Annotated in this window: 43 protein-coding genes; 16 read left to right on the forward strand and 27 right to left on the reverse strand. The window is 62.1% G+C overall.

Annotated features, from left to right (window positions below; all coding sequences use genetic code 11):
• A partial coding sequence (locus G9463_RS12040; RefSeq protein WP_165896839.1) for an NAD(P)/FAD-dependent oxidoreductase occupies positions 1 to 1,014 on the forward strand: 1,014 nt, incomplete at its 5' end.
• Positions 1,015 to 1,217: 203 nt separating this feature from the next.
• Here G9463_RS12040 and G9463_RS12045 read toward each other — a convergent pair.
• The 3 genes from G9463_RS12045 to glp all read right to left on the reverse strand — a co-directional run bounded on the left by G9463_RS12045 (position 1,218) and on the right by glp (position 5,705).
• On the reverse strand, positions 1,218 to 2,441 hold the full coding sequence (locus G9463_RS12045) for an iron-containing alcohol dehydrogenase family protein (protein ID WP_165896840.1): 1,224 nt from the start codon (positions 2,439 to 2,441) through the stop codon (positions 1,218 to 1,220).
• Between the two features lie 163 nt (positions 2,442 to 2,604).
• On the reverse strand, positions 2,605 to 4,485 hold the full coding sequence (locus tag G9463_RS12050; RefSeq protein ID WP_370457911.1) for a molybdopterin biosynthesis protein: 1,881 nt from the start codon (positions 4,483 to 4,485) through the stop codon (positions 2,605 to 2,607).
• Positions 4,482 to 5,705, reverse strand: a complete 1,224-nt coding sequence (gene glp / locus G9463_RS12055; protein WP_165896842.1) for a gephyrin-like molybdotransferase Glp — start codon at positions 5,703 to 5,705, stop codon at positions 4,482 to 4,484. The genes G9463_RS12050 and glp overlap by 4 nt, the downstream gene beginning before the upstream one ends.
• Positions 5,706 to 5,773: 68 nt before the next feature.
• Here glp and G9463_RS12060 point away from each other — a divergent pair, with 68 nt between their 5' ends.
• Positions 5,774 to 5,932 carry a hypothetical protein gene (locus G9463_RS12060; RefSeq protein ID WP_165896843.1) on the forward strand — a complete coding sequence of 53 codons (159 nt, stop codon included), beginning with the start codon at positions 5,774 to 5,776 and terminating at the stop codon, positions 5,930 to 5,932.
• 52 nt (positions 5,933 to 5,984) lie between these two features.
• Positions 5,985 to 7,211: a tripartite tricarboxylate transporter permease gene (locus tag G9463_RS12065; protein WP_007188918.1), complete on the forward strand. Its 1,227-nt coding sequence runs from the start codon at positions 5,985 to 5,987 to the stop codon at positions 7,209 to 7,211.
• On the opposite strand, the gene corA is transcribed toward G9463_RS12065, so the two are convergent.
• The 5 genes from corA to G9463_RS12090 all read right to left on the reverse strand — a co-directional run bounded on the left by corA (position 7,206) and on the right by G9463_RS12090 (position 11,152).
• Positions 7,206 to 8,183 (reverse strand): magnesium/cobalt transporter CorA, encoded by a 978-nt coding sequence (corA, locus tag G9463_RS12070; protein WP_004956748.1) that lies wholly within the window; start codon positions 8,181 to 8,183, stop codon positions 7,206 to 7,208. The genes G9463_RS12065 and corA overlap by 6 nt on opposite strands.
• Entirely contained in the window at positions 8,180 to 8,350 is a 171-nt protein-coding gene (locus G9463_RS12075) for a hypothetical protein (RefSeq protein WP_004956745.1), read from the reverse strand. The genes corA and G9463_RS12075 overlap by 4 nt, the downstream gene beginning before the upstream one ends.
• A 43-nt stretch (positions 8,351 to 8,393) precedes the next feature.
• Positions 8,394 to 9,035: a DUF6517 family protein gene (locus G9463_RS12080; protein WP_004956742.1), complete on the reverse strand. Its 642-nt coding sequence runs from the start codon at positions 9,033 to 9,035 to the stop codon at positions 8,394 to 8,396.
• 105 nt (positions 9,036 to 9,140) lie between these two features.
• The gene (gene cysS / locus G9463_RS12085) at positions 9,141 to 10,619 is read right to left on the reverse strand and encodes a cysteine--tRNA ligase (RefSeq protein WP_165896844.1); all 1,479 of its coding nucleotides are present in this window, start codon (positions 10,617 to 10,619) and stop codon (positions 9,141 to 9,143) included.
• A gap of 47 nt (positions 10,620 to 10,666) precedes the next feature.
• Positions 10,667 to 11,152: a hypothetical protein gene (locus tag G9463_RS12090; protein ID WP_011223536.1), complete on the reverse strand. Its 486-nt coding sequence runs from the start codon at positions 11,150 to 11,152 to the stop codon at positions 10,667 to 10,669.
• 215 nt (positions 11,153 to 11,367) lie between these two features.
• On the opposite strand from G9463_RS12090, the gene G9463_RS12095 reads away from it, so the two are divergent.
• Positions 11,368 to 11,526 carry a hypothetical protein gene (locus tag G9463_RS12095; protein WP_011223535.1) on the forward strand — a complete coding sequence of 53 codons (159 nt, stop codon included), beginning with the start codon at positions 11,368 to 11,370 and terminating at the stop codon, positions 11,524 to 11,526.
• A 114-nt stretch (positions 11,527 to 11,640) separates the two neighbouring features.
• Positions 11,641 to 12,522 carry a CbiX/SirB N-terminal domain-containing protein gene (locus G9463_RS12100; RefSeq protein WP_011223534.1) on the forward strand — a complete coding sequence of 294 codons (882 nt, stop codon included), beginning with the start codon at positions 11,641 to 11,643 and terminating at the stop codon, positions 12,520 to 12,522.
• On the opposite strand, the gene G9463_RS12105 is transcribed toward G9463_RS12100, so the two are convergent.
• Positions 12,519 to 13,634, reverse strand: a complete 1,116-nt coding sequence (locus G9463_RS12105; RefSeq protein ID WP_049938870.1) for a PQQ-binding-like beta-propeller repeat protein — start codon at positions 13,632 to 13,634, stop codon at positions 12,519 to 12,521. The two genes, G9463_RS12100 and G9463_RS12105, sit on opposite strands and share 4 nt — an antisense overlap.
• Entirely contained in the window at positions 13,631 to 14,623 is a 993-nt protein-coding gene (locus G9463_RS12110; RefSeq protein WP_165896855.1) for a M48 family metalloprotease, read from the reverse strand. Before G9463_RS12110 ends, G9463_RS12105 begins: the two co-directional genes overlap by 4 nt.
• A 187-nt stretch (positions 14,624 to 14,810) precedes the next feature.
• Here G9463_RS12110 and G9463_RS12115 point away from each other — a divergent pair, with 187 nt between their 5' ends.
• Complete coding sequence (locus tag G9463_RS12115; protein WP_004956723.1) at positions 14,811 to 15,890, forward strand: DR2241 family protein; 1,080 nt, start codon at positions 14,811 to 14,813, stop codon at positions 15,888 to 15,890.
• Between the two features lie 7 nt (positions 15,891 to 15,897).
• On the opposite strand, the gene G9463_RS12120 is transcribed toward G9463_RS12115, so the two are convergent.
• The 3 genes from G9463_RS12120 to G9463_RS12130 form a co-directional block, all read right to left on the reverse strand.
• Positions 15,898 to 16,443 (reverse strand): hypothetical protein, encoded by a 546-nt coding sequence (locus tag G9463_RS12120; RefSeq protein ID WP_007188910.1) that lies wholly within the window; start codon positions 16,441 to 16,443, stop codon positions 15,898 to 15,900.
• A gap of 51 nt (positions 16,444 to 16,494) precedes the next feature.
• Positions 16,495 to 16,689, reverse strand: coding sequence for a methytransferase partner Trm112 (locus G9463_RS12125; RefSeq protein ID WP_004956717.1), 195 nt, complete (start codon positions 16,687 to 16,689; stop codon positions 16,495 to 16,497).
• A gap of 113 nt (positions 16,690 to 16,802) precedes the next feature.
• Positions 16,803 to 18,179: an adenylosuccinate synthase gene (locus G9463_RS12130; RefSeq protein WP_165896845.1), complete on the reverse strand. Its 1,377-nt coding sequence runs from the start codon at positions 18,177 to 18,179 to the stop codon at positions 16,803 to 16,805.
• A gap of 178 nt (positions 18,180 to 18,357) precedes the next feature.
• On the opposite strand from G9463_RS12130, the gene G9463_RS12135 reads away from it, so the two are divergent.
• Positions 18,358 to 18,663, forward strand: coding sequence for a hypothetical protein (locus G9463_RS12135; RefSeq protein WP_004516266.1), 306 nt, complete (start codon positions 18,358 to 18,360; stop codon positions 18,661 to 18,663).
• A 9-nt stretch (positions 18,664 to 18,672) separates the two neighbouring features.
• On the opposite strand, the gene G9463_RS12140 is transcribed toward G9463_RS12135, so the two are convergent.
• The gene (locus G9463_RS12140) at positions 18,673 to 21,201 is read right to left on the reverse strand and encodes a hypothetical protein (RefSeq protein WP_165896846.1); all 2,529 of its coding nucleotides are present in this window, start codon (positions 21,199 to 21,201) and stop codon (positions 18,673 to 18,675) included.
• Positions 21,202 to 21,290: 89 nt separating this feature from the next.
• On the opposite strand from G9463_RS12140, the gene G9463_RS12145 reads away from it, so the two are divergent.
• The 4 genes from G9463_RS12145 (at position 21,291) to G9463_RS12160 (ending at position 24,435) form a co-directional block, all read left to right on the forward strand.
• Positions 21,291 to 21,686, forward strand: a complete 396-nt coding sequence (locus G9463_RS12145) for a hypothetical protein (RefSeq protein WP_007188907.1) — start codon at positions 21,291 to 21,293, stop codon at positions 21,684 to 21,686.
• 63 nt (positions 21,687 to 21,749) lie between these two features.
• A complete protein-coding gene (locus G9463_RS12150) occupies positions 21,750 to 22,001 on the forward strand; it encodes a DUF6684 family protein (protein WP_004956700.1) in 252 nt (83 codons plus the stop codon).
• Between the two features lie 167 nt (positions 22,002 to 22,168).
• On the forward strand, positions 22,169 to 23,953 hold the full coding sequence (locus G9463_RS12155) for a cytochrome c oxidase subunit I (protein ID WP_004956695.1): 1,785 nt from the start codon (positions 22,169 to 22,171) through the stop codon (positions 23,951 to 23,953).
• A gap of 212 nt (positions 23,954 to 24,165) precedes the next feature.
• Positions 24,166 to 24,435, forward strand: a complete 270-nt coding sequence (locus G9463_RS12160; RefSeq protein ID WP_165896847.1) for a cox cluster protein — start codon at positions 24,166 to 24,168, stop codon at positions 24,433 to 24,435.
• A 110-nt stretch (positions 24,436 to 24,545) separates the two neighbouring features.
• On the opposite strand, the gene G9463_RS12165 is transcribed toward G9463_RS12160, so the two are convergent.
• The 6 genes from G9463_RS12165 to G9463_RS12190 all read right to left on the reverse strand — a co-directional run bounded on the left by G9463_RS12165 (position 24,546) and on the right by G9463_RS12190 (position 32,259).
• Complete coding sequence (locus tag G9463_RS12165; protein ID WP_165896848.1) at positions 24,546 to 26,249, reverse strand: methylmalonyl-CoA mutase family protein; 1,704 nt, start codon at positions 26,247 to 26,249, stop codon at positions 24,546 to 24,548.
• A 75-nt stretch (positions 26,250 to 26,324) separates the two neighbouring features.
• Positions 26,325 to 27,116 carry a CBS domain-containing protein gene (locus G9463_RS12170; RefSeq protein WP_004956686.1) on the reverse strand — a complete coding sequence of 264 codons (792 nt, stop codon included), beginning with the start codon at positions 27,114 to 27,116 and terminating at the stop codon, positions 26,325 to 26,327.
• Positions 27,117 to 27,154: 38 nt separating this feature from the next.
• Positions 27,155 to 28,870 (reverse strand): DHH family phosphoesterase, encoded by a 1,716-nt coding sequence (locus G9463_RS12175; RefSeq protein WP_011223530.1) that lies wholly within the window; start codon positions 28,868 to 28,870, stop codon positions 27,155 to 27,157.
• Between the two features lie 35 nt (positions 28,871 to 28,905).
• Positions 28,906 to 29,334 (reverse strand): HTH-type transcriptional regulator LrpA1, encoded by a 429-nt coding sequence (gene lrpA1, locus G9463_RS12180; protein ID WP_004956678.1) that lies wholly within the window; start codon positions 29,332 to 29,334, stop codon positions 28,906 to 28,908.
• 84 nt (positions 29,335 to 29,418) lie between these two features.
• Positions 29,419 to 30,357 carry a thiamine pyrophosphate-dependent enzyme gene (locus G9463_RS12185; RefSeq protein WP_004516277.1) on the reverse strand — a complete coding sequence of 313 codons (939 nt, stop codon included), beginning with the start codon at positions 30,355 to 30,357 and terminating at the stop codon, positions 29,419 to 29,421.
• Positions 30,358 to 30,360: 3 nt separating this feature from the next.
• Complete coding sequence (locus tag G9463_RS12190; RefSeq protein ID WP_165896849.1) at positions 30,361 to 32,259, reverse strand: 2-oxoacid:acceptor oxidoreductase subunit alpha; 1,899 nt, start codon at positions 32,257 to 32,259, stop codon at positions 30,361 to 30,363.
• Positions 32,260 to 32,527: 268 nt separating this feature from the next.
• On the opposite strand from G9463_RS12190, the gene G9463_RS12195 reads away from it, so the two are divergent.
• Positions 32,528 to 33,247, forward strand: coding sequence for a DICT sensory domain-containing protein (locus G9463_RS12195; RefSeq protein WP_004956670.1), 720 nt, complete (start codon positions 32,528 to 32,530; stop codon positions 33,245 to 33,247).
• Between the two features lie 69 nt (positions 33,248 to 33,316).
• On the forward strand, positions 33,317 to 33,499 hold the full coding sequence (locus G9463_RS12200) for a hypothetical protein (RefSeq protein WP_004956668.1): 183 nt from the start codon (positions 33,317 to 33,319) through the stop codon (positions 33,497 to 33,499).
• Positions 33,500 to 33,515: 16 nt separating this feature from the next.
• Here G9463_RS12200 and G9463_RS12205 read toward each other — a convergent pair whose 3' ends face one another.
• On the reverse strand, positions 33,516 to 34,313 hold the full coding sequence (locus G9463_RS12205) for an N-acyl homoserine lactonase family protein (RefSeq protein WP_165896850.1): 798 nt from the start codon (positions 34,311 to 34,313) through the stop codon (positions 33,516 to 33,518).
• A gap of 613 nt (positions 34,314 to 34,926) precedes the next feature.
• Here G9463_RS12205 and G9463_RS12210 point away from each other — a divergent pair.
• Positions 34,927 to 36,255 (forward strand): Cdc6/Cdc18 family protein, encoded by a 1,329-nt coding sequence (locus G9463_RS12210; protein WP_004956661.1) that lies wholly within the window; start codon positions 34,927 to 34,929, stop codon positions 36,253 to 36,255.
• Between the two features lie 830 nt (positions 36,256 to 37,085).
• Here G9463_RS12210 and G9463_RS12215 read toward each other — a convergent pair.
• Positions 37,086 to 38,240 carry an acyl-CoA dehydrogenase family protein gene (locus tag G9463_RS12215; protein WP_165896851.1) on the reverse strand — a complete coding sequence of 385 codons (1,155 nt, stop codon included), beginning with the start codon at positions 38,238 to 38,240 and terminating at the stop codon, positions 37,086 to 37,088.
• A 126-nt stretch (positions 38,241 to 38,366) separates the two neighbouring features.
• On the opposite strand from G9463_RS12215, the gene G9463_RS12220 reads away from it, so the two are divergent.
• The gene (locus G9463_RS12220; protein WP_004956656.1) at positions 38,367 to 39,140 is read left to right on the forward strand and encodes a DUF6517 family protein; all 774 of its coding nucleotides are present in this window, start codon (positions 38,367 to 38,369) and stop codon (positions 39,138 to 39,140) included.
• Positions 39,141 to 39,173: 33 nt separating this feature from the next.
• On the opposite strand, the gene G9463_RS12225 is transcribed toward G9463_RS12220, so the two are convergent.
• From G9463_RS12225 to G9463_RS12240, 4 genes are all read right to left on the reverse strand, one after another.
• Positions 39,174 to 40,826, reverse strand: a complete 1,653-nt coding sequence (locus G9463_RS12225; RefSeq protein WP_165896852.1) for a long-chain fatty acid--CoA ligase — start codon at positions 40,824 to 40,826, stop codon at positions 39,174 to 39,176.
• Positions 40,827 to 40,928: 102 nt separating this feature from the next.
• Entirely contained in the window at positions 40,929 to 41,531 is a 603-nt protein-coding gene (locus G9463_RS12230; RefSeq protein WP_011223526.1) for a chemotaxis protein CheC, read from the reverse strand.
• Positions 41,532 to 41,631: 100 nt separating this feature from the next.
• Positions 41,632 to 42,300 (reverse strand): O-methyltransferase, encoded by a 669-nt coding sequence (locus G9463_RS12235; protein ID WP_165896853.1) that lies wholly within the window; start codon positions 42,298 to 42,300, stop codon positions 41,632 to 41,634.
• Between the two features lie 50 nt (positions 42,301 to 42,350).
• Positions 42,351 to 43,388 carry a hypothetical protein gene (locus G9463_RS12240; RefSeq protein ID WP_165896854.1) on the reverse strand — a complete coding sequence of 346 codons (1,038 nt, stop codon included), beginning with the start codon at positions 43,386 to 43,388 and terminating at the stop codon, positions 42,351 to 42,353.
• A gap of 197 nt (positions 43,389 to 43,585) precedes the next feature.
• Here G9463_RS12240 and G9463_RS12245 point away from each other — a divergent pair, with 197 nt between their 5' ends.
• Positions 43,586 to 43,744: a hypothetical protein gene (locus G9463_RS12245; protein WP_004956641.1), complete on the forward strand. Its 159-nt coding sequence runs from the start codon at positions 43,586 to 43,588 to the stop codon at positions 43,742 to 43,744.
• Here the strand turns inward: G9463_RS12245 and G9463_RS24345 are convergent.
• The gene (locus G9463_RS24345; RefSeq protein WP_255458696.1) at positions 43,741 to 43,863 is read right to left on the reverse strand and encodes a hypothetical protein; all 123 of its coding nucleotides are present in this window, start codon (positions 43,861 to 43,863) and stop codon (positions 43,741 to 43,743) included. The genes G9463_RS12245 and G9463_RS24345 overlap by 4 nt on opposite strands.
• Positions 43,864 to 44,044: the final 181 nt, after the last annotated feature.

The following is a 44,044-nucleotide window of genomic DNA, read 5'->3' on the forward strand; positions in this document are numbered from 1 at the left end:
CGGGACCCGAGCGTGCAGGAGAACATCGCCATCCCTGTCCACGAAATCAAGCAGCCGTCGACGTCATTTATTCAGGACGAGGTCGTCGGCATCGACACCGACGCCCAAGAAGTGGCCCTCGCCGACTCCGACACCGTCGAGTACGACTACTTGCTCGTTGGGCTGGGCTCCCAGACGGCCTTCTTCGGCATCGAGGGCCTCAAAGAGCACGCTCTGACGCTCAAGAGCCTCGACGACGCGCTTGCAATCCACGACAAGGTTCAGCAAGCGGCCCGCGAAGCCTCCACGAACGACCCAGCACAGGTCGTCATCGGCGGCGCTGGCCTCTCCGGCATTCAGACCGCCGGCGAGGTCGCCGAGTTCCGCGACGAACACAACGCGCCAATCGACATCCATCTCGTGGAAGGCCTCGACCAGGTCCTGCCCAACAGCGACCCGGAACTGCAGGGTGCCCTGCGCAAGCGTCTGGAAGCCGCCGACGTGAACATCAAGTGCGGGGAGTTCATCGGCGAAGTCGACGAGGAGACGGTCTACATCGGCGACGAGGACGAACTGGATTACGACGTACTGGTCTGGACGGGCGGCATCACCGGCCGCGATTGTATGCAAGACGTCGATCTGGACAAGGACGAGCGCAACCACCGCGTCCACGCCGAAGGGAACTTCCAGACCGAGGACGAACACGTCTTCGCGATCGGCGACTCGGCTTTGATTGACCAGCCGGGCGACCAGCCCGCCCCGCCGACCGCGCAGGCCGCCTGGCAGGCCGCCGAAGTCGCCGGTGAGAACCTCGCTCGTGCGGTTCGCGGCCAGCCGCTGAAGACGTGGACCCACAAGGACAAGGGCACGGTTGTTTCGGTCGGCGAGAAAGCCGTCGCCCACGACGTGGTGAATATGCCTCTCGAGACGTTTGGCGGGATGCCCGCGAAACTGCTGAAGAAAGCGATTGCCGCCCGCTGGATCAACGACATGACTGGTGTCGGTCGAGCCGCCAAGGCCTGGCCTGACATGTAGCGAGTCCCTTTTTACGTCACCTCCTCACCTCGCGCCTCCGGCGCTGCGGGGAGCGGGTTCGTAAAAATCTACGCTAAAAACGACCTCCGAGTCGCGTTCTGCGAACGCGCTCGGAGTGAAACCGCGTTCGCTCCGCTCGCGCGGTATGCCGTGTCTGCCACCTTCCCCAGTAGCTATTGATATATGCCGCCGTCTGTAGGTCGCTACCAAGCAGACTCTAACACGCCGACAATATCCTCCCGGGTTGGCTCCAGCCCCGACGGGACGTTCATCATGAAGGCGTCTTCAAGGACGGCGTCGGCGACTTCGGGAAACTCCGCCCGGTCGGGGCCGGCTACGTCCCGGAGTTGTGTTGGCAGTCCCAGCGTCGTCACTACCTCACTGACTCGGTCAACGACCGCCGTCCCAGGGTTGTCAGCGTCGCCGACCCCGAGTGCGTCGGCCAGAAGTGACCGCCGGCCGTCGACCTGCTCGAAGAGGTACGAGAGCGCGTGCGGAGCAATGATTCCGTGAGCCGCGCCCTGCTGGACGTCGTCGGTCCGGGTTAGTCCGTGGCCGAGGGCGTGGATCAGCGAGAGCGTCGTCCCGTTGGCCCGCGAGATACCGTACTGGACGAGCATGAGTCCCTGCGTGACCGACTGGTACACCCATGGGTCGTCGTCACCGTTACCGAACGCGAGCAGGCTTTCTGTGAGAAGGTCGAGGCCGTGCGACGCTGTGGCGTCGGTTATCGGAGTTGCGTTGGCCGCGTACAGCGTCTCGATACCTTTGTCGAAGCCGTTCATCGCCGACGCCGCGAGGACCGACCGGGGCGTCGTCGCAATCAGTTCGGGGTCGTAGCAGGCGGCCGCGGGCATCAGTTCCGGGTCACTGACACCGCCGCTGGCCGGTTCGTCCACAGGACAGGTGTCTGGTGCGGCTGTGACGCCAGCGACGATAGAGAGGTCAGCGCCGGCCAGCGTCGTCGGGACGGCGATAATCGGTGGCAGTGCTGCTTCGGGGACAGCTATCGTTCCGGAATCAGCGAACGCCGTGCCGACAGCGGTTGGGTCGCGGTCGGTTGCCGCGAGAATACTGATGATTTTTGCCACGTCGAGGCTGCTCCCGCCGCCGACGGCCACGAGACAATCGGCGTCAGCCTCGCGGAAGCGTTCGAGCCCGTCGTACGCAGTGCCGAGCCGCTTGGCTGGCGTTGTCTCCGCGAAGACGCCGGCAAGTCGGTCACCGAGTCCGTCCCGAACAGGGTCCATCACGGCCGGCGTCTCACCGACGGTAGTGCCACAGACGACCAGTGCACGGTCGTAGCCCTGCTCGTCTAACTCCGTACCCAGCGACCGCACGGCGTCAGGGGCGTATCGGAGCGTCGCGGGGTCGTACTCGAACCGAAACGGGGCCTCAAGGTCGCCGGCAACCGGTGTGTCGGCCATCGGTGTGACGCATTCGGCCCCGCTCGTCTTTAGGCCTTCAGGTCGCCAGAGCCGTCAATCGCCACAACTTGCGCTTTCGATGACTGCAACGCGGACACGTGACGGTCCCTTGCAGGACGGCAGCGTATTCTCGGCTGAAGTCCCCGCGGTCGGGTAAACGCCGTTACTGCGGTTCCATACCAGCTATCCCGTCGGCCAGCGAGTCGAGGTCGTCGAGCGCCTCCTCAAGCGCACCGACGCTGTGTTTCTCCCGTCGGTCCGGGTTCGCGAGTACCCGGACCTGCTGTGTTCCCAATGAGACGAACCCGAGGTCAAGTTTCGCCGCTGTAGCGCGAAGCCCGAGCCCCGCATCCGCGCCGCCCGCCATGACCTTTCGAGCGGGACTCTCGTGGGCTTTTGTCGTGAGTTCGTAGCCTTCGATGGCATCGACGACCTCCGCGCGGCCGACGCCCCGGTCCTCGCCGAGGGCGTCGAGCGCGTCGTCGAAGCTCCGTCGCAGTCCGGAGGCAGTGTCGCGGTTGACAAAGCGGTAGTCACCGTCGGCGAGGTCGCCCAAGTCGGATACGTCGGTATCAGGACCAACGACAAGCCCCCATTCGCGCTCCCAGCCGCCAATGTCGGCCGCGTCGTGGTCATCGGCGGCCGGCCCCGCAACGACGGCGACGTCGGGCACGCCGTTGCCGAGGCGGCGGAGCCCCTCAGTAGATCCAAGCGGGAGATACCGCGGCCGGTCAATCGTGTCGAGCAGGCGCGAGAGCAGCGGGTCGTCCTCGCCCATCCCCAGAAGCGTCGGCGGCCTGACTGCCGGAGAAAACAGCGTCACGTCGACTGCCTCCCCCTCTGCCAAGTAGTCCGTCCCCGGCGGGACGTCGACGAACCCGTCGGCGTCGACGAGGCTTGTCGTCGCGCCGCTGCCCTTGTCGACGGGGTAGACCAGCAGCGACCCCGTTTCGTCCTCGACCAGACCCGCCGGCATGAGGCGTCTGCGCCCCTCGCCGTAGCGTTCCTGAACTGCCATCGTGCCAGAGACCGTTGCTGTCCGTGGCGGGTCCCGTCCGGCGGCGTCCCGGACTGCTGGCGCGACAAACGTCTGGAAGATGGTCAGCGCCGACACCGGGTACCCCGGGAGACCGACATACGCCGAATCGCCGATAGTGCCGACGAGCATCGGCTTGCCGGGCTTGACGGCGACGCCGTGGAGCCTGAGTTCGCCCCGCTCCTCGATGACGCGGTAGATGACATCGACCGCGCTGGCGCTCGTCGACCCCGACGAGAGGACGAGGTCGCACTCGTTGGCTGCCTCGTGAAGTAACCGCTCCATCTCCTCGTAGTCGTCGCCGGCGTGGGGGTACATCACAGGGTCGCCGCCGGCCTCCGCGACCGCGCCCGCCAGCGTGTAGCTGTTTACGTCGTATATCTGGCCGGCAGCGCTGTCGAGGGGATTCCCGGGTCGGACGAGTTCGTCCCCGGTTGAGAGGATGCCAACCTGGGGCCGGCCACGCACCGGAACCTCGTCGACGCCCAGCGCGGACAGGAGTCCGATTTCCCGGGGCGTGATTCGCGTTCCGGGGCCGAGCGCGCGCGCCCCGGCCGCGATGTCCGCGCCGGCGAGCATCACGTTGTCGCCGGGCGCAACGGACGTGCGTATCTCGATGCCATCGTCAGTCTCAGTCGTTCGTTCGACCATCACGACGGCGTCCGCGCCGGCCGGCATCACCGCGCCGGTCGAGATTTCGGCGAGTGAACCCGGTTCGACGGTTACGTCGGGCTCCTCGCCGGCGTGGACCTCCCCAACGACCGACAGCGTCACCGGGTCAGCCTCGTCAGCGCCGAAGGTGTCTCTGGCGTGTACAGCGTAGCCGTCCATGCTCGCGCGGTCGAACCCCGGCACGTCGATGTCGGCGTCGATCCGCTCCGCAAGGACACGGTCCCGGGCGTCCGCAAGGGGAACGCTCTCAGGTTCGGGATCAATGTCGAGGCCAGCGACGACTTCGTGGGCCTCTTCGGGTGACGCCAGGTCGCGGAACTCGCGGCGGTCGCTCACTGTGACCACTCCCAGTCCTCGACGGCCACGGTGTCACCGGCGTCGTACCCCTCAACGGACTCCGGAACGACAACCCAGCCGTCAGCGAGCGCGACGCTTGAGAGGACACCGGAGCCGCTGGCCCGCGTCGGCGTCGCGGTCGTTTGTTCGTCCGCGTCTTCATCGTGCAGTTCCACCCGCGCGTAGGTTCGGGTCCCCGGCTCGCTGGCGATCTTCCGCGTGAGTTCGGCCTTGGTCGTCGGCGGGTCGGTCGACCGGAGATGGCCGGCCTGCCGGAGCGCTGGCCGGAGGAACTGGACGGCGTTGACGATGCAAGCGACCGGATACCCCGGAAGCATGAGAATCGGCGTCCCCTCAGCCACGCCGAGCGCGACCGGGTGGCCCGGCTTCAGTGCGACCCCGTGGACCAGCACCTCGCCAATCTCGCTGACGACCTCCGGGAGCAGGTCACGCTCGCCGACAGAGGACCCGCCAGTCGTCACGACGAGGTCGTGGTCAAGGTCGTCACTGATGGCCGCCCGGAGTGCGTCCACGTCGTCGGTGACGATGTCGCGGTAGGTCGCGTCGCCGCCCCAGCGCTCGACGTACTGGGTGACGGTCTGGCCGTTCGTCTCGATTACCTGCCCCGGTTCTGGGTCATTTTGGACCAGCTCCTCGCCGGTCGGAATGACGCTGACCGTGGGTCGCTCGTACACCTCGACCACGTCGTTGCCGACCGATTTTAACAGCCCGAGGTCCGACGGTCGGAGCCTGTGGCCATCCTCGTACAGCGTCTGCCCTTGCTCCACGTCCTCGCCGACAGGGGCGACGTTCTCCCCGCCAGCGACCGCATCGAACACTGTGACGCTGTCGCCGGTTACCTCGGTCTCCTCAACCATCACGACGGCGTCGGCGCCCTCGGGGAGTTCGCTCCCCGTGTGCACGCGAGCCGCTGTTCCCGTTGTCACCGCCTCATCGACCCGGAGCGATGCCGGCGACCGCTGGCTCGCGCTAAACGTGTCCTCTGCTCTGACAGCGAAGCCGTCCATCGCCGCACGGCGGTAGTGGGGCACCGCTCGCTCGGCCGTGATTTCACCCGCGACGACGCGTTCGTCGGCGTCACGCAGCGGGACACGCTCCGTCCGCTCGTGTGGGGACACTGCGTCCAGCAGCGTCTCCCTGGCCGTCGTCACCGGCGTTCGGTCCTTGAACCCGGCTGACTTCCGGGACTCGTTGCTCATACGTGTACGAATGGCCGGCACACCAAAAAGCTCGCCAGATTCAGGAGGCTTCGGGCAAACAAGAACGTATGGCTGAGTTGGACCTTCGCTGTCGGCTCTGTGGGAACGAGCTCTCGAAAGGACTGGTCGCAACCGACAGCCGGCACTGCTGTCTCAATGCCACCCCTATCGCCGGGACCTGCCCCGAACACGGTCCGGTCGGCCCGCATCACGCTGTGGAGGACTAGCCGGGCTGCGCGTCGCGGAGGTTCAAGTACGGGAACGGGGCCACGCCTCAGTGTGCTTCCGGGGCTTCCTGCCGCCGACCCGACAGCGACGCTCGCGCTCCTCACAGCGATCGGGGCAGGGGTCGGACTGGGAACGCTCAGCGGACTCGTTCCGGGGCTACACGCCAACACGTTCGCGCTCTTGCTCGCTGCTGCGGCGAGCAGTTTGCCCGGGCCGCGGCTCTACGTCGGCGTCGCGATGCTTTCGGCCGGGGTGACACACACCTTTCTCGATGTGATTCCGGCGCTGGCACTGGGCGTGCCGGACCCGGCGATGGCGGCCAGCGCGCTGCCGAGCCACCAGCTGGTGATAGAGGGCCGCGGTCGGGAGGCGCTTCGCCTGTCTGCGCTGGGGAGCGGGCTCGCCGTGGTGTTTGCCGTCCCGCTCGCGGTTCCGCTCACTCTGGTAATGAAGCGTGTGTACCCGCTCCTCCGGCCGTGGCTGTCGGTGCTACTCGTCGGGGTCGCCGTCCTGCTCGTGGTCACGGAGCACGGCCGCCGCCAGCAGGTCGGCGCTGCGTGTTCGCTCGCCGCGAGCGGGCTGCTCGGAGTCAGTCTGCTCGATGCGCCAGTGACCGGCGCGTTGCCTGTGTCGGACGTGCTGGTCCCGCTGTTTTCGGGGCTGTTCGGCGCGCCGGTGCTCTTGGCCGCTATCGAGGGGGATGGCGTCCCGCCACAGGCCGGTGCAACGGTGACGACGCCGCGGCGAACAGTCGGCGTCTTAGCAGGCATCGGCACGCTCTGTGGGGGTGCAGTCGGCTACATCCCGGGAATCTCGAGTGCTATCGCGGCGACGCTAGCGTTGGGTCTGGTCTCCGACCAGGGACCTCGGGCGTTCATCGTCACGACGAGTGGGGTCAACACGGCGACAGCGGTGTTTGCCCTGTTCGCGCTCATCTCGCTCGGGACGCCCCGGACCGGCGTCCTCGTCGCGCTGGACCGGGCGGAAGTCCCGCTGGTGCTTCCAGCGCTGCTTGCGGCAGTCGCTATCGCTGCCGTCGCCGGCGCGATACTCGTCCCGACGCTGGGCGACCGGTACCTCCGAATTGTCGGCCGGCTGGACCCGACATACCTCTCGCTGTCGGTGATTGCAGTACTCGTCTGTCTCTCCGCGCTCTTCGCCGGCCTCGTCGGCGTGGGCGCGTTCGGGGCCGCGACTGCAGTGGGCCACCTGCCCCCGAAGTTCGGAGCCCGGCGAGCAACCCTGATGGGGGTCTTACTCGTCCCGCTGGCGTTATAGGTAGCCCCGCTGGCGGAAATGAGCGAGCAAGACTCCGACGACGATCACCATCCCAATCATCACCGCGGGATACCCGAACGCCCAGCCCAGTTCCGGCATATTGTACGGGCTGTCGGTGAAATTCATCCCGTAGACGCCGACCACGAATGTCAGTGGGATGAATATCGTCGCAACGACGGTCAGCATCTTCATCACCTCGTTTGTCGACTGGGACACCGTATTCAGGTAGATATCCCGCGCCCCCGAGACGAGGTCGCGGTAAGTCTCAGTCAGGTCGACAATCTGGACCAGGTGGTCGTACACGTCCCGGAAGTATTTCTCCGTCTGTGGCTGGATCTGTTTGGGGTCGCCACGGGCGAGCACGCCAATTGCCTCCCGTGCCGGCCAGACCTGTTTGCGGAAAGACAACAGGTCACGCCGAACGTCGTTGATCCGTTCGAGCGTCTCGATATCGGTGGAGGTAGTCACCTCCTCTTCGATCTGTTCGATATCGGTCTCGATCTCGTCCAGCAAGTCGAAGTACGCGTCGACGATGACGTCGATGACCCGGTAGGCAGTAAAATCCGGGCCGCGGTGAAGGAGTCGCTCGTCCCCACGGCCGACAGCGTCCATCACGCGCTGGATGGACGGGACGGCGCCCGTCGACAGCGTGACAACCCAGTCGGAGCCGACAAACAGGCCGAGCGGCGTCGTTTTCACCTCCTTGTCGAAGGTCGTATCGCCGGGCGTAAGCGACGCAGATTTGACGAGCACGAACGTGTAGGCGTTGAACTCCTGAACGTTCGCCCGGACGTCGTTCTTGATGTCATCGATAGCCAGCGAATGAAGGTCGAAGGCGGAACTGACGGCGTCGACCTCATCGGCTGTCACGTCGGTGACGTGAACCCACGTCGTTCCGGCAGCCGTTCGGGCGGTCGTCAGATCCTCGTACTCTATCGCCTGCCCGTCAGCGTACACCACTGCGGAAATCACGGCGTGTCCTCCGTCGGCGCGGCGTGGCCGACGGCCGCCACAGTCAGCCCGACCATCACCGCCGTTACTGACACAGACCGGCCGGGATAGGCGACGCTCGTCCCGACGGCGTAGCCGGCGATACCGACAAGCGTGAGCACCACACCGCCGACAGACAGCCGATTCATGCCTCCGTTATCACTGGCCCGAAAGAAAACAGTGTCCCCGCAATCAGTTGCCCGAGTGCGAGAGGCCGCCAAGCAGCGTATCGACGCGCGGCCCTTCGCTGTCGTCAAGCCGCTCAGGGTAGACGGCGACGGCGACGACCACGTCGCCCTCGTGTTCGAAGCTCGTGAGGTGGATCAGGACATCGACACTCTGACCCTCAATGGTCGTCGTCCCGGAGAACACAGCCACCTCACGGGACTCACCCAGCGCTTCCACTGTGCGGTTACGCTCGAACTGGACGTCGTTGATCTGGTCGTTTCGACTGGCGACTTCCTCGACAAGGCGTTCGTTGGACCAGCTCGCGGCGGGGTTCAGCGTCTGTCCCGCCACACTGGCGCTGGGCGTCGAGAAGACGATGAATCGACCGGCGTTGACCTCACCGACCGGTCCGAGATCGATGCCACGCTGGTACTGTCGGACGTGGTTCGTGACACGGATGGTTCGCTCTTGGCCGGCGACGGTGACCGTCCGCTCGATTGTTTGTTCGTCCGCCATCGACTGCTCGTAGCCGGTTTCATCGAGCGCACTGTCGCTGACTGTCGCCGGTGCGGAGTCGAACGCTACCGTCTCCCCGGTTATCAGGCCGGTACAGCCCGATGAGACGACGAGTACCCCGACAAGAAGCGTGAGTATCCCCTTTCGCATTGTTGTCCTTACACTGTGTCCAGTATATAAAGTACATGGCCGTTCAAGGTATCAGCCGGACTACAGAATTCACCGATACGCGTTTAGAGCCGGTATATCGTCCCTTCAGAGGCGATAGGTCGGCCCGTCGTCGGTGTCTTGCACCTCGACACCGAGCGCTTCGAGTTCGTCTCGGAGTTCGTCGGCGCGCTCGTAGTTACCGGCCTCCCGTTCCTGTTGACGGACGGTCAGAACGAGGTCGACAACGTCACCGGCCAGCGACACGTCGCCGCTGTCGTCGTCGCCGAAGGCCAGTCCGAGGATGCCGCCGCCGAATTCCTCGAACGTCTCGACGGCGCGGCGGAGCCCCTGGTAGTCGTACTCGTCGTGGCCGTCAACGTGCGTGTTGACCGCGGCCGTCAGGTCAAGCAGCGCGGTCATCGCTTCCCGCGTGTTGAAATCGTCGTTCAGTGCCGCCTCGAACGCCGAGCGAGCATCCTCAACAGCGTCGCGAAGCGTTTCGTCGGTCACCTTCGTGTGGGCGTCCACGTCGTCGCAGGCTTCGACCGCCCGCTCGTAGCCACGGGAGAGGCGGTCCCAGCGTTCTTTGGCCTCCGCAATGGTCTCATCGCTGTATGTTGCCCGCGAAGTGTAGGCCGTCGACAGCAGGAAGGTTCGGAGTACGTCGGGGCCGAACTCCTCCACAGCGTCGGCGACGGTGAAGTAGTTGCCAAGTGAGGATGACATCTTCTCCTCCTCGGTTTCCAGCAGGCGGACGTGGAGCCAGTAGTTCGCGAACTGCTGGCCGGTCGCGGCCTCGCTCTGGGCTACCTCATTCTCGTGGTGGGGAAAGACCAGGTCCTGCCCACCGACGTGGATGTCGATGGACTCGTCGAGGTGGGTCATCGACATCGCCGAGCACTCGATGTGCCAGCCGGGTCGCCCCTCGCCCCACGGCGAGTCCCATATCTGAGCGGTCTGGCAGGCTTCCTCGGCGGGTGCGGCCTCGGGATGTTGATGTTCGGCGATGTCTGCCGGATCGACGCCGCCAGCCTTCCAGAGCGCGAAGTCTGCGGGGTGCCGCTTCTCCCCTTCGGTGTCCGCGCCCTGTGATTCGATGTCGTCGACGGACTGGTTCGAGAGTTTCCCGTAGTCCTCGAAGCTCGTCACATCGAAGTAGACGGAGCCGTTTTGCTCGTAGGCGTGGCCCTGCTCGATGAGTCGCTCAACGAGGTCGATGATTTCCGGGACGTGCTCTGAGACGCGGGGGTACACCTCCGCGCGGCCGAGGTTGAGCGAGCGCATATCGTCGATGGCCTGCTGGACGTAGTGGCGGGCCACGTCGGCCTCGCTGTCGCCGTCCTCGCCGACGCGAGCGACGATCTTCTCGTTGACGTCGGTGAGGTTCTCGACGTGGTGGACGTCATAGCCCAGATAGTCGAGCCAGCGGGCCATCACGTCAACGTGGACCCAGCCGCGCGCGTGGCCGAGATGGGGCGGGTCGGAGGTCGTCAGCCCACAGTAGTACAGCAACACGGAGTCGGGGTCGCGCGGCTCGAAGGGCTCTTTCTCACCGGTCAACGTGTTCGTCACGCGAAGCGTCATTACCCGGGAGAACTGTGTCCGCCCGCTTTAAGCCGTCGGAAGGCGGCTCACTTTTGAACTGCAGCTTCAACTGTTCGGAGTACGTCAGGCCCCGCGCGGCGGCTCACTACCACGACGAGCGCGGCGTCGGTGACACCGGCAGCGTCGACGGAGACGTCCGCCGCTCGCAGGCGTCCTAGCACCTCGCCGAGGGCTTCTGGAGCAAGAGCACCGCTGGCGATGATGCCCGTCAGCGAGCCAGCGTCCTCGGCGAAGGCGGTGTCCGCGACTTCGAGGACAATAGCTGACTCCGCGTCGGATGATTCGACCCGCCCAAGCCCGCTCTGCATCGAGACTCTGGCGTCGCTGTCGTGTGGCGAGTCGGCAGGCAATTCCTCGGCGAACCGACGGAGCGCAGTCGCGATCGCTTCTTCCTCACCCTCGATGTCGAGCGTGCGTGCGGCGGCCGTGTAGTTGACGACGCCGGCCCGAAGTGCATCATAGAGGAACGGGCGCTCGCGGACGGCGTCTCTGGTCGCGGCTGCGAGTGACATTGGCGGCAGGCACGAACGGCGCGGGCAAAAGCGGTTCTATCAGGCGCGAGGGAACGCGGTGCGACTGGACAGTTAGCTGCAAGCCTCACATCACCCCGTGATACCCACTCTACGGACGTGTTGAACCCGCAGAATTGTGGACTGCTCCCAGCAAGTGAGAACAGTCAGGGGGGATTGTCCCTCTGGACGCTCACTCTCTACATGAGGGAAGGACAATGGCTATTGCACAACGTGAACGGCAAGTGTTCGGACAGCCCCTGAAAACGGCGGAACGAGTCATTGGTGGCCTCGTCGTGGTCGCCGGCGCGCTGGGACACGCCGCACTGCTGGCAGCCGCCGGACTGTTGTTCTACGTCCTCCTGTTCGGGCTGTGACTAAGTAGAATCAGTCGGCAACGACACACTTTCGGCACGCAACACTACACAGCTCGCCGGCTACCCGAGCAGGTCAACGAAGGCCCTAAGGACGGCTCGCACCAAACAGTGGATATGGACGAAGCACTCGTTATCGCGGCCCACGGCTCCCACCTGAACGCCGAGTCGAGTACGCCCACCTACGACCACGCGGACACGATTCGAGCGACCGGCGCGTTCGCCGAGGTCCGTGAATCCTTCTGGAAGGAGGAGCCGTCGTTCCGGGAGGCACTGCGGACCGTCGACGCCGACGAGGTGTATCTGGTTCCGTTGTTCATCTCTGAGGGCTACTTCACCGAGCAGGTCATTCCACGGGAGTTCCGGCTGGAGGACTGGGACCCCGAGCTGTGGGACTCCGACGGAACGAGCGCGACCAACGCGACGCTAGCCGCCGAGGACACGGACCAGACGGTCCACTACTGCGGCCCGGTCGGAACGCACGATTCGATGAGCGATGTCATCGTCCAGCGGGCCGAGTCCGTCACCGGTGACCCCGACGTCGGCGACGGGTTCGGACTCGCAGTCGTCGGCCACGGCACGGAGCGCAACGAGAACTCCGCGAAGGCCATCCAGTACCACGCTGACCGCATCCGCGAGCGGGACCGCTTTGATGAGGTGCAGTCGCTGTTCATGGATGAGGACCCCGAGGTCGATGATGTCGCGGATTACTTCGAGAGCGACGACATCGTCGTCGTCCCGCTGTTCATCGCCGACGGCTTCCACACGCAGGAGGACATCCCCGAGGACATGGGGTTGACCGACGACTACCGAACGGGATACGACGTACCGACAACTGTCGAGGGCCACGACATCTGGTACGCCGGCGCGGTCGGGACGGAGCCGCTAATGGCTGACGTGGTGCTCGAACGGGCCGCCGACGCAGGGGCCGATGTGAGCAGCGCCATCGAGCAGGTGCGTGAGGAGACCGGCGGGGGCACCACGGCCGCTGGGGACTAGCGGTAGCGAGCGACGATTGCTTCGGTCCCCGAGTGGACTATGATGTCCTCGGTAACTGCGTAGAGAAAACTGAAGTCGAGACGAGGTTCGTGCCAGCGGAGAGTGCCGTCGGTCCCAAACTGAAACAGCCCGTGGTGCTTCGTGTTGAGAAACACTGACGCGCCGTCCGGGGCCGGGACCGCGCCCGTTGCCCCGAGATCTATCTCGAATTCGCTTCGCCCTCGTTCCATGGCCGCCAACCGCTCATCATTGAACCGCCACAGTTCTTCGCCATCGGCGGTGGCAATCGCTATCAGGGCGTGACGCTCCGGAATGTAGACGATTTCGCCGTCACGGCTGAACCGCAACGGTCCATCCGGAATAGTGGTGCCCCTGTTCACCCAGCGGGGTGCCCCCGAGTCGCGGTTGAACGCCCGGAGGAATTCCGAGCGGGCGTAAACCGTATCACCGCGCACGTGCGGCCGGCCGTTGAGGCTCCGCTGTAGGGGCTGGTCCCACAGAACCGAGCCATCCGGGGCGTACACGTCGAGTTGGGACTCCTCGCTGGTCCCCCAGTCGACAGCGAGGCTGCCGTGTCCCGCACCGACTGTCGGCAGGTCGCTCTTGGATGGGTCAGTGGGGACCGGAAGCGACTTCGACCACCGCTCTGCGCCGCTCTCGCCGTCGAAGGCAACGATGCGTCCGCCGTCGGTCCCGACGTACACACGGCCGTCAGCGGCGGCGACACTGGCTACTGGGTGGTCGACGGTTTCCGTCCAGGCTCGTCCGTCGCCGGCCACCGCGACGACGTGGCTGGCTTCCGTTCCCACGTATAGGTGGGCTCCGTCGCTGGCCCAGTCCGTAGCTACGCCCTTGAACTCGAAGCGACCCAATCTGGTCCCATCAGCGAGTGTGTATCGAGCAACAGCGCCTACCGGGTAGTCGTCAACGAAGCGCGTCGCATCGAACGTCACTTCGAACAGCGTCCCGTCAACCAATGTGACCAGCCGGCCGCCGTCGTCGGCGGTTTCCCACTTCTTATCACCCGGGCCGGGGCGATAGCCACACCCGGCGAGCGACCCGACAACGCCGGTCAGGCCCGTAAGAACCGTTCGGCGGCTGTACTCCGTCACGTCGGTCCCTCCGTGGCCATCGCCTCCAGTCGTTCGATGCGGGCCTCGGTTGGCGGATGGGTCTGGGGGAACACGTCGTTGGCAACGAAATCAGGCGCGTCTTTGAACTGTGTCTCGTCGATGGGTGCGATATAGAGCGCGTCGAGACCACCGTCTTGCGCCCGGAGGTCGTGGTCCGGGGCCGCCGCCATCTCGTCATCGATGGTCGCCAGCGCGCTGGCGAGCGCCGCAGGGTCGCCGGTGATAGCGACGGCCCCGCGGTCTGCGGCGTACTCGCGGTACCGCGAGAGCACGCGAAACAGCGTGAAACTGGCGAGCCAGAACACGGCTGAGACAGCGAGCGTCAGTAAGGCACTGACTGTCAAGATAAAGATGCCGAGTAAGAGGCCCCGGGCGCTGTCGCTATCGGTGTGTCGGAAGCCGGTGAAAGCACCGGGGATGGCCTGAAGAAGCCCGAGGGTGCTGGCTGCGAGGCTGTAGGTTAGCGTCGGGAGCACGTAGGAAAGCGACATCACGGTGGCGTCGCGGTTCTTGATGTGAGCGAGTTCGTGGGCGATAACGGCGTCGCGCTCGTTGTCGTCGAGTGCGTCGAGCAGTCCGGTCGTGAGCACCAGCGTGGCGCTGTCGGGACTCCGGCCAACAGTGAATGCGTTCGGCGCGTCGCTGTCTGCGATGGCGACTGCCGGTGCCAGAAGGTTCACTGATTGCGCTAGCCGTGTCACGTTTTCAACCAGACCGGGTTCGTCGTCGGGGCCCACGGGGCGAGCGTCCAGCGCCCGCAGGGCGATGGTGTCACCAACGGCCAACTGCGCGGCGAACCCGACCACGACGCCGCCAGCGACCAGCCACGGCTCGATGTAGAACTCGCCGGCCAGCACCCAGTCGGTGGCTAGCTTCGCCAGCCATATTCCGGCCGTGTTCACGAGTGCAAGGCCCGCGTAGACGAACCCCACCGGGAGGAGTCCCACAAGGACGACAGCAGTCGCCATTCGGACCTGTAACCCCCGGTCAGTCGGCCAGTCCACAGCGTCCACCTCCGGACACGGACCGCTCCCACCAAGATATCATAAATCATCTACTATTCTTGTAAAATATAATTTTGCCAAATTTGGAACTATCTCCACTCCGATTGCCGGAACAGGCGACTTTTCCCGGTGCGACACCTACGGCGGCGGTATGGACGACACCCATGTCGAGGCGTTCGCCGAGGCAGCGTCGGACGGTATCGCGTTCGACGGTATCGAGGCAGCGGTCGAGGGTGGACGCTACGCCGTCGAGACGACAGCGGAAGCAGAGAGTACGAGTATCGCGGACCTCGATGGCCTGGCCGCGTCGTACCCCGAGTACATCTCGAACTGGTACTTCTGGCACGCAAAAGCGCCTCAGGCGGAGCCTCGCTGGGCGTATCTCCGGTGGCTCGAAAACGCTGAGTCGACACCGATTCCGGACCGATACGACCAGTTACGAGAGGGGCTGACGACGACGTGGGGTGAGCTCTCGATTACCGTGACACTGGACGAGGACGACGAGCGGGTGTACGACCTCCGCCACGTCGACGACACGGGGACAGACGCCGATTCGCTGGACGCGTACGACGACCCACTGGACGCCCGTACCCTCGCCAAACACGACGACCGTGACCGCTACCGCCCGCTGAAAACAGCCCCCACTCTCCAGTCAGGCTGGGTGTTTCCCGAACTCGGACCGACGGAGCTAGTCCAGGCGGTGGACTTCTTCTATCCGGCCACGATTTCGAACTGGCACCGTGAGCGCGAGGGCGAGTTGGACGTGAGCCACTGGCGCGACACCGTCGACCGCCAGACCGGGATTTACGGCGTTGTCAAGACCTGGGACCGCGGCGACGGCTACGAACACGTCAACTGGGTCGCCGAGGCTTGCTGTGACGATTCCCAGTGTCTCAAGCGCCGGGAGTGGCAGTACGACGACGAAACGGAACTTGACGTCGACGGTGGGTCGGGGAAATTCCCCTGCCGTGAACCCTGTTCCCTCGTCATCGCTGGCGCACGCAAGTGGACGAAACTCGAAGGCGAGCAGTCCCAGACCTACGAGTTCGAACTCACGCCAAGCGAGAAAGAACAGTTGGAAGCCATCATTGATGCTGTCGCCGACGGCGAGGCAGACGACATCCGCGAGGCGGACATCTACGAGGGAGCCAACCGGTACCGCGCACGGTTCCTGCGGGCGAAGCTGTTCGACGACGAGGAGAACCTCGGCGGCGTCGAGACGGAGCAGTAACCGGGTTTCAGGACGAGCGAAGAGTCACGGACAGGAGTCCCAGCACGATTGCGACCGCAAATACGGCGGCAACGGTCAACAGCACGCTTTCGGTGAGTACCAGCGTGATGAGCCCCGCAATCAGGGCTGTGAAACCGCCAGCCGCCAGTATCGGTCCAGCCGACAGGTCTTCGAGGCTGGGTTCTGAGTCCGTCGCCGGTTTCGGCTGTGGCTTTGACAGTTCCTCGTCGACGATGACCGGTTCGTTCTCCGTCCCGCCTTCCGGGATGTAAATGTCGATGTATCGAGTCTCAGCGCCGTATCCAGTCACGACCTTTAGCTTGCCACGGACTGGTCCGTCACCGTCGACGGTCACTCTGACCAATCGGTCGGTTTCGGCCCGCACGTGGTGATTTGTGGCGTCAAGCGAGGCGACAGAAGAGAGCGAATCGCTGAGGTGGAGATGGACGTGCAGCGCCTCGCCGTGATTGACTAGCTGTACATCGAAGCTCCCTGTCGCGTCGAACTCCTTTGGAACGTCCAGGCTGTGGATGTCCGTCCGGTTGAGGTGCACGGGCAGGGAGTCAGGCACGGATGTGACTCCGCGTGGCGAGGAAAAAAAGGTTCAGGCCGGTGCCTCGTCGCGCATGTCCGGCGGGAGCAGGTTCGGAATGCCGTCCTCGATGGGGAACGTCTCGCTACACTCGGTACAGGTGAGTTCGCCCGACAGAATCTCGCCGTCGTCGCGCTCCGTCACTTCGAGGTCGAGGTCGTGCTTGTCCAGAGGGCAGCAAATAATTTCCATCAGGTCCTCTTTCATACATTCGACCAAGACCGGCGGTCGCAAAAGTCTGCCGCTCTCTCAGTGGTACCGCCCCACCGCTGGGCGAAGGTAAGTGGGCACTCAAACGCCGAATCCGAGAGAAAGGGCGCTCAGAACGGCTGTTCGCGGACGATAGTTTCGCCGCGGCCGGGACCAACGCCGATGGCGTAGGCCGGTGTGTCGAGTTCTGATTCGATGTATTCGACGTAGGCCTTCGCGTTCTCGGGGAGTGCGTTGTACCCCTCTTCGGCGGCGTCCGCCCAGTCGACCTCGGGCCAGCCGTCGAACGACCGGAAGTTCGCCTCGCACTTGGCCCACTGTTCGGTGGTCGCAGGCATCGATGCCAGCTCCTCGCCGTCGAGCGTGTAGGTGTGGCCGACCTTCACTTCGTCGAGGCCGGCAAGCACGTCGAGGTGGTTGATGGCGATGCCGGTAAAGCCGGACACGCGCGTGGAGTGGCGCAACATTGGCAGGTCGAGCCAGCCGACGCGCCGCGGACGGCCGGTAACAGTGCCGTACTCGCCGCCTTCCTCGCGGATGTAGTTGGCCAGCTCCTCGTTTTCGCCCTCGCCCTGCTCGTCGTAGCCGGGCGTATCGCCGACGACACCGCCGAGTTCGGTCGGCAGCGGGCCACTGCCGACGCGGGTGAGGTACGCCTTCACGATCCCGATGACTTCGCCGTCGCCGACGACACCGGGACTGAGTCCGGTCCCGGTCGCCGCGCCGCCGGCCGTCGGGTTCGATGACGTGACGTAGGGGTAGTTCCCGTGGTCGATGTCGATGATTGTCCCCTGTGCGCCCTCCAGCATGACGTTCTGGCCCTCGTCGATGGTCGCGCTGAGGAAGGCCCCAGCGTTGACGGTCATATCTTCCGTCTCGAAGCGACGGCCGAACTCGCGGAACTCCTCGAAGATGGCGTCCACGTCGAAGGCGTCCGGATCGTCAAGCTCGTCGACATCGAGGTCGTACACGTCCTCGACGACGGCCCGCTTCTGCGGAACGACGTATTCGAGGCGCTCGCGGAGCACGTCCGGGTCGAGCAGGTCGCCGACGCGGACGCCGCGGCGACCGGCCTTGTCCTCGTAGGTCGGGCCGATACCCCGGCCCGTCGTCCCGACTTCGTCATCCGTTTCGCTTTTTAGTTCCTCCTCGATACCGTCGAGCACGCGGTGGAACGGAAGAATGACGTGTGCTCGTTCGGCGATGCGAACGTCCGGGTCGAGGCCCCGTTCCTGGAGCGTGTCTATCTCGTCGAACAGCGTTCGCGGATTGACGACGCACCCGTTGCCGAGTACGCCGACCTTGCCGCGGATGGCTCCGCTCGGAACCAGCGAGAGCTTGTACTCCTCGCCCTCGTGGACGACGGTGTGGCCGGCGTTGTCGCCGCCCTGATAGCGCGCGACGACGTCTACGTCGTCGCCGTACAGGTCGACGATGCCGCCCTTCCCTTCGTCGCCGAGCTGTGAGCCGACGATGGTTACGGTCATCGCACGCACCTTCCATCCACCGTGATAAACAGATTACGGTCCGGAACTCACGCTCGTGAGCAGTACCCATGTGAATCGTTACGACGGTTTTAAGACACCCCTGTTCAAACGTATCAACGTTGTAGCGATTATCCGAGGGAGAACCTTTAAATACCGCAAACACAAGTTAACAATTGCCATGATAGACAGGCTTGAAAAGGAAGTTGACATGCTGGAGCGCCACTTGCAGGTGCTTCGCATGGTTATCGAGAACGAGCCTATCGGTATCGTGAAGATGTCCAACGAAACCGGCTACCCGCACCACAAGGTGCGGTACTCCCTGCGCGTTCTCGAAGAGGAGAACCTCATCGAGCCCTCCAGCCAGGGTGCGATCACGACCGAACAGACTGGTGAGTTCGTCGACGACCTTGACGAGAAGGTCGACGAAATCATCGACAAGCTCGAAGGTATGAAGATCGAAGACGCAGCCGAAATCGAAGGCTAAGCTTCTTTCTCAGAGTTCCGGGACCGCCAGGTGGAACTCCTGGTTTCTCGCTTCTAACAGGCAGAGGTGAAAGCCCTCTTTGCGCGAGAGGTTCACGAAGCTCTTCCGCTTATCCCGGTTGAACAGCCCGCTAGAGGTAGCTTCTTCGGCGGTTTCGAGTGCGCCCGGCTCGAAGAAACTACTCGTGACGAGAAACGCTGACGCGAGCGACCCGGAAGCGTTGCCGACCCGCTCGGCGTTCCGGATGAGATCCGACATCTGGTCCTCGGAGGCCGGTTCGCGCGAGTTGTTGATGTTTGCAACAACCAGCGGGTTCCCCATCCGGTCGCGGACGACCACATCGAACCGTTCCTGCGAGCGGTTCTCCTGTCCATCCTCGGTGTAGGTCACCGTGACGTTGCCGTTCAATTCGGCGCGGTCGATGGCTGGGAGGCCCTCGTAGAGGTCCTTCATCGCGCCCGCGTGCCCGGTGTCCCGAATCTCGTAGAGGAGGTTCCGGATGAGCCAGTTGACAAAGCGGTACTGGATGCTGTCTTCGAGGAACTCCTCGAACGGCGTCCCGTTGACCGCAGCGCCCTCGGCCTCGAACTGCGTGTGGTACTCCAGCCTGAGGTTCGCTTCGACCTCCTCGCGGCTCGCCTCGCCGTCCCTGGCCTCTTCAAGCGTCGCCTTGCCCTTCGAGTCGTACCTGACGAAGAGGTTCGTCCCGTTTATCGCCTCGCCGGCGCTGAGCCGGGTACCACCTGCGGCGTCGTCGTTTTGCTCGTCGAGTTGTTCTTCCAGCTGGTCGATCTTGGCCCGCGCGTCGGCTAGCTCCGACTCCAGGCGGTCGCGTTCGTCACGAAGCTCTTGATTTGTTGCCTCCAGATCGGTGAGTTCGGATTCGAGCTCCGACACCGTCTCGGCTCGCTGTTCGAGTTCGGATTCGAGTTCTGCGACGCGCTCCCCCTCGCGCGGTGTTGGCTCTTCGTCGGCAGGCGACTGTCGCTGGTCCCCTGTCGACGGCTGGGACTGCGGCGTATCGACCGGCTGTGGGTCTTTCGTAGGTGTGCCACGGCTTTCCTGAGCCGGTGCTGGTCCCTGCACACTGGGTTCGGTTGACGATGTCGGGTCGTCTTGGGCTGGCTGGTCACGTCGTGGCGTCGATACCTCTTGCCCACCTGTTGGTGGCGTCTGGGTGGATGACACGCTGGAGGGTGTGCTTTCCTGCGCACCGCCGGACTTGTTCGGGTCCAGCGACGGGACCGAGCGCGTCTCCAGGTCCGTACTTGCCCCGCCAGAGCCGGCTTCGGGTGTCGGAGTTGGCGAATCAGTCCCGGGCTGTGCCTTGGACGGCTGTGGCTCGGTGCTCTGGTTCGGTTTCGAGTCGGTCGGTTCAGGGTGGCGGTCTGTCGAAGCCGTCTGGTCGGTCTGTGCCGGTGAACTGCGGGTACTGGCTTGCTGGGCTTCCCGTGTCTGTGACGGCTCGGTCCCCCGGCGTTTCGGCTCTGTTTCCCCGGTAGTCTCACGCACCCCGGTCTCCCGTTCAGTCGGTTCCGTCTGCGTCGCGGTGTCGGTGTCTGCCGTCGCCCGGTCGGTCACCCTGCTGTCTGGCCGGCTGTCCGCATTCGGCTTTTCGTCCACGTTCGGTTGCTCGTCCGATTCGGAACTGCGGCGGGACCGGCCCGGATTCGCACCGGCAGCTTTCGACCCCGGCGGGCCGCTGCTTGCAGGGCCGCGGTCCGGTATCGACTCTGCTGCGGTCCGAGTCTGCCCAGCGTCGTCGGCTCTATCGGTTCCGCTGTCCCTAGTGGCTTCCGGTGGCGTCTCGACCGACTCGTCGCTGCGAGCGTCGTCGCGTTGCGGTGCCCCGTCCGGCTCTTCCTCGCCTGTCGCCGCGGCGTCCGCCACACCAGCATCAGCCGGTTCGTCGGTAGCGGCTGTCTCGTCACCAGCGTCGAGCGGGTCGACGCCGGCAGCCGCCGGGTCCGCTGACTGCTCGTCCGTCTCGTCTTCCGGCGGTTTCGGAATCTCGATCGGCTCGATGTCGACCGGCATAACCTCGTAGATGCCGACCTCGTCGTTGGCCGTCTCGAACGCCTCATCGTCAGTGAGCAGATTGTCAGAGTTCCCGACCCACGCGACGCTCATCGAGCGGCCCTGGTGGTAGACGGTGTAGTAGTCGCCCGAGAGGACATTCTCGGAGAGTTCGATAAAGCCGGTAAAGTTGCCACTCGACAGGGTCTGGTCGACTTCTGCAAGCGCCGTATCCTCGGTGTAGTACTGTGCTTTCACCTCGTCGGCGCGCTCCTGCATCACTGCAAGCAGTGGCAAGGCCTCGTGCGGTGACCGCTTAGCTGTTCCCGACGCGTCCTCGAAATCCTCGATGGTGCCGTCGAGGACGCCGACGACGGTCCCGTTCAACATGAACAGGCGCGTCGGACCCGTGATGACCGCGCCGGAGAACTCCTGCCCGGCGAGGTCCTGTAGGCCCGCGAACCCGCCGTCGAACGGAACCGACTCCCACCCGTCGACCCGCTCGACCGTGCGTGTACTCATTACTCCCACCAAGCCGGATGGTGAACAAATAGTTTGTGCCCACGGGCGCGGTCCGATGGACATATGATGATTCGAACCGAAGTGTTGGTATGGCAGAGGAGCCGGGACTAAGCGACCAGTATCCGACTGCGAGCCCGTGGCCGCTGTTCGTTGCACTGGGATTAGCACTGTCAGAGATCGGCGTGTTCGTCGGACTCTTTCCAGTGGCTGTCTTCGGGCTGATACTGTTTGGCGGTAGTATCGCCGGCATCCTCACGGAGTCCGGGTACGTGGGGCGGCCGTGGCCGACCATGCTGGGTGTGGGCGTCATTCTCATTGTCCTCGCTGCTGCGTTTACGCTCTGGCAGGTTCCGGTCGCCGACATCGCACTCTCAAATGTCGGGACCGGGCCGCTGTTCACTCGGCTGGTGGCTGTCGCCGTGGCGGGCACAGTGATGATCGCAATGGGTGGCGTTGCCTCGATAATGGAACAGACCGCTGTCTGAGACGGGTCCCTGCCCGATACGGAAACCAACAATCTATTTACTGGCCTGTGCTAACGGGCAGACATGGCACTGTTTGGGTTCGAAAAAGACACCCTGCTCGACCTCACCGTGAACATCATTCCGCTTGGGATCCTCTTCTTCTTCATCGTTGCATTTGCCGTGTTCCCGGCGTTCGGAACGGACCCCGTTTTCTCCGGGCTGCAGTTCGCGTTGATTATCTCGATGTTCCTGTTGCTCGCTGTCCTGACGTACTACGCGGGGAAGGCTGTCGAGAACGCCGAGAAAGAGAACGACGAACTGGGCCACGAAGGCTGAGCGGCCAGTTGCAGACAGACCGTTTCGAAGACGCCCGCGCTTGGTACCGGGCGACAGTGTGAGTGGTCCCTTATTTTTGAAGCTGTAATGCTGGATGGGAGCCGTATTTTATGGTCGTTGCTGCAGGAATCGACCCTTTGATAATGTCCCAGTCCTGAAGGACGACTATGGTAGCAGGAGATATTGTGCTGACGGGGCTGATGGCCGTCCTCCTCGTCGGCGTCGCCGCGCTTCTCACCCGTGTCGAGAACTGGCGTTCGTATACGCCGCTCGCGGGTGGCGGGGCCGTCACGGGTGACGAGACGGCGGTCATCAACCGTGAGAAACCCGCAGGTATCATTCGCTGGCTAACAACTGTCGATCACAAGGACATCGGTCTGTTGTACGGGGTGTACGCGGTCATCGCCCTGGCTGTCGGTGGGATCATGGCGATGCTCATTCGTATCCAGCTCGTCACGCCCGCAGGGGCCATCCTCGGCAACAACGCCTACAACTCCATCCTGACGAGTCACGGCATTACGATGCTGTTCCTGTTCGGGACGCCCATCATCGCGGCGTTCGCGAACTACTTCATCCCCCTGCTTATCGGGGCTGATGACATGGCGTTCCCGCGTATCAACGCCATCGCGTTCTGGCTGCTCCCACCAGCAGCACTGCTGATCTGGGCGGGGTTCTTCCTCGCGCCGGTGACCGACAACATGATCGAGCCGGCTCGAACGGCCTGGACGATGTACACGCCGCTGTCCGTCGAGCAGGCGAACCCCGGTGTCGACCTGATGCTGCTGGGGCTGCACCTTTCGGGCGTCGCAGCGACGATGGGGGCGATCAACTTCATTGCGACCATCTTCACGGAGCGCAATGAGGAGGTCAACTGGGCGAACCTCGATATCTTCTCGTGGACAATCCTCACCCAGTCCGCACTGATCCTGTTCGCCTTCCCGCTACTGGGGAGCGCCATCGTGATGCTGCTGCTGGACCGGAACCTTGCAACGACGTTCTTCGCGGTCGAGGGCGGTGGCCCGCTGCTGTGGCAACACCTGTTCTGGTTCTTCGGCCACCCTGAGGTGTACATCCTCGTCCTGCCGCCGATGGGACTGGTTAGCCTCATCCTGCCGAAGTTCTCGGGCCGGAAGCTGTTCGGCTTCAAGTTCGTTGTCTACTCGACGCTCGCCATCGGCGTCCTCTCGTTCGGTGTCTGGGCCCACCACATGTTCTCGACGGGCATGGACCCGCGGCTCCGGGCCTCGTTCATGGCTGTCTCGTTAGCTATCGCAATACCGAGCGCAGTCAAGACATTCAACTGGATCACGACGATGTGGAACGGCCGCCTGCGTCTGACGACGCCGATGCTGTTCTGTATCGGCTTCGTCTCGAACTTCATCATCGGCGGCGTGACGGGCGTGTTCCTCGCCTCCATCCCCGTTGACCTGATCCTGCACGACACCTACTACGTCGTCGGGCACTTCCACTACATCGTGATGGGGGCCATCGGCTTCGCGGCCTTCGCGGGCATCTACTACTGGTTCCCCATCTTCACCGGTCGGATGTACCAGCGCACCCTCGGGAAGGCCCACTTCTGGTTCTCGATGGTCGGGACCAACATCACGTTCTTCGCGATGCTCGCACTGGGTTACCTGGGGATGCCACGGCGGTACGCCACCTACCAGTTTGACGGCGCTATCGCACCGCTGACGCAGGTGTCGACGTTCCATCAGGCGGCGACGGTGGGCGCATTCATCCTGTTCATCGGTCAGCTGTTCTTCGTCTGGAACATCGTCCAGTCCTGGCTTGAGGGCCCGAAAGTCGAGGACGGCGACCCGTGGGACCTCGAAAGCGACGGGATGCTGGACCGCGAGTTCCAGTGGTTCGACGAGCAACTCGAAGCCGAGGCGCCCGAAAAGGACCCATCGCTGCTCGCTGACGGCGGCCAAGAAGAACAAGACGACTCGTAAGCGTCCCGAACCCTGTTTTCGTCCGCTTCTTTTCGTTCGCAGCCAGAACGGACAGTGCCTGTTAGCTTGCGCCAGAGACCAGTACCATAGCCGTCACGAACATCATGAGCGCGATTCCGGTCAGGACGAGAAACAACAGTTCCTTCTGTGACATAGGATAGCTACGGCGTGGAAGTGAAAAAGGCTAATCGTCTCCGAGCCGTTGGTCTCACATGAGCGAGTCAGCCGAGGCCAGATCCGGACAGCAAATCGTCCTTCGCCTGTACGTTGCTATCGTTGTGCTTGCCGGTGTGATGGGGTTCGTCCTTGGAAGCATTCGTCCGGAGGACCTCGAACCGGAACTGTTCGGTGTAATCGCACTGCCGCCGACGCCGCTCGGTGTCGCTATCTACGGGTTTGTCACTATCGGTATCGTCCTTGGCGTGTTGCTTGGCCTCGTCATATACGTCTCCGAGCGAATCGACGACGCGGCCAGTTCGTGACCAGAGCGACACGGTGATCAGCGGCGTTTTCGACGAAGCAACACGAACGCACTGCGATGAGACGCCTATCGTGACTCGACAGGTCCGGGCAGCGTGCTACGAGAGCGCCGTTACGCGACACTGGCCGTTTCCTGATAGCTCCCGTACTCTGCCTCGAAGACGGCCATGATCTCGCCCATCGTCGCGTAGGCTTTCACCGCGTCGATGATGACAGGCATGACGTTCCCCCCGTCGGTGACCACTTGCCGTAGGTCATCGAGCGCCGCTTCCACAGCCGCGTCGTCGCGCTCTGCTTTGACCGTCGCGAGCTTGTCCCGCTGGCGTTCCTGTACGTCCTCGTCGACGGTGAGAATCTCGGGTTCGGTGTCTTCCTCGACGGTGTACTTGTTGACGCCGACCATGACTTCTTCCTCGCTCTCGACGCGTTGCTGATACTCGTAGGCAGCGTCCTGAATCTCACGCTGGAAGTAGCCGTCCTGAATCCCCTGAATGACGCCGTCCCGGACCGACCCGTCTCCGAGTTCGTCTCTGATGTGATTGATGTAGGCCATTGCCTTCTCTTCGACTTCGTCGGTCAGTGACTCGATGGCGAAACTGCCGCCCATCGGGTCGACGATGTCGGCGGCCCCTGACTCCTCCGCAATGATCTGCTGTGTCCGGAGGGCGACCCGAACCGCCTGTTCGGACGGGAGCGCAAGCGCTTCGTCGAAGCTGTTGGTGTGCAGACTCTGGGTCCCGCCCAGCACACCTGCGAGGGCCTGAATCGTCACCCGGACGATGTTGTTCAGCGGTTGCTGGGCAGTCAGTGACTGGCCAGCGGTCTGGGTGTGGAACTTCAGTTGCTTGCTCGCGTCGGCCTCCGCGTCGTACCAGTCGTCCATTACCCGAGCGTAGATGCGCCGGGCCGCGCGGAACTTCGCGATCTCCTCGAACATGGAGTTGTGTGAATTGAAGAAAAAGGAGAGTTGTGGGGCGAACTCGTCAACATCCAGCCCACGGTTCAGACAGTCCTCGACGTAGGCGAAGCCGTCCGCGAGCGTAAACGCGAGCTCCTGTACCGCTGTCGAGCCGGCCTCCCGGATGTGATACCCCGACACAGAAATGGGCTTGAACTTCGGCGTCTCCTGACTGGCGAACTCGATGGTGTCGGTCACAAGCTTCAGCGACGGCTCTGGCGGGATGACCCACTCTTTCTGTGCGATGAACTCTTTGAACATATCGTTCTGGAGCGTCCCACGGATTTCCTCGCGTGGGACGCCCTGCTGGTCGGCCAGCGCGATGTACATCGCATAGATGACGGGAGCGCTGGGGTTGATAGTAAAAGAGGTCGACACCTCGCCGAGATTGATGCCGTCGAACAGCCGTTCCATGTCCGCCAGTGTGTCGACGGCGACACCCTCCTTGCCCACCTCGCCGTCGGCCATCACGTCATCAGAATCGATCCCCATCAGCGTCGGCATATCGAAGGCCGTCGAGAGCCCGGTCTGGCCCTCGTCGATGAGGTAGTGAAACCGCTCGTTGGTTTCGTCAGCGGTGCCAAAGCCCGCGAACTGTCGCATCGTCCACTGCCGGCCGCGGTACATTGTCGGATAGACACCGCGTGTGAACGGCTCCTCGCCGGGGAAGCCGATATCTTCCTCGTAATCGAGGCCATCCACGTCGCGTGGCGTATACAGCCGGTCTACATCGAGGTTTGAGACCGTCGCGAACCGCTCCTTGCGTTCGCCGTAAGCGTCCAGTACGGGGTCCAGTGTCTCGGCTTCCCACTCGTCTTTCTGCTCGCGGATTCGTTGGAGGTCTGACTCGTCGAACATACTCCGGTGTATGTCATGATTTAGTAAGAAGGTTCGGGCAAAGCGGGGTGCTACCGTCGATCACACCGCTAGGGACTAGTCTTGGAGTCGTTCCGTTGTCTGTACGAGCGGGTGGTGTGCGTAGTCGACGACCTCGATATCGTCGATTGACTCTAAGTCGGAGTCTGCAGCCGTCTCGGCCATCCCCAGTTCGACCGTCTCATCGAGGACGATGACGTAGGCGTCCATCTCATCGATGTCGAGTCTGGCAGCGGCTTTCACGCGGTGATGGCCATCCGCCAGCAGGAGGTCTCCGCCGTTGTCGATGACGACGAGTGGTTCCGCCAGTCCCCGTTCCAGTTCGTACACCCGGCCTTCGAGTTCGTCGGCGTACACCGTTGTCTGTGTTGGCGTCAGGTCATCGAGGTCCACCTCACGGCGGCCTTCGTGTGTCGTGATCCCGTGGATATTCTCGAGCGTCCGGCCGAGCTTGTCTACCTTGCCCGGTGTCGCCCGTTCGATCTGGGAACGGATCACGTCAGCGTTCGAGATGATGCCGACAAGATGGCCGGCGTCGTCGACAACCGGGAGTTTCTGGATGCCCGACCGCAGGATAACGCGCGCCGCGTCCTGCACGGCCATGTCTGGATGTGCCACAAGGATATCGTCGGTCATCACGCGGAACATCGGCTCGTGGTCCTCTGCGAGCAGCAGGTCGCGCGCGCTAACGAATCCCTCGACCCGGCGGCCGTCAGTCACCGGAAACCCGCTGAAGTGGTCATTGTCGGCGATTCGTCGGGCGACCTCTCCCACGGTGTCGTCGAGTTCGACGGTGGCAACCTCGCGTGTCATATAGTCCCCGACCGTCGGGCGATTCGAATCCTCCATCGGCACTGCGTTCTCGACCGACAGCAAAAAAGGCTCGCCTACAGCGGTTCGCCGTCGTCGGGTTCGACGAGCGTTTCCGGGCTGTCCTCTCCCTGTTCTGCCTCGTCGTCTGTCGGTTCAGCCGCGTCGGCTGCCTGGTCTGGCTCGTCACCACCGTCTTCGTCGCCGTTCTCCAGAAACATCACATCGCTGTTCCAGTCCGCTGTGCCGTCGTCACCAGCCTCTCCAGATGCGCCTTCGGCCGTCGCTGAGGTGTCGTCGCTGTCCTGACTAAGCGCCGTCGACTCCGTGAACGCGGCCACGTCGTAGTCAGCACGGGCGTAGACGCGCCCAAGCAGCCGGTGGGACCGCGACTGGACAGCGTCGAGGAACCGATTGGAAACGATAGCGCGGACAATCTCCTCCAGTGATTCCTCGCGGTCGTCGACGGTGATCATCCCCACGTCGATCTGTGCGCCCGCCATATCGGCGTGACCGCCCGCGGACCCGATCTGTCCGAAGGCGTCCCGCAGCGCCTCGCCGAGGTCGATATCTGCCCCACGTGCCCGAGCGGAGACGTATATCGTCCCATCGACGACGCCGTACACCATCGTCGTCTGGACGCCTTCGAGGTCGAGGAGCCTGTCAGCCGCCTGTGCGAGTGCATCCCGGTCACTGATCTCACCGACACCAGTCAGGAGCACTGAGCCCTCCTGATCGCGGTTTGTAATCGCGCGGCCGATGACGGACAGCGTCTCCGGGCTCACGCTTGGGTCTTCGATTCGCTGGAGCGTTGCCATGTCGGCGTTCGTCACGAGATGTGCGGCGGCCTCGAAGTCCGCGGCAGCGACCTCCCGGCGGAAGTCCTTCGTGTCGACCTGAATGCCGAACAGCAGGCCCGTTGCGATAGGTGTCGGAATGTCAACGTTGAACCGCTGGAGGTAGTCGACCAGCAGTGTGCTCGTCGCCCCGACGCCGCTTCGGAGATCGACGAAGCGGGCTTCGATCGGAACGCGTGGCGGATGATGGTCAATGACGATGTCGATGGGGGTCTCCGGCGGGAGTTGGTCGTTGACACCGGCTCTGGAGTGGTCAACTAGCGCAAACGCGTCGAACGCTTCCAGTTCGTCTGGTGAATCGGCGTCAAGGTTTCGGAGGTCAAACTCGAGGAGGTTGACGAACGCCCGGTTCTCCTGATGGGATATCTCCCCGTAGTAACAGATCGTCACCTCGCAGTCGGCTCGTTCAGCGAGCGCTCCGAGGGCGACAGCGCTGGCAATCGCGTCAGGGTCGGGATTGTCGTGCATGACGACAGCGAGGTGGTCGTCGATGTCCCGCAGTACCTGATGGAGCTGTCTGGCCCGCGTTCCTTCGTCGCCGACCGACTGGGTAACGTAGTCGGTGACGACGGTCTCCGGTGTGACCAGCCGGTCCGCCACGCTGTCAAGCCGGTCGCGCTGGTCGGTTGTCGCGCCGTGGCCGGCGTATGCGAGGAGGAACGCATCGGGAAAGCAGTCACGCGCGGCCGTTGCCGCGTCGGCGTTCTGTTTGGGATCCTCACTGGCGACGATGATGCTTTCGGGGTGAAAGTCGAGGTCGGCGAGAACAGATGGGTCGGCCTGGTCGGCTTCGAGCACGTTGATCCCGTCCGCCCGGAGCGTTTCAGCACGGTGCTCGTCCTGGGTCACGACCGCCAGCTCGCCGCGGTCGTCGCTAATCGCGTCGAGAAGGTCCGCGGCCGTCGGCCCGAGTCCGAGCACCAGCCGAGAAAGCATACCGTGCAGTCAGCACTGGAGCGTCTAAAAACCCGTTACTTCAGCCGTTCCTGCAGAAACGACGGATGTGCGGCGGTAACACCGTCGAGAGCGAGGATCTTGTCTTCGATGACGTCCGCCAGCGAGTCACCGTCCATCGCCCGGACTTCCGCCATTAGCATATGGTCGCCGCTAGACGTGTACAGTTCCTCCATCTCCGGAATCTCCTTGAGGTTCCGCGTGGCTTCGACGTAGCAGTCACTCGCGATGTCGATGCCGACCAGCGCAATCGACTGGCCCGCCAGCTTCTTCGGGTCGACATCGGCGGAGTAGCCGACGATGACACCCTCCTCTTCGAGTTTCTGGATGTATTTCCGGACTGTCGGCTTCGATACCTCCGCTCGCTCTGCGATTTCTGCGTACGAGGCCTGTGCGTCCTCTTCAAGGACCGACAGGATTCGACGCTCCGTAGACTCGGCACTCATGCACTAATCTTTTCGGTGCATGAAAAAATATCTTCCGAACCAGAAACCCACGTTCGGGGGGTATCCGCAGTCCGGCAGCGAGGCTTATTTGTGGTGTTCGAGGAGGTTGTCGTAGGTCCGCTCCCACTCCGCGTCCTCGTCGAAGTACCGCTCTGCGAGCGGTTCCTCGGGCATTTCGCCGATCTGGCGCTTCTCCTCGCCGTAGGAGGGGCGCTCGTCTTCGATGTACATCCGACCGGTGAGCACTTCGCCTTCGTACAGTCGCTCTTCGGTCTTTCGCATCATCTCGGCGGCTTCCGCGCGGTCCGAGACGTCGAAGTCGAACTCGTCGGACTGCTGGACGTCCGTGTATGGGACGTAGTGTTTCGCGTCCTTGTTCCAGGTCGGACACTGGGTCAGGAAGTCGATGTGCGCGAAGCCGTCGTGCTCGATGGCTTCGGCGATGATTTCCTTCGCCTGGTTCGGGTTGACAGCCGCGGTCCGGGCGATGTAGGTCGCACCGGCGTTGAGCTGCTGGGACAGAGGGCGGATCGGCGACTTCGCCGAGCCGTGGGGCTGTGTCTTGGACTTGTGGCCCTTGGGCGATGTCGGCGATGTCTGGCCCTTTGTCAGCCCGAAGATCTCGTTGTTGAACACGATATACGTCATATCGTGGTTCTCACGGGCCGTGTGGATGGTGTGGTTCCCACCGATACCGTAGCCGTCGCCGTCCCCACCGGCCGCGATGACTTCGAGGTTGGGGTTGGCGAGCTTCGCGGCCCGGGCGACGGGCAGCGAGCGGCCGTGGATGGTGTGGAAGCCGTAGCTGTTGAAGTAGCTATTGAGCTTCCCCGAACAGCCGATACCGGTGAACAGCGCGACTTCGTCGGGGTTCTTGCCGACTTCCGGCATGGCCTGCTTGAGCGCCTTGAGGACGCCGAAGTCGCCACAGCCCGGACACCAGGTCGCCTGGGGTTCGATGCCGGGTGTAAACTCGTCGCGCTCGATTTCGCGTTCTTCGTTGATTGCTGAGAATGCACTCATAGGTTAGTCACCTGCCGCGGGTACGTACTTCATGTTGCTCGCGGCGAGTTCCTCGCCGTCGATGCTGGACTCGAACCCGTCGACGATCTCGGCGGGCTCGAATGGGTTGCCGTTGTACTTCAGGAGGCTCGACATCTTATCGCCGTACTTGCCGAGTTCCTTCTGAGTTAGGCCGCGGAACTGGGCCGTGGCGTTCATCTCGACGACGAGCGCCTCGTCGACTGATTCGAGCCACTCGGAGACTTCCTCCTTCGGGTACGGAGCCATGTCGGAGACGCCAAGCGCCTTCACGGAGTGGCCGTTCTCGTTGAGTCGGTCGACGGCCTCGAAGACGGTCCCCTGCTGGCTGCCCCACACGAGGATGCCGTAGTCGGCTTCCTCGGGTCCGTGGTAAGTCTGGTGGGACGTGTTCTCGTCCAGATCAGCACGGATGTCGTCGAGCTTGTTGAGCCGACGGTTCATCTGGGCGATGCGGTTCTCGGGGTCCTCGCTGATGTGGCCCGATGGGTTGTGCTCGTTGCCTGTCGCGAGGAAGCGGCCGTCCTTCTGGCCCGGCACGGAGCGCGGGCTGACGTTCGAGCCGTCCTCGGGCTCGTGGAGGAACCGCTGGAACTTCCCGGAGGAGTGGTGTGCGGCGTCCTGAATCTCCTCTTCGGTGAGGACCGAGCCGGGATCGGCGTTTGGCTCCTCGTCGAAGTGGCTGGCCGGGAGGTTTCGGAGTTCGCCCTGAATCTTCTGGTCGTAGATAACGATGACCGGGATCTGGTACTCGTAGGCGATGCGGAACGCCGAGCGGGTCTGCGTGTAACACTCGCGGATGTTCGCCGGTGCGAACACGACGCGGGCGGAGTCGCCCTGTGAGGTGTACAGGACGTGCTCAAGATCAGCCTGCTCGGGCTTGGTCGGCATCCCCGTCGAGGGGCCGGCCCGCATCGCTTCGACCAGCACGATAGGCGTCTCGGTCATCTCTGCCAGTCCGAGCGGTTCGGACATCAGCGCGAAGCCACCGCCGGAGGACCCGGACATGGCCTTCACGCCGGCGTGGGATGCACCGAGCGCCAGCGCAGCGGCCGCGATCTCGTCTTCGACCTGTTCGGAGATGCCGCCGAACTCGGGCAGATGCTGTGACATGATCGTGAACACGTCGGTCCACGGAGTCATGGGGTAGCCCGAGATGAAACGACAGCCCTCGTCGATTGCGCCGTAGGAAATCGCGTTCGAGCCCGAGAGAATGACCTGCTCCTCGTCGTGGGAGCCCTCGGGGACCTCGATGTCGTGGTCGACATCGAGTTCGCTGGCGGCTTCGTAGGCGTCGTGCAGGACGTTAAGGTTCGCCTCCTGCATGTCGCCGCTCATATTCTGTGTGATGAGTTTCTCGAACTCGTCGGTGCTGATGTCGAGAATCGCCGCTGTCGCGCCGATACCGGCCGTGTTCCGCATAATCTCGCGGCCGTGCTCCTTGGCGATACCGCGGAGGTCCATCGGGACGACGTGCCAGTTGTTCTCCTCGGCGGCCTCTTCGAGACCGATCTCGTCGACGTCCTCGTCGTCGAGCAGTCCCTCGTCGTACAGCAAGACGCCACCTTCTCGGAGGTCGTCGAAGTTCTCGTACAGCGGTTTCAGCTCTTCTTTGCCGTAGTAGGCCTCTTCCTGTGGGTTGCGGGCGAAGGAGTCACCCAGGGCCAGCAGGAAGTTGTAGCCGTCCCCGCGGGACTGTACCGGTTCGTCTTTCGCACGTACTTCTACGTACGTGTGGCCGCCGCGGATACGCGACGGGTAATGGCGGTGTGTGAACACGTTCAGCCCCGACCACATCAAGGCCTTCGCGAAGTTCTGGCTTGTCGAGTCGATTCCGTCACCGGAACCACCGGCGATTCGCCAGATTAGTTCGTTGTCTGTCATGGTGAAATCCTCGGCCCCAGCTCTGGTGCCGTATCATTCCGTTGGGGGGCCATGACTAAAGATTTTCCACTATGTCACCACTCATTAATCGTTATCTTTCGGCTCAGGCACCTCAGATTGCCGTTTTCGAAATGGGGGTTCGTCACTAGTGGGACAGATTCACAGGGTCGATATATTCAGCTAACCCACACGTGTCAGCCGCTACTAGTAAGTCGCGTAACTCCCTCCCGCAACGACTAACACGGTGAATACCGATGTACAGTCGAAGATGTCGTTAACGGAACTCATCACCGGCGTCGAGGACCATCAGAAGACGCTGACTATCTTTAACGCCGGGCCGACAGCGGCCGAGGACCTTCGCGAGCGCTTCGCGGACCGTAACGTCCACGTTCAGACCGAGCAGACCGAGAGCGGACGACCGGGCGAGTTTATCACCCTCAGCGAGGACACAGAGGTGATCGCGGCCGCGAGCCTCAACTCGTTCACGGACGCGCTCAACGAAGGTCGACAGTACATCACGCGTGACAACAGCCCGTACGTGTCGATTCTCGACCACCTTGATGAGACCATGTTCACCTCGTGGTCGATTCAACGGATGACCGCCGCATCGCGCGAAATAGAGGATCGCGCATGGCGAGTGGGACAGGGAACCCTGCACGCCGGCTTTCAGACACTCTCGACGCTTCAGGGCGAACTCGACCTCTATGAACGACTGGGTGAGACCGACGTGGATGTTCACGCCTATGCTGTCCCTGACGTCGAACCGCCCGAGTACAGTACGTTCTCGCTGCATCTGGAACGGTCAAACGAGATCGCCGACTCGTGGTTCGTCGTGTTCGATGGCGGGGGTGACCCGACCCAGAAATGCGCCCTGTTGGCCGAGGAGCGCGAACCGCGCGAGTTCTACGGCTTCTGGACCTACGACGAGTCGACGGTCGACTGGATCATCGACTATCTGGAGGAGACGTACGGCTATCTCGAACAGTGACAGCCGCGCGCAAACGGGCCAACGCAGCCACTGCCACGGCACGCCGTTGGCTGCCATCTCGTCTGTGACATGACGAACGTTGCTGCGTCCCGGGAGTTCCGTATCGAAGAGACCGGCGAACGCGTCAACGGTCTCGAACTGGAGTTACACCTGTTTTTCGGCGTGTGGGCAGTCGTTGAGCGGCACGATAACCGGTGGATCGTGGCAACTGAAGACGGCGAGCGCCGAACGCTCGTCGTTGTCTCGGACTGACCCAACGAACCGCGTCTCAGTCTGTCGCCCCGGCTACGTCCTCAAACACCGCGAGGTCGTGACCGAGTAGGACTTCAGCCCCCGTGGCCCGCTGGCGGTCGCGGCACCGTTCGAGGCTCTCCTTCCACGCGCCGTTGTTCCACAGGAGGCTCGTCGCCATTGGTTGGCCCGCGTAGTTCGCCTCAACGTAGGCTTCGTCGCCGACGACGAGGAGCGGCTGGTCCGGGCGGTCGATGAATGCACCCATGAGCCCTGGGGTGTGGCCAGGGAGGTGAAGCAGTTCGATACCATCGGTGAGGTGATAGCTGTCGCCGTGAACGATCTCCCAGTTCAGGTCGCGGTCGAAATCGCTGGCGAGGTAAGCGATAGAACCGTCGTCCGTGTTGGCGCTGTAGTACGCGTATGGGAGTTCCTCGCGGTGGACGTAGATCGGCACGTCCGTTCCCGCGAAATTGTGCAGGCCGCCAGCGTGGTCCAGATGCAGGTGGCTCATCACGACGGCATCGATCTCGTCGATGCTGTAGCCCGCATCTTCGAGATCTGCCGGCAGGGTATGCTCGGCGGCATCGATGTGTGCGAACGCCTCGTACAGCGGCGTCGGCCAGTACCCGTCGCCGGCCTCTGGGTGAGAGCCGGTGTCCCAGAGGACGGTTAGCTCGGGCGTCTCGATGATGAGGTTCCATACAACGTACGTTTCGTACTCGTGCTCCGGGTCACGGTGAGAGGCTGTCGCGACGCTGTGGCCGTCAACGACGAAGTTTCGGTCAGCCTGTACGCGGCCCCGGTCGATGAATGTCACTGTGAGGTCGTCCATACAGTGTCTACGGCCTGTCACAAAGTAAAGACGATGCCGTGCGCAGTGGGCTGGCTCGGTGCACCAGCCGCATTTCGCTGTGGAATGGGGTTTCATGCCGTGTGGACATTGAGTAAGATTCATGCCAAAACATTCGTGACAGAGCGGGACCCACACACACCACCCTGCAAGTGTTCTCGGGGTTTGCAGGGGGTGGGGGCGGGGAGTGATGGAACCACATCACTATATTTAAATAGAGTGGAGGTTGTTCTGTCTCGCCGAGACTGTGTAGTCGATATTGTACCTGAATACATAGATTTAGCCGTTACAGACCCCTTTTGGTGCAGATTCTATAGACTGTGCTATTCAACAGTAACCAGATTATATTGCATACACCATAAGATATAAGAATTAACTCATAGTTCCATATCTAGTCTTTGACTAGAGAATGAAGAATCGCAGGAATCAAGTGTGTTAAGTCAGGTATCGGTGTAGCAGGCCGCTCGTAACTGTTTTCGAGTGGGGGCGGAGAAACACTTGCAGGGTGGTGTGTGACTGTTCGGCGTGAAAACACTTGAAACACTTGAACGGTGGTCACTGGTTTTATATAGAGCCACTCAAAAGGTGGAATACGATGGTCGACGTGAACGAGAACCCGTTCGACGGGACTGATTCGATCTTCGAACGAAAACAACCGCTGAAAAAAGACACGTTCACGCCGGATACGATCTTTCACCGCGACGAGGAAATCGAATTCTACATCAACGCACTTCAGGATGTCATTGTCGGCCACGACCCCAACAACGTCTTCGTCTATGGTCCAACAGGAGTCGGCAAAACTGCTGTTACAAAGTGGGTACGAGACAAACTCGAAGAGAAAGCCGAGGCTGAGGATATCCCGCTCACCGTTGTCGGTCCGATTAACTGCCGGAACTACCGGTCGGCGTATGCACTGGTAAATACGCTCGTCAACGAGTTCCGGGATCCCGAGAACCAGCTCCCGGAGAGCGGCTACAGCACTGACAGCGTCTTCGAGTTCCTCTACGAAGAGATAGAGGCTGTGGGCGGGAACGTGCTTATCATTCTGGACGAGATCGACAACATTCCTGCGGATGCACGGAACGACTTTCTCTACGAACTGCCGCGGGCCGAAGCGAACGAGAACACGCCGATCACCGATGCGAAGGTTGGACTTATCGGTATCTCAAACGACCTCAAGTTCGTCGACGTGCTGGAACCCAAGGTGAAATCGACGCTGGGGGAGCGAGAGATCAAGTTCGGCCCATATGACGCGACTGAACTTCGAGATATTCTTGGCTACTACGCCGACATCGCGTTCCGGGAGGACGTGCTCGGCGAAGATGTCGTCCCGCTGGCAGCAGCCTTCTCTGCACAGGAACGCGGTGACGTTCGGCAGGGACTCCGAATCCTCGAAAAGGCCGGGGAGTACGCGCGGATGGAGGGTGCAGAGGGTGTAACGGAGGCACATACACGGCGGGCGACGGACACCATCGAAACCGATGAACTGCTGGATTACTTCGAGCACGATCTGAGTTCACAACAAGCATTGACCTATCTCGCCACGACGCTTGCACTCATCGAGCCGAAACACGAGGCGTCGACAAAACGGATCTACAATCTATATTCCTCTATCGCGGAGTCGAGCGGTCGCCGCGTGAAATCCGAGCGGAAGATATACGAGTTCCTTGACCAGCTCTCAATGCAGGGACTGGTCCGTTCTGCGGAACGCAACCTTGGCCGCAAGGGCGGACGCAAGTATATTTATGAAGTCACTGATGACCCGACCGACATCATCAACGCTGCACTCCAGTCCTCCTACAGCGATGCTGTGCCGAGTAACGTCAACGGGATTCTCGAACATTATCTGGAAGACGAGGCGACTGAGTTCGAGGCACCGGACACTACTGACGACGAGCAACAGAACCTCTGGCAGTTCACGTAGCCACCCCCCGTCGGCTCACACGGCAGAACACTTGCACGGTGGTGTGTGTGTGTGTTCAGCGGCGGTCTAACTATTGTGGCGTCCAGAACAGTTGCAGGGTGGTGTGTGTCCCCACAGTAGACAGTGAAAGGGGGTGCAAACAGGCGGTTATCTGGTATCTGTTCCCCGCTGCAGTGTGTAGAACACTTGCAGACCGGTGTGTCCGTCCGGTTCCACCACGACCCTACGTATTCCGTTTCGAAAACACTTGCAGGGTGGTGTGAACCCGATCCGACAGGAAAACCGCCCAAAACGGCCTTTTGGAACACTTGCAGGGTGGTGTCTCAGCATACTCTCACACACCTCAAGCAGTACGTGAAACACTTGCACGGTGGTGTGCAAGGGCGAATCGGAACTCGGAACAACGCCACAAAAACACTTGCAGCGTGGTGTTTTCGTAGATTCAGACGCTTGCACACCTTCCGTGCGAACACTTGCAGGGTGGTGTGTGAACACGTGTTCACCATTCTGGTCTGGCTGTAGTCGAACTGGAAACACTCGCAGGGTGGTGATAGAACACTTGTATGGTGGTGTCGGGTCAACTGTCTGGTGATGTCAGAACACTTGTAGGGTGGTGTACCGACTCAGTATCACTCGCATGGACTTCGTACAGTAGCGTAATCCCTGTCTGGTTGGTATATCCGGGCTGTACAGGCTGTCCAGTCGTGAACAGCCGCTGGAGTGATAGCTGGCCAGCCACGCTCCTCCAAAGAACACTCGAAGGGTGGTGTTCCCGCGAAAAACACGCCGTTTGCGACGCAATCAATCGACAGTGACCGCTACTCTCTCCGTTACATCGGAGCCTGCTTGTAGATGAGGTTCCGCTGGATGTCGTTGGCTCCCTCGTAGATAACCGGAATCCGAACATCGCGATACACGCGGGAAATGCGGTTCTCCGTCAGCACGGACCGCCCACCGTGGAGTTGCATCCCCTTCTCCGCACAGTCCATTGCGGCTTCGGTCGCGTTGGTCTTTGCTAGTGCGGCCCAGTAGCCGGAGTTCTCCTGATTGGCGACGCGTTCGGCCGCGTGCCAGGTGAGGGTCCGGGCGGACTGGAGGCTGAGTTGCATATCGGCCAGTTTGTGCTGGACCGCCTGGAACTCGTCGACGGTCTTGCCGAAGGCTTCGCGGTCATGGACGAACTCCCAGGCTTCCTCGATGGCTGCGGCGGCCAGCCCGAGACCGTGTCCGCCGACGACGACGCGGCCGTGATTGAAGAACTCGGCGAGCATATAGAAGCCGGCCCCTTCGACGCCGACCAGATTCTCCTCCGGAATCCGGCAGTCGTCAAGCACGATGTGGGCCTGCTTGGACGCCCGGAAGCCCATCTTCTCGGGGATGTGCTCGGCGTGGTAGCCGTCGGCGTCTGTCGGGACGATAAACATCGAGTAGTTCCCGTAGCGGTCGTTCGGGTCGTCACCGGTCTTGGCGTACAGCGTCACCCAGTCCGCCTCGACACCGTTGCCGATCCAGTATTTTTCGCCGTTAATTACCCACTCGTCACCATCTTTCTCAGCGGCCGTCGTCATCCCAGCAAGGTCGCTCCCCGTTTCCGGTTCAGAGACGGCGAGACCGGTAAGCTGGTCGCCGGCAGCGACGGGCTTGAGGAACCCCTCTTTCTGCCAGTCCGCGCCGTGGTCCTCGACGATTTCTGCCCCGAAGCTGGCGAGCTGGATCGTCAGCGCGATTCCTGCGTCGGCTTTGTACAGCTCCTCTGCCATCGCAAGCATCTGTTGGAGGTCGTAGCCGCTCCCGCCCCACTCTTCGCCGATATCCTGTGCGACGAGCCCGGCCTCCGTCGCCGCTTCGAGCACGTCCCAGGGGTACTCCCCGGACGCGTAGTACTCACCCGCGACTGGCTCGATGTGCTCCGCGGCGAACTCCCGAGCCTCCTCCTTGACCTCGTGTGCGTGCTCCGGAACGAGTTTCTCGGATAGCAGGTCCATAGAGATTATCATGGTTTGTGTACTCATATACTCCGTGGAACTCTGCCAAACACCGTCGTAGTTGTTTCTGGGAAACTCCTGATAATCGGCCAGCACGCTTTTCCATGGCTGTAGCCTTCCTCGGACATGAATCGTCGAGACTACTTGCTCGCCGGAGCCACCCTTGGAACTGCCGGGCTTGCGGGGTGTTCGTTTCTGGCCGCAGCCGAGGCACCGCCACCGGACGTTCCGACAGCGCAACTGAACGACGGTGGCTGGACGCAAACGGCCCAGTCCTCGGAAACAGTATTCGACCGGAGCTACGGCCCGGTTTCGGTCGAGGCCGTCTCCAGTACGGTTCAGTACGTCGACGAACAGCTACAGGAGCGTGTCGCCGACCGTACTCTTGACCAGGTTCAGACTGCACTCTCCGTGTTTTTCGCCACCCGAGTGGATTTCAGCCCCAATCTGGACAATCTTCCGGCTGGCGTGGGGCGCGAGGAACTGCTGGCGGAAGTCAAAACAAACGCCCGCGACAGCTTCGAACAGCAGATGGAAGCGCAGGGGCTGACCGACATCGAGAAATCCGGCGAGGGGACAATCGATATCGACACCGGAGAGACAGCTGAGACGGTGGAACTGTCCGCCGTGTACCCATTCGAGGGGATTTCCTTCGACGTGACCGAGGACGAGGCCGTCGAGATACCAGCCAGCGACATCGACATCTCGGCGATGTTCGCCGTCTGGCACCACGGCGACTTCGTCGTCATTTCCGGGGGCGCGTACCCGGCACAGAACTTCGAGCAGGTCGTCGAAAACGACCTGAGCGACGGCATCACAGTCACCGTCGATGTCGACCTCGGACTCCAGCCCGAAACCTATCGGACCGAAGTCCGGAATCTCGTCACTGGCGTCCAGTAACGCTACTGAGCGGCTGAAAACGCGCCAACTCCCCTATTCCGGCGCGGCGTCGTCGGGGACGCGACCTTCGACGAGCGATTCGTCGGCGTACTCGTCACGGAGCGACTTTTTGTCGAACTTCCCGGTTGCCGTCTTCGGAACCTCGTCGATGGTGACGAAGTTGTCCGGGACCCACCACTTGGGGTAGGACTCGAGAATGTACTCACGGAGTTCATCACCAAGCGTCTCCTCGTCGGCATCGGCCGTCGGAACGATCATCGCAAGTGGGCGTTCCTGCCAGCGCTCGTGCGGGACACCGATGACTGCCGCTTCGTTCACGTCGTCGTGGGCGATCAGTTCGTTTTCCAGTTCGAGCGAGGAGATCCACTCTCCGCCGCTCTTGATAACGTCTTTTGCTCGGTCGACGATCTTGATGTAGCCGTCCTCATCGACGGACACCACGTCACCAGTCTTCAGATAGCCGTCCTCGAACTCCTGCTCGTTCGCTTCCGGACGCTTGAAGTATTCTGTCGTCACCCACGGCCCGCGGATGTGGAGTTCGCCGAAGTCCTCGCCGTTGTGCGGGACCTCGTCGCCGTTGTCGTCGATGACACGGAACTCCAGTCCGGGCGTGATGAGTCCCTGTTTCGAGCGTTTGTCCAGTTGCGTCTGGTAGTCAGCATCCTCTAGGTCGCTCCGCAGGGACGCCACGGCACCCACCGGGGCCGTCTCGGTCATTCCCCAGGCGTGGACGAGTTCCACGTCGCGGTCGTCGAAGAACCGGATCATCGCTTCCGGTGCGGCGCTTCCGCCGACGATGAGGCGCTCAAGGGATGAGAGGTCAACGTCGTTCTCTTTGATGTACTCCATCAGTCCCAGCCAGACGGTCGGGACGCCGGCGGTGACGGTGACGTCCTCTTCTTCGATGAGCTTCGCGAGGTCTGCAGGCTCCGGCTGTGGGCCGGGGTAAACGTGTTTGGCCCCGCCTGCAGTTGCTGAGAATGGGAGTCCCCACGCGTTGACGTGGAACATCGGGACGACGGGCATCATCACGTCGTCGTCGTCGAGTGGAATTCCCTGTGGCGATTGAATCGCCATCGTGTGGCTCCACAGCATTTGCTGGGTGTACTCGACGCCTTTTGGTCGCCCGGTCGTGCCGGACGTGTAACAGAGGCCGGCAGCGCGGTCCTCCTCCAGCTCGGGCCAGTCGTACTCCGTCGGCTGGTCGGCGATGAACGACTCGTAGGCAACGGCATCAAGCTCTGTCTCCGGGACGGAGTCGCTCATTACGATGAACTGCTCGACCGTTTTGAAGGACTCTGGGTCCGCTGTTGCAGCGCCTTCGAGTTTCGGCAGGAGCGATTCGTCGACGAAGATGAGTTCGTCCTGTGCGTCGCTGACGATATACTGGATGTGTTCGTCGGGCAGGAGCGGATTGATAGTGTGTAGCTGCGCACCGGTTCCGGGTACCCCGAAGTACGTCTCGAAGTGACGGCTGTGGTTCCAGCAGAACGTCCCGAGCCGTTCACCGTCGCCGTAGCCGGCTTCTTCGATCGCGTTCGCTAACTGTGCCGTCCGTTCGGCATATTCGGCGTAGTCGTGGCGGACGATGCCCTCGTGGGTACGAGAGACGACCTCTGTGTCCGGATACAGTGTTTCTGCACGCCACAAGAACGGTCGTAGAGTTTGCGGGCTGCCTCCTGGCATATCATGACGCAAGGGCCCACGGTACAAGAAACACTGCTAAATCTTTCATGAGGGACAAGGAGTTCATCCGCAGTTCCCGCCGCCAGAATAAGTTCGGACCGCTTACACTTCGATTTCCTGCATCAGGTCGACCAGCTCTTCGAGTTCCGGAAATGTGTACACCTTCACGTTGATGTCGGACTCCAGTGCGTGGACGCGGGAGTCGAACATCAGCGCCATCTCGTTGTCCCGGTCGCCGACGAGCTGGTCCACCATCCCGCTCCCCGGGCCGAACGTGAAGTTCGGCGTGGAGATGTCGATGGTGGTATCGAGAACGTTTGCCCAGCCGTCGATGAAGCCGCTGGTCATGATGTTGCCGATCTCCTGAATCGCCGAGCGTTCCATGTCGGTGAAGCCGTTCGCGTTGGGGTCCGTCTCGCCCATATCGCCGATCATCCCAGTGGCGAGGTCCTTTGCACTGGCGGCGTTGAACAGGAACAGGATGTGCCCATGGGGCTTTTCCACCATTTCGATACTGATACCGATCTGCTTCTCGTCGCCGACGTGTGTTTTGATATCCGGGATATCGATGAAGTTGATCTTCGTGATCTCCATCTCCGTCTCCATCCCAGTCATCTGGCTAAGGTGGTTCGCAACGGTGTTACCGCCCTCTTTAGCCATCTGATTGAACAACCCGAGCTTCCGAATATCTATCATCAGACTCATTCGTTAGGACCAGCGTTGCCGCTGAGTTGTGTGCCCTCATACATAAGCTATGCACCCGCATTTTCGTCGGCGAGAATCGGAGCGTGTTGCTGCCGCTTGCTCACTCCACCCGGACGCTCACAGCGACGCCCTCACCGAGCGGTAGCAGCCCGGTCTCGAACGCCGGGTCGCTGCCGACGCGTTTGAGATACGCGGCGATACCGCGACTCGTTTCGTTGGCGTCGATGTCCTCGCCAGCCAGCAACGCCCGTACATCTGCAAATTCCAGCGGCCCGGCCTCGATCATGTTGTCAGCGACCACGGCCCCACCGACCGGCACCTTTGCCCGGACAGCCTCGAAGGCCTCTGCATAGCGGTGTTTCTCGTTATCAATAAGTACCACGTCGAACGGGCCGTCGTAGTTCTCGACGATTTCGATTGCGTCACCGTGCTCGAAGGCGGCCAGGTCGGCGAACCCGCCGCGGTCGAGGAACTCGCGGGCATCTTCGAGTTCGTCGGCGTCGATCTCCGTCAGGACAATCTGTCCATCGTCGGACACAGCGGGTGCCATCCAGTACGCCGAGTAGCCGAAACCGGAGCCGAACTCGAAGACACGGTCGGCGTCGACCATCCGGGCGGCGAGGCGGAGCCACCCGCCGACTGCGGGACCGACCGTCGGGAATCCCTCTCGGTCGGCTCTGGCGTCCATCTCATCGATAATTGCATCGCTGGCTGGCGCCAGTGTGCGAGCGAACTGCTCCGTCACTTCCGGGAGCGGGGTTTCGTCCATGTCAGGCTATGCCGGTAGCGGCAACATAAACGAGTGGGTCCGGACCGGAACTAGCCGAGTTCGAGGCGTTCGACGTACTGAATCACGGACTCCAGCGCGGGATTGGCGTAGTACTCAACAGTATTATCAGCTGTCTCGTACGAGAGAATCCCCAGATCGTCCAGCCGCGGAAGGTGATTGTGTGCCAGCGACACGCCAACCTCGTCGCGGGACTTCGGCGTCGTTCTGGCTGGGATAGCCTTTTCGCGTTCGTAGACGCGGTCGACGAGGTCGTCCAGTGGGACCTCGGTTTCCGACCGGTCTTTCAGGTGATACAGGAGACTGCGCCGCCGCGGGGCGGAAATCAGCTCTAGAACCTGGTCAAACGAGTAGGGTATCGGAATCGTTTCGGGCTCCTCCGGGTCGCCCTTCTTGACGCCGCCGGGTGGGGTGACGGTGTCTCGAAACGTCGGCGTCTCTTCTGCGTCTTGCGACGCCGTGACGGTCCAGCCGTGGTCCGGGAGATACTCGTACACGACATCATACAGTGGCCGAAACATCTCGACTGTCTCCTCCGTATGGGCCTCGGGGTCCATGTGGTGATGGCCCGAGACGTCCATCTCGGCACATTGTCGGTTCAACGCAGTCACCAGCGCGATGACGCGGTCACGCTCCCAGCACTCGAGCAGCCCAGTTAGTGAATGCAGGCACAGAAGCAGCGGTGTATCTTCCTGCTCCAACCGACCGAGATGGCGAGAGACGGTCGCGCTGATGTCTATCGGCGCCACTGTTGCGGGAAGGGTATCAAGCGTCAATGAAGGAAACGCACCAGACGCTGCTGCCTGTGAGGTAGCCGGTAACTCACTGCCGGCGTCGACGATGATCGCCTCTTCGGGCATCTCGTCGTCGAGGTGCTGCTGCCACAGCGAGAGGCGCGAATCGGGGGATTCGGACACTGTGACACAGATCGCCTTCGACTTACTGACCTCCTGCTCAGCCAGAAACCCGGCACACCCCTCTCGTTCGGCGTCGCTTGCATTGCGTGCCAACACCAATACGGACGCAGCCTCTTTCAGAGGCTGGTCAACTGTCCCACTCCCGGAGTTCATTGCGTACTGTATCGTATCTGGAACCATAAAGCCATCAACAAATAAGCGTTCCCTTGACATACGGTAACTTTTGATGAGCGCCACTCGAATACGAGACAGTGCTCGTCTCGGCTCTCTCTATACAACTAGCCTTTAGTGTCTATTCTATACCGTCTCAAGTCCGAGGATTTTTGCGGTACGATGCCGTATCACTGTCTATGCCAGTCATGTCGAGTAGCGACTTTTCTATTCATATCGAGGAGTGTGATGAGTTTGATGATGGGATGCCGATAAGTTCACTTCCGGACGAAGTCACGTCCATCGACGACCTCGACTGCGAGTGCTGGAGCGGGTTCGAATCTCTGGACGAAATCTAACAGCAGGTATCGACGCCCGGGTTTCCAGAACTGGCTTCAGTTGACTGGTCGTCGAGCATCTCGTTGACGACCGTCTTCACCTCGGTGCTGAGTTTCTTATACTGTATGTCTACTGACACCTAACCACTACCTAAGGTTCCCGTAGATACGATTGAAGTTATAACTAGTGCATCGAGGGTGTCATAGAACAGTTACCACACCAAAGAGCAGGGTGAATGCTGAGGTGGTATGGACTCAGCGACCCTGCAGAATGAGCCTTCGGTAGAGTCGTTCTTCAATGTCGCGGAGACCGAGACGTTA

This window comes from Haloarcula sp. JP-Z28, assembly GCF_011440255.1.
GTDB classification, from domain to species: Archaea; Halobacteriota; Halobacteria; order Halobacteriales; family Haloarculaceae; genus Haloarcula; species Haloarcula marismortui.

Coding starts and splice junctions, on each gene's coding strand:
- G9463_RS12045 (WP_165896840.1), bottom strand. CDS start 2,441: ATGGCCGACACACCGGTTGCCGGCGACCTTGAGGCCCCGTTTCGGTTC.
- glp (WP_165896842.1), bottom strand. CDS start 5,705: ATGAGCAACGAGTCCCGGAAGTCAGCCGGGTTCAAGGACCGAACGCCG.
- G9463_RS12060 (WP_165896843.1), top strand. CDS start 5,774: ATGGCTGAGTTGGACCTTCGCTGTCGGCTCTGTGGGAACGAGCTCTCG.
- G9463_RS12075 (WP_004956745.1), bottom strand. CDS start 8,350: ATGAATCGGCTGTCTGTCGGCGGTGTGGTGCTCACGCTTGTCGGTATC.
- G9463_RS12080 (WP_004956742.1), bottom strand. CDS start 9,035: ATGCGAAAGGGGATACTCACGCTTCTTGTCGGGGTACTCGTCGTCTCA.
- cysS (WP_165896844.1), bottom strand. CDS start 10,619: ATGACGCTTCGCGTGACGAACACGTTGACCGGTGAGAAAGAGCCCTTC.
- G9463_RS12090 (WP_011223536.1), bottom strand. CDS start 11,152: ATGTCACTCGCAGCCGCGACCAGAGACGCCGTCCGCGAGCGCCCGTTC.
- G9463_RS12095 (WP_011223535.1), top strand. CDS start 11,368: ATGGCTATTGCACAACGTGAACGGCAAGTGTTCGGACAGCCCCTGAAA.
- G9463_RS12100 (WP_011223534.1), top strand. CDS start 11,641: ATGGACGAAGCACTCGTTATCGCGGCCCACGGCTCCCACCTGAACGCC.
- G9463_RS12110 (WP_165896855.1), bottom strand. CDS start 14,623: ATGGCGACTGCTGTCGTCCTTGTGGGACTCCTCCCGGTGGGGTTCGTC.
- G9463_RS12115 (WP_004956723.1), top strand. CDS start 14,811: ATGGACGACACCCATGTCGAGGCGTTCGCCGAGGCAGCGTCGGACGGT.
- G9463_RS12125 (WP_004956717.1), bottom strand. CDS start 16,689: ATGAAAGAGGACCTGATGGAAATTATTTGCTGCCCTCTGGACAAGCAC.
- G9463_RS12130 (WP_165896845.1), bottom strand. CDS start 18,179: ATGACCGTAACCATCGTCGGCTCACAGCTCGGCGACGAAGGGAAGGGC.
- G9463_RS12135 (WP_004516266.1), top strand. CDS start 18,358: ATGATAGACAGGCTTGAAAAGGAAGTTGACATGCTGGAGCGCCACTTG.
- G9463_RS12140 (WP_165896846.1), bottom strand. CDS start 21,201: ATGAGTACACGCACGGTCGAGCGGGTCGACGGGTGGGAGTCGGTTCCG.
- G9463_RS12145 (WP_007188907.1), top strand. CDS start 21,291: ATGGCAGAGGAGCCGGGACTAAGCGACCAGTATCCGACTGCGAGCCCG.
- G9463_RS12150 (WP_004956700.1), top strand. CDS start 21,750: ATGGCACTGTTTGGGTTCGAAAAAGACACCCTGCTCGACCTCACCGTG.
- G9463_RS12155 (WP_004956695.1), top strand. CDS start 22,169: ATGGTAGCAGGAGATATTGTGCTGACGGGGCTGATGGCCGTCCTCCTC.
- G9463_RS12160 (WP_165896847.1), top strand. CDS start 24,166: ATGAGCGAGTCAGCCGAGGCCAGATCCGGACAGCAAATCGTCCTTCGC.
- G9463_RS12165 (WP_165896848.1), bottom strand. CDS start 26,249: ATGTTCGACGAGTCAGACCTCCAACGAATCCGCGAGCAGAAAGACGAG.
- G9463_RS12170 (WP_004956686.1), bottom strand. CDS start 27,116: ATGGAGGATTCGAATCGCCCGACGGTCGGGGACTATATGACACGCGAG.
- G9463_RS12175 (WP_011223530.1), bottom strand. CDS start 28,870: ATGCTTTCTCGGCTGGTGCTCGGACTCGGGCCGACGGCCGCGGACCTT.
- lrpA1 (WP_004956678.1), bottom strand. CDS start 29,334: ATGAGTGCCGAGTCTACGGAGCGTCGAATCCTGTCGGTCCTTGAAGAG.
- G9463_RS12185 (WP_004516277.1), bottom strand. CDS start 30,357: ATGAGTGCATTCTCAGCAATCAACGAAGAACGCGAAATCGAGCGCGAC.
- G9463_RS12190 (WP_165896849.1), bottom strand. CDS start 32,259: ATGACAGACAACGAACTAATCTGGCGAATCGCCGGTGGTTCCGGTGAC.
- G9463_RS12195 (WP_004956670.1), top strand. CDS start 32,528: ATGTCGTTAACGGAACTCATCACCGGCGTCGAGGACCATCAGAAGACG.
- G9463_RS12200 (WP_004956668.1), top strand. CDS start 33,317: ATGACGAACGTTGCTGCGTCCCGGGAGTTCCGTATCGAAGAGACCGGC.
- G9463_RS12205 (WP_165896850.1), bottom strand. CDS start 34,313: ATGGACGACCTCACAGTGACATTCATCGACCGGGGCCGCGTACAGGCT.
- G9463_RS12210 (WP_004956661.1), top strand. CDS start 34,927: ATGGTCGACGTGAACGAGAACCCGTTCGACGGGACTGATTCGATCTTC.
- G9463_RS12215 (WP_165896851.1), bottom strand. CDS start 38,240: ATGGACCTGCTATCCGAGAAACTCGTTCCGGAGCACGCACACGAGGTC.
- G9463_RS12220 (WP_004956656.1), top strand. CDS start 38,367: ATGAATCGTCGAGACTACTTGCTCGCCGGAGCCACCCTTGGAACTGCC.
- G9463_RS12225 (WP_165896852.1), bottom strand. CDS start 40,826: ATGCCAGGAGGCAGCCCGCAAACTCTACGACCGTTCTTGTGGCGTGCA.
- G9463_RS12230 (WP_011223526.1), bottom strand. CDS start 41,531: ATGAGTCTGATGATAGATATTCGGAAGCTCGGGTTGTTCAATCAGATG.
- G9463_RS12235 (WP_165896853.1), bottom strand. CDS start 42,300: ATGGACGAAACCCCGCTCCCGGAAGTGACGGAGCAGTTCGCTCGCACA.
- G9463_RS12240 (WP_165896854.1), bottom strand. CDS start 43,388: ATGAACTCCGGGAGTGGGACAGTTGACCAGCCTCTGAAAGAGGCTGCG.
- G9463_RS12245 (WP_004956641.1), top strand. CDS start 43,586: ATGCCAGTCATGTCGAGTAGCGACTTTTCTATTCATATCGAGGAGTGT.